This window comes from Bartonella tamiae Th239, assembly GCF_000278275.1.
In the GTDB taxonomy this organism is placed as follows: Bacteria; Pseudomonadota; Alphaproteobacteria; order Rhizobiales; family Rhizobiaceae; genus Bartonella; species Bartonella tamiae.
On sequence record NZ_JH725147.1, the window covers coordinates 1,136,549 to 1,194,219 of the forward strand.

At 37.3% G+C, this 57,671-nt stretch carries 58 protein-coding genes, 1 tRNA gene and 1 pseudogene (2 of these 60 running past the window's edge); 34 read left to right on the plus strand and 26 right to left on the minus strand.

What is annotated here, in order from left to right; translation table 11 throughout:
- From ME5_RS05035 to ME5_RS10880, 3 genes are all read right to left on the minus strand, one after another.
- Nucleotides 1-647: the 5' portion of an acyl-CoA dehydrogenase family protein gene (locus ME5_RS05035; protein WP_008039026.1), read on the minus strand. 466 nt of this gene lie to the left of the window's left edge; only the first 647 of its 1,113 coding nucleotides appear in the window; it begins with the start codon at nt 645-647; its stop codon lies off the left edge, out of view.
- A gap of 286 nt (nt 648-933) precedes the next feature.
- Nucleotides 934-1,518 (minus strand): LysE/ArgO family amino acid transporter, encoded by a 585-nt coding sequence (locus ME5_RS05040; protein ID WP_008039028.1) that lies wholly within the window; start codon nt 1,516-1,518, stop codon nt 934-936.
- Nucleotides 1,519-2,013: 495 nt separating this feature from the next.
- Complete coding sequence (locus tag ME5_RS10880; protein WP_280641513.1) at nt 2,014-2,136, minus strand: hypothetical protein; 123 nt, start codon at nt 2,134-2,136, stop codon at nt 2,014-2,016.
- 73 nt (nt 2,137-2,209) lie between these two features.
- Here ME5_RS10880 and ME5_RS05045 point away from each other — a divergent pair.
- The 8 genes and pseudogenes from ME5_RS05045 to thiD form a co-directional block, all read left to right on the plus strand.
- Nucleotides 2,210-2,842 (plus strand): annotated as a pseudogene (locus ME5_RS05045) (aminotransferase class I/II-fold pyridoxal phosphate-dependent enzyme); the annotation flags it as partial.
- 48 nt (nt 2,843-2,890) lie between these two features.
- The gene (locus ME5_RS05050; protein WP_008039034.1) at nt 2,891-3,118 is read left to right on the plus strand and encodes a hypothetical protein; all 228 of its coding nucleotides are present in this window, start codon (nt 2,891-2,893) and stop codon (nt 3,116-3,118) included.
- A gap of 2 nt (nt 3,119-3,120) precedes the next feature.
- Complete coding sequence (locus ME5_RS05055; protein WP_008039035.1) at nt 3,121-3,486, plus strand: DUF423 domain-containing protein; 366 nt, start codon at nt 3,121-3,123, stop codon at nt 3,484-3,486.
- 497 nt (nt 3,487-3,983) lie between these two features.
- Complete coding sequence (thiO, locus tag ME5_RS05060; RefSeq protein WP_008039036.1) at nt 3,984-4,949, plus strand: glycine oxidase ThiO; 966 nt, start codon at nt 3,984-3,986, stop codon at nt 4,947-4,949.
- A gap of 3 nt (nt 4,950-4,952) precedes the next feature.
- Nucleotides 4,953-5,150, plus strand: a complete 198-nt coding sequence (thiS, locus tag ME5_RS05065) for a sulfur carrier protein ThiS (protein WP_008039037.1) — start codon at nt 4,953-4,955, stop codon at nt 5,148-5,150.
- A 4-nt stretch (nt 5,151-5,154) separates the two neighbouring features.
- Nucleotides 5,155-5,928, plus strand: a complete 774-nt coding sequence (locus tag ME5_RS05070; RefSeq protein ID WP_008039038.1) for a thiazole synthase — start codon at nt 5,155-5,157, stop codon at nt 5,926-5,928.
- Nucleotides 5,925-6,530, plus strand: coding sequence for a thiamine phosphate synthase (locus ME5_RS05075; protein WP_008039039.1), 606 nt, complete (start codon nt 5,925-5,927; stop codon nt 6,528-6,530). The genes ME5_RS05070 and ME5_RS05075 overlap by 4 nt, the downstream gene beginning before the upstream one ends.
- Complete coding sequence (gene thiD, locus ME5_RS05080; RefSeq protein WP_008039040.1) at nt 6,521-7,279, plus strand: bifunctional hydroxymethylpyrimidine kinase/phosphomethylpyrimidine kinase; 759 nt, start codon at nt 6,521-6,523, stop codon at nt 7,277-7,279. The genes ME5_RS05075 and thiD overlap by 10 nt, the downstream gene beginning before the upstream one ends.
- A 1,207-nt stretch (nt 7,280-8,486) precedes the next feature.
- Here the strand turns inward: thiD and ME5_RS05090 are convergent.
- A complete protein-coding gene (locus tag ME5_RS05090) occupies nt 8,487-9,731 on the minus strand; it encodes a porin (RefSeq protein WP_008039041.1) in 1,245 nt (414 codons plus the stop codon).
- A 651-nt stretch (nt 9,732-10,382) separates the two neighbouring features.
- Here ME5_RS05090 and ME5_RS05095 point away from each other — a divergent pair.
- The 4 genes from ME5_RS05095 to ME5_RS05110 all read left to right on the plus strand — a co-directional run bounded on the left by ME5_RS05095 (nt 10,383) and on the right by ME5_RS05110 (nt 13,401).
- Nucleotides 10,383-10,473, plus strand: a tRNA-Ser gene (locus tag ME5_RS05095).
- A 565-nt stretch (nt 10,474-11,038) separates the two neighbouring features.
- Complete coding sequence (locus ME5_RS05100; RefSeq protein WP_008039042.1) at nt 11,039-12,046, plus strand: putative FMN-dependent luciferase-like monooxygenase; 1,008 nt, start codon at nt 11,039-11,041, stop codon at nt 12,044-12,046.
- A gap of 71 nt (nt 12,047-12,117) precedes the next feature.
- Nucleotides 12,118-12,708 (plus strand): CMD domain protein, encoded by a 591-nt coding sequence (locus tag ME5_RS05105; RefSeq protein WP_008039043.1) that lies wholly within the window; start codon nt 12,118-12,120, stop codon nt 12,706-12,708.
- 78 nt (nt 12,709-12,786) lie between these two features.
- Nucleotides 12,787-13,401, plus strand: coding sequence for an alkylhydroperoxidase domain protein (locus ME5_RS05110; protein ID WP_008039044.1), 615 nt, complete (start codon nt 12,787-12,789; stop codon nt 13,399-13,401).
- Nucleotide 13,402: 1 nt separating this feature from the next.
- On the opposite strand, the gene ME5_RS05115 is transcribed toward ME5_RS05110, so the two are convergent.
- From ME5_RS05115 to ME5_RS05135, 5 genes are all read right to left on the minus strand, one after another.
- Nucleotides 13,403-14,191: a heme ABC transporter ATP-binding protein gene (locus ME5_RS05115; RefSeq protein WP_008039046.1), complete on the minus strand. Its 789-nt coding sequence runs from the start codon at nt 14,189-14,191 to the stop codon at nt 13,403-13,405.
- Nucleotides 14,188-15,267 (minus strand): FecCD family ABC transporter permease, encoded by a 1,080-nt coding sequence (locus ME5_RS05120; protein WP_008039048.1) that lies wholly within the window; start codon nt 15,265-15,267, stop codon nt 14,188-14,190. Before ME5_RS05120 ends, ME5_RS05115 begins: the two co-directional genes overlap by 4 nt.
- Before the next feature lie 98 nt (nt 15,268-15,365).
- Nucleotides 15,366-16,325 carry a heme/hemin ABC transporter substrate-binding protein gene (locus ME5_RS05125; protein ID WP_008039072.1) on the minus strand — a complete coding sequence of 320 codons (960 nt, stop codon included), beginning with the start codon at nt 16,323-16,325 and terminating at the stop codon, nt 15,366-15,368.
- Nucleotides 16,326-16,347: 22 nt separating this feature from the next.
- Nucleotides 16,348-17,391, minus strand: coding sequence for a hemin-degrading factor (locus tag ME5_RS05130; RefSeq protein ID WP_008039074.1), 1,044 nt, complete (start codon nt 17,389-17,391; stop codon nt 16,348-16,350).
- A gap of 269 nt (nt 17,392-17,660) precedes the next feature.
- Nucleotides 17,661-19,847, minus strand: a complete 2,187-nt coding sequence (locus tag ME5_RS05135; protein WP_008039076.1) for a TonB-dependent hemoglobin/transferrin/lactoferrin family receptor — start codon at nt 19,845-19,847, stop codon at nt 17,661-17,663.
- Nucleotides 19,848-20,055: 208 nt separating this feature from the next.
- Here ME5_RS05135 and hmuQ point away from each other — a divergent pair, with 208 nt between their 5' ends.
- Together hmuQ and ME5_RS05145 are read left to right on the plus strand one after the other, a co-directional pair.
- Nucleotides 20,056-20,370 carry a heme-degrading protein HmuQ gene (hmuQ, locus tag ME5_RS05140; RefSeq protein ID WP_008039077.1) on the plus strand — a complete coding sequence of 105 codons (315 nt, stop codon included), beginning with the start codon at nt 20,056-20,058 and terminating at the stop codon, nt 20,368-20,370.
- A 300-nt stretch (nt 20,371-20,670) separates the two neighbouring features.
- A complete protein-coding gene (locus ME5_RS05145; protein WP_008039079.1) occupies nt 20,671-21,336 on the plus strand; it encodes a hypothetical protein in 666 nt (221 codons plus the stop codon).
- 49 nt (nt 21,337-21,385) lie between these two features.
- On the opposite strand, the gene ME5_RS05150 is transcribed toward ME5_RS05145, so the two are convergent.
- Nucleotides 21,386-23,491, minus strand: a complete 2,106-nt coding sequence (locus ME5_RS05150; protein ID WP_008039080.1) for a lytic transglycosylase domain-containing protein — start codon at nt 23,489-23,491, stop codon at nt 21,386-21,388.
- Between the two features lie 235 nt (nt 23,492-23,726).
- Between ME5_RS05150 and dapA the strand changes: the two genes are divergently transcribed.
- Complete coding sequence (gene dapA, locus ME5_RS05155) at nt 23,727-24,611, plus strand: 4-hydroxy-tetrahydrodipicolinate synthase (RefSeq protein WP_008039081.1); 885 nt, start codon at nt 23,727-23,729, stop codon at nt 24,609-24,611.
- 21 nt (nt 24,612-24,632) lie between these two features.
- On the plus strand, nt 24,633-25,109 hold the full coding sequence (smpB, locus tag ME5_RS05160) for an SsrA-binding protein SmpB (protein ID WP_008039082.1): 477 nt from the start codon (nt 24,633-24,635) through the stop codon (nt 25,107-25,109).
- Between the two features lie 68 nt (nt 25,110-25,177).
- Here smpB and ME5_RS05165 read toward each other — a convergent pair whose 3' ends face one another.
- Complete coding sequence (locus tag ME5_RS05165; protein WP_008039083.1) at nt 25,178-25,834, minus strand: uracil-DNA glycosylase; 657 nt, start codon at nt 25,832-25,834, stop codon at nt 25,178-25,180.
- A 38-nt stretch (nt 25,835-25,872) separates the two neighbouring features.
- Complete coding sequence (locus ME5_RS05170) at nt 25,873-26,460, minus strand: LabA-like NYN domain-containing protein (RefSeq protein ID WP_008039084.1); 588 nt, start codon at nt 26,458-26,460, stop codon at nt 25,873-25,875.
- Between the two features lie 181 nt (nt 26,461-26,641).
- Between ME5_RS05170 and rpoZ the strand changes: the two genes are divergently transcribed.
- The 3 genes from rpoZ (at nt 26,642) to pyrE (ending at nt 30,119) form a co-directional block, all read left to right on the plus strand.
- The gene (gene rpoZ / locus ME5_RS05175; RefSeq protein ID WP_008039085.1) at nt 26,642-27,040 is read left to right on the plus strand and encodes a DNA-directed RNA polymerase subunit omega; all 399 of its coding nucleotides are present in this window, start codon (nt 26,642-26,644) and stop codon (nt 27,038-27,040) included.
- 175 nt (nt 27,041-27,215) lie between these two features.
- Complete coding sequence (locus ME5_RS05180) at nt 27,216-29,444, plus strand: RelA/SpoT family protein (RefSeq protein ID WP_008039086.1); 2,229 nt, start codon at nt 27,216-27,218, stop codon at nt 29,442-29,444.
- A gap of 96 nt (nt 29,445-29,540) precedes the next feature.
- On the plus strand, nt 29,541-30,119 hold the full coding sequence (gene pyrE / locus ME5_RS05185) for an orotate phosphoribosyltransferase (RefSeq protein WP_008039087.1): 579 nt from the start codon (nt 29,541-29,543) through the stop codon (nt 30,117-30,119).
- 99 nt (nt 30,120-30,218) lie between these two features.
- Here the strand turns inward: pyrE and ME5_RS05190 are convergent, their stop codons facing one another.
- On the minus strand, nt 30,219-31,412 hold the full coding sequence (locus tag ME5_RS05190) for an MFS transporter (RefSeq protein ID WP_008039088.1): 1,194 nt from the start codon (nt 31,410-31,412) through the stop codon (nt 30,219-30,221).
- Nucleotides 31,413-31,580: 168 nt separating this feature from the next.
- On the opposite strand from ME5_RS05190, the gene ME5_RS05195 reads away from it, so the two are divergent.
- From ME5_RS05195 to ME5_RS05225, 7 genes are all read left to right on the plus strand, one after another.
- Complete coding sequence (locus ME5_RS05195; protein WP_008039095.1) at nt 31,581-32,177, plus strand: DUF2062 domain-containing protein; 597 nt, start codon at nt 31,581-31,583, stop codon at nt 32,175-32,177.
- A gap of 11 nt (nt 32,178-32,188) precedes the next feature.
- Nucleotides 32,189-32,593 (plus strand): holo-ACP synthase, encoded by a 405-nt coding sequence (acpS, locus tag ME5_RS05200; protein ID WP_008039096.1) that lies wholly within the window; start codon nt 32,189-32,191, stop codon nt 32,591-32,593.
- Between the two features lie 83 nt (nt 32,594-32,676).
- Entirely contained in the window at nt 32,677-33,462 is a 786-nt protein-coding gene (lepB, locus tag ME5_RS05205; RefSeq protein ID WP_008039098.1) for a signal peptidase I, read from the plus strand.
- Between the two features lie 10 nt (nt 33,463-33,472).
- On the plus strand, nt 33,473-34,189 hold the full coding sequence (gene rnc / locus ME5_RS05210; RefSeq protein ID WP_008039100.1) for a ribonuclease III: 717 nt from the start codon (nt 33,473-33,475) through the stop codon (nt 34,187-34,189).
- Nucleotides 34,173-35,132: a GTPase Era gene (era, locus tag ME5_RS05215; protein WP_008039102.1), complete on the plus strand. Its 960-nt coding sequence runs from the start codon at nt 34,173-34,175 to the stop codon at nt 35,130-35,132. Before rnc ends, era begins: the two co-directional genes overlap by 17 nt.
- Nucleotides 35,133-35,134: 2 nt before the next feature.
- Nucleotides 35,135-35,875: a DNA repair protein RecO gene (gene recO / locus ME5_RS05220; RefSeq protein ID WP_008039103.1), complete on the plus strand. Its 741-nt coding sequence runs from the start codon at nt 35,135-35,137 to the stop codon at nt 35,873-35,875.
- Nucleotides 35,876-36,109: 234 nt separating this feature from the next.
- Entirely contained in the window at nt 36,110-36,598 is a 489-nt protein-coding gene (locus tag ME5_RS05225; RefSeq protein ID WP_008039104.1) for a GlcG/HbpS family heme-binding protein, read from the plus strand.
- 76 nt (nt 36,599-36,674) lie between these two features.
- On the opposite strand, the gene ME5_RS05230 is transcribed toward ME5_RS05225, so the two are convergent.
- From ME5_RS05230 to ygfZ, 3 genes are read right to left on the minus strand one after another with little or no spacing between them, the layout of a single operon-like run.
- Nucleotides 36,675-37,190, minus strand: a complete 516-nt coding sequence (locus ME5_RS05230; protein ID WP_008039105.1) for a tyrosine phosphatase family protein — start codon at nt 37,188-37,190, stop codon at nt 36,675-36,677.
- A gap of 2 nt (nt 37,191-37,192) precedes the next feature.
- Nucleotides 37,193-37,810 carry a YfbR-like 5'-deoxynucleotidase gene (locus ME5_RS05235; protein WP_008039106.1) on the minus strand — a complete coding sequence of 206 codons (618 nt, stop codon included), beginning with the start codon at nt 37,808-37,810 and terminating at the stop codon, nt 37,193-37,195.
- Nucleotides 37,810-38,676 (minus strand): CAF17-like 4Fe-4S cluster assembly/insertion protein YgfZ, encoded by an 867-nt coding sequence (gene ygfZ / locus ME5_RS05240; protein ID WP_008039107.1) that lies wholly within the window; start codon nt 38,674-38,676, stop codon nt 37,810-37,812. Before ygfZ ends, ME5_RS05235 begins: the two co-directional genes overlap by 1 nt.
- 64 nt (nt 38,677-38,740) lie before the next feature.
- Here ygfZ and ME5_RS05245 point away from each other — a divergent pair, with 64 nt between their 5' ends.
- Nucleotides 38,741-40,075 (plus strand): dihydroorotase, encoded by a 1,335-nt coding sequence (locus tag ME5_RS05245; RefSeq protein WP_008039113.1) that lies wholly within the window; start codon nt 38,741-38,743, stop codon nt 40,073-40,075.
- Nucleotides 40,076-40,284: 209 nt separating this feature from the next.
- On the opposite strand, the gene ME5_RS05250 is transcribed toward ME5_RS05245, so the two are convergent.
- The 4 genes from ME5_RS05250 to ME5_RS05265 all read right to left on the minus strand — a co-directional run bounded on the left by ME5_RS05250 (nt 40,285) and on the right by ME5_RS05265 (nt 42,103).
- Nucleotides 40,285-40,899: a hypothetical protein gene (locus tag ME5_RS05250; RefSeq protein WP_008039115.1), complete on the minus strand. Its 615-nt coding sequence runs from the start codon at nt 40,897-40,899 to the stop codon at nt 40,285-40,287.
- Nucleotides 40,900-40,967: 68 nt separating this feature from the next.
- A complete protein-coding gene (locus tag ME5_RS05255; protein WP_008039117.1) occupies nt 40,968-41,225 on the minus strand; it encodes a hypothetical protein in 258 nt (85 codons plus the stop codon).
- A gap of 87 nt (nt 41,226-41,312) precedes the next feature.
- The gene (locus tag ME5_RS05260) at nt 41,313-41,684 is read right to left on the minus strand and encodes a TIGR02301 family protein (protein ID WP_008039120.1); all 372 of its coding nucleotides are present in this window, start codon (nt 41,682-41,684) and stop codon (nt 41,313-41,315) included.
- Entirely contained in the window at nt 41,669-42,103 is a 435-nt protein-coding gene (locus tag ME5_RS05265) for an NUDIX hydrolase (RefSeq protein WP_008039122.1), read from the minus strand. Before ME5_RS05265 ends, ME5_RS05260 begins: the two co-directional genes overlap by 16 nt.
- Before the next feature lie 59 nt (nt 42,104-42,162).
- Between ME5_RS05265 and ME5_RS05270 the strand changes: the two genes are divergently transcribed.
- The 3 genes from ME5_RS05270 to ME5_RS05280 all read left to right on the plus strand — a co-directional run bounded on the left by ME5_RS05270 (nt 42,163) and on the right by ME5_RS05280 (nt 45,280).
- Nucleotides 42,163-42,930 carry an SOS response-associated peptidase gene (locus tag ME5_RS05270; protein WP_008039124.1) on the plus strand — a complete coding sequence of 256 codons (768 nt, stop codon included), beginning with the start codon at nt 42,163-42,165 and terminating at the stop codon, nt 42,928-42,930.
- A gap of 136 nt (nt 42,931-43,066) precedes the next feature.
- Nucleotides 43,067-44,575 (plus strand): cysteine--tRNA ligase, encoded by a 1,509-nt coding sequence (gene cysS, locus ME5_RS05275; protein ID WP_008039131.1) that lies wholly within the window; start codon nt 43,067-43,069, stop codon nt 44,573-44,575.
- A 33-nt stretch (nt 44,576-44,608) separates the two neighbouring features.
- Nucleotides 44,609-45,280 (plus strand): DUF421 domain-containing protein, encoded by a 672-nt coding sequence (locus ME5_RS05280; protein ID WP_008039133.1) that lies wholly within the window; start codon nt 44,609-44,611, stop codon nt 45,278-45,280.
- A gap of 1,105 nt (nt 45,281-46,385) precedes the next feature.
- On the opposite strand, the gene ME5_RS05290 is transcribed toward ME5_RS05280, so the two are convergent.
- Complete coding sequence (locus tag ME5_RS05290; RefSeq protein ID WP_008039134.1) at nt 46,386-46,967, minus strand: LOG family protein; 582 nt, start codon at nt 46,965-46,967, stop codon at nt 46,386-46,388.
- A 184-nt stretch (nt 46,968-47,151) separates the two neighbouring features.
- Here ME5_RS05290 and ME5_RS05295 point away from each other — a divergent pair, with 184 nt between their 5' ends.
- The 4 genes from ME5_RS05295 (at nt 47,152) to pssA (ending at nt 51,990) form a co-directional block, all read left to right on the plus strand.
- The gene (locus ME5_RS05295; RefSeq protein ID WP_008039135.1) at nt 47,152-48,099 is read left to right on the plus strand and encodes a LysM peptidoglycan-binding domain-containing protein; all 948 of its coding nucleotides are present in this window, start codon (nt 47,152-47,154) and stop codon (nt 48,097-48,099) included.
- 43 nt (nt 48,100-48,142) lie between these two features.
- The gene (locus ME5_RS05300) at nt 48,143-50,044 is read left to right on the plus strand and encodes an ABCB family ABC transporter ATP-binding protein/permease (protein ID WP_008039136.1); all 1,902 of its coding nucleotides are present in this window, start codon (nt 48,143-48,145) and stop codon (nt 50,042-50,044) included.
- Between the two features lie 393 nt (nt 50,045-50,437).
- The gene (locus tag ME5_RS05305; RefSeq protein ID WP_008039137.1) at nt 50,438-51,133 is read left to right on the plus strand and encodes a phosphatidylserine decarboxylase; all 696 of its coding nucleotides are present in this window, start codon (nt 50,438-50,440) and stop codon (nt 51,131-51,133) included.
- Nucleotides 51,134-51,141: 8 nt separating this feature from the next.
- Entirely contained in the window at nt 51,142-51,990 is an 849-nt protein-coding gene (pssA, locus tag ME5_RS05310) for a CDP-diacylglycerol--serine O-phosphatidyltransferase (RefSeq protein WP_008039138.1), read from the plus strand.
- Nucleotides 51,991-52,263: 273 nt separating this feature from the next.
- Here the strand turns inward: pssA and ME5_RS05315 are convergent, their stop codons facing one another.
- The 5 genes from ME5_RS05315 to ME5_RS05335 form a co-directional block, all read right to left on the minus strand.
- A complete protein-coding gene (locus tag ME5_RS05315; protein WP_008039139.1) occupies nt 52,264-53,016 on the minus strand; it encodes an SDR family NAD(P)-dependent oxidoreductase in 753 nt (250 codons plus the stop codon).
- Nucleotides 53,016-54,506, minus strand: coding sequence for an amidophosphoribosyltransferase (gene purF / locus ME5_RS05320; RefSeq protein ID WP_008039140.1), 1,491 nt, complete (start codon nt 54,504-54,506; stop codon nt 53,016-53,018). Before purF ends, ME5_RS05315 begins: the two co-directional genes overlap by 1 nt.
- A 121-nt stretch (nt 54,507-54,627) precedes the next feature.
- The gene (locus ME5_RS05325) at nt 54,628-55,140 is read right to left on the minus strand and encodes a CvpA family protein (protein ID WP_425338818.1); all 513 of its coding nucleotides are present in this window, start codon (nt 55,138-55,140) and stop codon (nt 54,628-54,630) included.
- A gap of 452 nt (nt 55,141-55,592) precedes the next feature.
- Nucleotides 55,593-56,969: a DNA repair protein RadA gene (gene radA, locus ME5_RS05330; RefSeq protein ID WP_008039142.1), complete on the minus strand. Its 1,377-nt coding sequence runs from the start codon at nt 56,967-56,969 to the stop codon at nt 55,593-55,595.
- A gap of 5 nt (nt 56,970-56,974) precedes the next feature.
- On the minus strand, nt 56,975-57,671 hold the 3' end of the coding sequence (locus tag ME5_RS05335; RefSeq protein WP_008039143.1) for a replicative DNA helicase. It continues 803 nt past the right edge of the window; 697 of the gene's 1,500 nt are visible here — the last part of the coding sequence; its start codon lies beyond the right edge, outside the window; it ends in the stop codon at nt 56,975-56,977.

The window sequence follows — 57,671 nt, forward strand, 5'->3', positions numbered from 1 at the left end:
AATTGCAAGTCGCCTTCCTTACCAATAAAGTGACTTGGGTCAATGATCAGATCGCTAAAGTCATAGACACCTGAGAAGGTTGCACGCATCCCAGAGACTTTCCATTCTTCTGTTTTTTGTCGTGTTTGATCTTGGACATTTAGAATAGACATCTGATCAGGATCATTTTTTGTACAGCGTAATGTCACCAATGCGTAATCAATATTTCCTAATCCTGAAGCAAAACGCTTTGCACCAATGAGTCTTATGCGATTTTTTGTGTCATGATAAAAATACAAAGGTTTTTTTATATGATCGGCTCCCCAAACGCCTAATAGTGCGCCTTTTGAAACTTCGTTGAATATCTTTTCACGTAAAGATTGTGCGGCATATAAATCAATTAAGCGGATCGCGTTAAGATGACCTTCAAAAAGGCGGGCAAGTGATAAATTTACTTGTCCTAATTGTCGTAAAATTTTAAATATGATTTGTGTTGTTGTGTCATCATGGGGTCTTGCAAAATTTTTTCCACCATAGTGAAGAGGCAAGCAAGCTGTAAAAAGACCGAGCTCTTTTAATAAGGCAAGATCATCAGTCAATCCGATTTTTTCTGCACAAGCGGCATTCTTAGCGAATTGTCTGAGATAAAAGGCATCGATTTCAAGCATCAACATGATCCATCATTTATGATGCCTGCTGATTGCCCCAGCAACAGGCTTTAAAACTAAAAACTTTAAAAAACATAGAGCATAAACATATGAGAACAAGGGGAGGGGAGGATGGGTGATGTAATGATGTGCAAGACTTTTAAGCACTATTGTCTTAAAGTTTATGCGACCGCGTGAGTGTACCACATTGTAAAAGATACAGTTTGTTTATTATGAAGTGTTCCAATTTTAGGAGGATTGGAAACTTTAAATAATGGTGCGAATAAAGTCATGTTTAACAATTGTTTTATGCAATGATTTTCATCAAATAAATACCAATATTTATTGCTATAAATATCATAAAAATACCGATAACGATGTTCAATATCTGCCATATTTTCATGTTATTTAAATAATTTTTGAGATAGAAAGATAAATATCCTAAAGCGAAAAACCAACAAAATGATGAGAATAATGCCCCTGAAATAAAAAAATATTTATCGGTCATTGATAATGATGACGCATAATCGCCAACGATTATAACTGTGTCAAGATAAACATGAGGATTTAACAAAGTAACGGCTAAGGTCGTTAAAATGGTTTTCCATATTGGATCACGCATCAATAATTGATGGTCACGCGTTTCATAGGCTGCTTTGGATTTATAGGCCTGTATGAATGCATTTACGGAATAACATAATAGAAAAACTATTGATAATATACAAATAGTAATATTAACATAGATATTAATTATCGTTAATTCGCCTAAAAGAAAAACACCAAAAACCATAAGAAGAAAATCACATAAAAAACAGGTCAAAGAGGTATTCAAAACATCTTTACCTAATAAGCCTGATCTTATAACATGGGCATTTTGAGCACCTAAGGCCATTATTAAGCTGCCTGATAACAAAATTCTATATAAAAAATCATTAAAAATTATCGTTTTATTTAGAAAAAAACTATCTATGTTTTCTTGAAATATCTTTTATTTCAAAAGGTGATGTCAGCAATATAGGCTAAAAATTATAAGCAATAGCAATCTTCTTTTTATCTCAATTATTCTGTAAAAAAAGATCCAAAAATTAGTCTTTTTGATAATGGTTTGATGGATAATGTGATTTTATTTGAGACAATTTTCGCTCCCTTAAGTCTCACTTTAAAATAAATATTTGCAATAATTTTGAGATGATCTTTCGTTTTATAAATGTCAATAATTTATGCGGAAAATTTGATATTTAACATTTTCTAAGTCAGGTTTTTAGTAATAAACGATCCAATCATTGGATCATGTTCAAATAAATTTATTATTTATTTTAAAAATACATAACTTCTTCTCATCAAGTTATGATGAATTGCGGAATATAAAAAAGTCACCTCAAACGCGCTATCCTATGACAATCTCTCTTATAAGATTATTACAGCCAACAGTTCCTTTTGTTGAGCCTGAAACATTAGAACGATAAAGGACAAGCTCTTTCATTGCACGGCTTGGTGCGAATGAAAACAATTTTGGTCCTTCACCATTTGTAATTGAGACAATACAAAAAGAAGCGTATTCGATTTAGCAATATGGCGATCCAGAATATTATAATTTGCTTAGTGCATTCGCTCAGTTTTATGATATTGATTTAAGCATGATAACAAATGGTGTTGCTATTGATGCATTATTAGGTTTAACGTTACGTCAATATATGAATCTAGGAGATGTTGCGGTAAATTCATTGGGAGGATATCCAACATTTGATTATCATGTTCATGGATATGGTGGCAAAATTGTTTTTGTTGCTTATAAAATTGGATATGTTGATTTAGATGGATTAGCACATGCTGCATATAAACATTATGCAAAAATTGTCTATCTCGCCAATCCAGATAATCCTTTAGGAACATGGCACGATAAGAATGCAATTGTAAAATTTATAGAAAAACTATGCCCAGAAACTTTATGTATTCTTGATGAAGCAGATGGTGGATTTGTATCCATAGATACAAAATTAAGCGAACAAACAACTTGGCCAAATGTATTACGTATGCGAACGTTTTCTAAAGCATATGGTTTGGCAGGGTTACGATGTGGTTATGCTTTTGCTGATAAAAAGCTAATCAATCCCATTCATAAAATATGTGATCATTTTTCTGTCAATCGACTAGCACACGCAGCAGTAAAACAAGCGCTTTTAGATCAAATATATTTGAAGGAAATATTGATCTAAATTGCACGTCAACGACAAAAAATCGTTAAAATTGCTCAAGCTCATGCTATGATAGCGCTTCCGTCAGCGAGCAAAGTTGTAACAATTCATTGTGGACAAGATGCAGCTTATGCTCAAACTCTTTTAGGGAGACTATTATCGCGTGGTATTTTTGTAAGAAATCCAATGTCCAAACATATTGACTATTGTATCAGAGTAAGTGTGCGACAAGATAATGAAACAGAAGCTTTTGAACATGCTTTTAAAGAAGCAAATTTTGAGAGAGATAAAAAATAACTATGTCAAGTCTTAGTCAACGCATTTTCGGCGGCTTTGCAGGTTTTTATGGTGCTATGGGTATAGCAGCTTACGCAGCAGCAGCACATATTGGTGGATATTATAGTTTTCTTGCGCCTATATTATTGGGTAATGCTGCTTTTTTACTGGGTCTTTTTGTTGCCTATAAAACTAATATCGTCATGCGATTATCTGGAACAATGATCATCATCGGGACAAGTCTATTTTCGAGTGCCATTTTTCTGCGTGAAATTGCTGATGCTTATCCTTTGCCTTATGCAGCGCCATTGGGGGGAGCGATCAACATTATTGGTTGGGCACTTCTCATCGTCGCGGTTATCCTGCCTTTTGAAAAGGAAAAGGCTTAAATTTCGTTTGATGCATTTCTTTATTTAATGACGCTAGCGTTGATCTAAATTCTATAACAGTCATAGGGCTTTGTCTTTGATAAGGCGTAAGATATGTTTGCAAAGAATATGTCTTTATTTTTACTCATATTATTGTCACACGACTTGACAAAACAACCATAACAACAAAACTTAAAAGATGGTGCTTATTATGTTAGAAAATAAAAAAATTTTTATATTTAAATTTTGAAAAAAAATCTATCATGCAGACATCATATATATGTTAATTTTAGACAGAACGAACAGTGAAAGTTAAAAGAAATTGTGGCCATAAAACAAGATAAACTCTTTCTTTTATATGTTATCCTTTTTTAATTTTATGTTGAAGATACAGGTTTGTTAATTTTATAATAAAAGCCATAAAAATTAAAATCATACAAATTAAATTTCTATTATTTTTTCTTAATTGCACTTAAAATAAATATAAAAAAAAGAGAAAGTGAAAAGATACATTATTGATGAAAAAAATTCTTGTAAAAGGAAGTGGCGTTGCTGGATTAACCAGTGCGTATCAATTAATGCAAACGGGCGCTGATGTAACAGTTCTTGCGCCAAATAATGCACCAATTGGTGCAGCAAGTTGGTATGCTGGTGGCATGCTTGCACCATTTTGTGAGCGCGAAAGCGCAGAACAATGTGTTGAAGATTTTGGGTTGAAAGCTATGTCATGGTGGGATCAAGCTTTACCAGAATATGTAACACATAAAGGCACGTTAGTGGTTGCCCCTAGCCGTGATTTTAAAGAACTTGAACGTTTTTGTACACGCACAAAAAATTATAAAAAATTGAATGCTGAAGAAATAGGTGTCTTGGAAGCTGATCTTGCAGGTCGGTTTGATCGGGGGTTATTTTTTGATAAAGAAGCCCATATTGATCCTAGAAAAGCTTTGCTTGCGCTTAAACAAAAATTGCAAGAAAAGAATGTATCTTTTATCACTCTCAACAATAAAGACGATAAAATAAATGAGAATGATTTTGATTATATTATTGATGCAACAGGTATAGCTTATCTTGATAATGATAAGGATTTGCGCGGCGTTCGTGGTGAAATGTTGCTTGTGAAAACGGATGACATTACATTTTCAAGACCCATACGTCTCTTGCATCCTAGAATTCCGCTTTATATTGTTCCAAGGGATGATCATCTTTTTATGATTGGAGCTACAATGATTGAAAGCGCGTGGACAGGAAAAATAACTGCACGTTCTATGATGGAATTATTAAATGCAGCCTATACTCTTCATCCAGCATTTGCAGAAGCTGAAATTATTGAGGCGGGTGTTGCTTTGCGTCCATCATATCCAGATAATTTTCCACGCGTAAAACAAATTGGCAACAAAATTTCAATCAATGGATTTTATCGTCACGGTTTTTTGCTCGCGCCTGAAATGGCGCGTAAAGTCACACAATGTATAATGGATTAAAACATGAAAGTTTTTGTGAATAGTGAAACAGTTGACATACAAGCATCTCATCTTGCTGCATTGCTAGAAGAATTGGCATTTGAAGGGGATTGGCTTGCAACAGCTGTAAATTCAGAGGTTATTAGCGCCCAACAACGCAAAACCTATCTTTTGCAAGAAGGCGATAAAATTGAAATCTTAAGTCCTATGCAGGGAGGATAAGATAGTGCTTACACTCTATGATAAAGAATTTTCATCACATCTGATGCTTGGTACTGCGCAATATCCTTCACCAGCAATTTTGCGTGATGCTGTTAATGCCTCAGGAAGTGAAATTGTTACCGTATCTCTTCGTCGTGAAACAGCTGGCGGGCAACAAGGTGGTCAGTTTTGGTCATTAATTAAAGATCTTAATGTCACAGTTTTACCTAATACCGCTGGTTGTTACAGTGTAAAAGAAGCGGTTACAACAGCTAAAATGGCGCGTGATCTTTTTAAAACAAAATGGATAAAACTCGAAGTCATCGGCAATTCTGATACACTTCAACCTGATGTTTTTGCTCTTGTAGAAGCCGCCCGTATTTTAACAGAAGATGGTTTTGAGGTTTTTCCCTATACAACGGATGACCTCATTGTTGCAGAAAAACTTGCTAATATTGGATGCAAAGTTATTATGCCTTGGTGTGCCCCCATTGGCTCGGCTAGGGGACCACGTGATACTGATGGTTTGCGTGCTTTGCGTGCGCATTTTCCTGATTTTACATTGATTGTTGATGCAGGCATTGGTCGTCCTTCTCATGCTGCGGTTTCTATGGAGCTTGGCTATGATGGTGTTCTTCTTAATACGGCTGTTGCAAAAGCAGGAGATCCTGTTCTTATGGCTCAAGCATTCGCTAAAGCTATTGAAGCAGGACGTGATGCCTATAAAGCAGGCATGTTGGAACCACGTGATGTTGCGGTTCCTTCTACACCTGTTATTGGTCAGGCGGTATTTTCATGAAACTTGATCCGACTTATCTTATTGTCGATAGCGCTGAATGGATAGAACGTTTGGTCCCCCATGGTATCAAACTCGTTCAATTGCGGATGAAAAATGTGAGTGAAGAAGAATTGCGGGCGCACATTCAACTAGCTAAAATCATTTGTCAAAACTATGATTGTCAACTTGTTATCAATGATTATTGGAAAATTGCTATCGAAGAAAAATGTCAGTTCATTCATCTTGGGCAAGAAGATTTAGTAAATGCAGATGTAAATCTTATAAAACAATCAGGTATTAAATTGGGTATAAGCACACATGATCGTGCAGAACTTACTATAGCCAAAACATTAAACCCTGATTATATCGCACTTGGGCCTATTTATCCGACAATTTTAAAAAAAATGAAATGGGCACCACAAGGTCTTGAAAAAATAAAACAATGGAAATTTCTCATCGGTGATATTCCACTTGTCGCTATTGGTGGGTTGACACCGCAAAGAGGTGTTGAAGTTTTAGAATCTGGCGCGAATAGTGCAGCAGTGGTTACGGATATTCTTTTTAACGATCATCCTGAAAAGCGAGTGGAAGAGTGGATTAAGGTGACAGAAAAATGGCGTTAAATCCGCGAATTTTAATTGTTGCAGGGACAGATCCAACAGGTGGAGCAGGTATTGTTCGTGATATTGAAACTGCGGCACATATGCGGGTTGATGCAAGTATTGCCATTACATCTGTCAATGTCCAAGATGATATGTGTGTCTCACAAAAACATCCCATATCAGGTGAAATAATTGCTCATCAAATGTCGGCTGTACTTCAAGCGCAAAAGATTGATGCTATAAAAATTGGTATGACGGGCACGTCTGATAGTATTGACGCAATCACGCAAATACTCACTGCCTATCCAGTGGTACCAGTGATTTTTGATCCTGTTATTATGGCGTCTTCAGGCGGTTATTTAGTTGATAATGCCTGTATTGATGCTATAAAAGCAAAACTATTAAAACATTGTTATTGCGTAACGCCCAATCTCTTTGAACTTTCTCGTTTAAGCAATAGCGAACTTGCTGAAAATGAGCTCATAGCCATAGAACAGGCAAAAAACATTTTTAATTTTGGTGTACCAAACATTTTGATTAAAGGCGGACATGCTGCAGGTAAAACGTCAAATGATATATTATTAAACACATCTACCCAAAAAATCTTTACCAATCCTCGTATAAATACCTCCATGAGAGGTACTGGTTGTATATTATCAACTGCAATAGCGTGTCATATTGCTCTAGGAAAACACCTTAATACAGCCATTGAAGAAGCAAAAAACTATGTTTTTCATCTTTTGGAAAAAAACAAAAAATGTAAAATATAAATGATTAACTTTAATCAGCTATAATGAGATCTTTTAATTGCTTTATGGTGAGTATGATCTTTTTGCTTATCAAAATATATTTATAAAAAAAGGTTTTTATAAAAAACTTAATTATAATTTTCTAATTTATCAAAAGGTTAATAATAATTATTTAAATAAAATATTCACTATAAAGAGAAGTTTACCTAAAAGCCAGACTGATCATCCATTTAAATGATTTCAGTCGTTTATGCTTCATTGTTTTATGACAACGATAGAGGTTCAGTTGAAGTGGACCAAAATCACTCATAAACCATATGAGAGAAATTATAAACGTTATGAAAGCTAAAGTTCTAGCAATGAGAGACAAATTATAGAGATGTTTTCAGCGTTACTTAAAGGCTGAAGAACGTCCATAGATCATAAACCTTTTAATATCAAGTATGCTATCCAATAATTGTGTCTACGGGTTAACAGTGGCATTCACTTTTAAAGGCTTTCGATCTTACGCGACACTATAACATTATTTCTGTCACCGGCGAAAAAAAAATTTCTTTGATTAACGCGGCTTGGTGGACTGAACCGTATTTTTGATGAACGCAGTCCTACACCAATACTTTCTATTATTGTTGTCTAGTGAGTGAAAAAGACTGAAAGTTGATATCTGCACGGTTATCAAGAATATCAAGGCTGGCCAGCACTATATTCTAACCGACACATACGGCAATGGCTCACAGCTATTGGATATATCGCTGACATTTAGGACAGCAACAAGCTTTCGACATTATTGAACAAGCTCTAGGACATATCTCACAATGACGAAATTTTTCTCCAATAGAAAGGAATGCAGGTGATAAACGCGCAACGGCTATGTCTCACGTTAAAAACTTTTCTATTGGGCGTATTCGAAGTATTGACAGTTTAAAAATCTTTGTTGTCGTCTCTCTAAGATGGATTGTAGAGCAAACTTTTGCCTGACTTGGACAATGTTAGTAATGGTAAAAATTGGGAGACTATCGTTGCTTATTGCGAAAAAGGGATGGTCATAACTTAAATCTGGAGCATAACAAGAGCTATCTCTATGCGGATATAAAAAGTACAAAATAATTATAAAATAGGCTTTAAGGTTGTATTCATTATTTTAAAATTTAAGCCAATTTTTTTTGAAAACGTACAAATAAAAAACCGGCAGCAAATGCCACCGGTTTTTTTGTTCGATACTAAAAATTTAGAATGAACGTTGTAAACGAACCATACCTTGGAACGCATCTTGACCTTTTAAAGAGTCAACAATGTTAATCGTGTTAGATTGATTACGTACGCTATAATCATTATCCCAAGAAACATATGTCAATTCAGGAGTAATTGTAAGCCCAGGAACCAATTCATAGATCAAGTTAACTGATGCAGCAAATAAGTCTGAATCGTCGTATGAAACTTGAGCATTGAAGCTTGTTTTTGGATTAAATTTAAAGGTTGTACCGCCCCAAACAGACCAGTCACCACCCCAATCACCATAAATAGAATTAACTTGACGATAAACACCATGACGAATTCCTAGACCGCCATTATAAGCGCGGGGAGTATAAGAATTATCTATGTTGTAGACATCATCAGCTGATTTATAACCACCCATGACCCAAACATTCCACTGATCAGTGACATTTAAATCAAGGCGAACTTTTGCAGCCCATTCTTCATAGTATGCATCATAAGCAGCAACTGCTGATAAACCACCCCAACCTTGAACAAATTTCAAACCACCAATAACATTTGGTGTATAGTCATCAATTTGACCACTTAATTCTTTCACGTGATTATTAGCAACGTCACCAACAAAGCCATATTTATAGCCTATTGAATCGATATGATCATCTGTGCCTTGTTCAAGTCCCAAAATTGCAGAGAAACCGTTTCCAGCATTGAATGTATAGCTGATAACATTTGTACGGTCATAAGCAGCTGGATTTGCAACATCATCGTTGATTACATTACCAAAGTAACCTGTCCAATGGCTGAAAATTGATTCATCCATACCAACGCGCAATCCACCAAGTTCGATGAAAGCGAAACGAAGTTGACCTGAAGCGCTATCATCAGCATTGTTGTATTCAGCACCACCATCCCATTGCGAGCGTAACTCTATAAAAGTGCGCAATGTTCCAAGTTCAGTTTCTGAAGCTGTGTGGAAACGAAGTGTTGCACGTGTACGCCAAGCATATGTATCACGATCTCTACTGTCACGTGTACGAGCATATACATTATCTCCGCCTTTAATATCAGCGCGGACATAACCAGAAAGACGCATGCAAGTTTCTGTACCAGGAATGTAGAAATATCCTGCACCATATGCATCGCAAACGCGTACGTATTCAACGGGCTCTGGTTCTGCAACAACAATATCAGCTGCACGTGCACCAGAAACTGCAACAAGCGCTGCAGCGGAGCCGAGAAGAAGGCTCTTAATGTTCATATCTGACCTCCAGTCAAAGTTTAAATTGGGTCGGGGTCTAAAGTTCAGAAATGAATCCCGATCCCCTTAACCGAAAAAGTCGCACACAAGCGCTCCTTCTTCATGAGGTGAACATAGCTGTCGTTTTATAGGATTCAACTAAGAAAAGACATAAAGAGGGGTTATGCAATGCATATCCGCCATGATTGTTGCAAAAAAGACACAATTTTGATTCATTAAAGGCTATTTTTCGACGATTTGTTAACAATTTACATTGTGTAAAACGGATTATTTGAGAAAATTAACAACACGTTTTGTTTTTTTTAGAACGAATCAAAACTGTTTTTAAAATTTCAATTCTAACATTTAAAAAAACGTTGTTTGACTAACATTAGATGATAACACTCTTTATGTATAAGGAACATCTTTTAATAAATTTAAATGTTTTTTAATTTTGATTTTATGGGCGTGATGAAATGTGTTTTAAAAATTTTTTTCTAAAATCTGATTCCTTCTTTGTGTTAAGGAATAATATATTCAAGGCATAATAAGATTTCATATTGGGTAAAAAATCTTTAATTATTCTTGATCACTTAAGAAGTGAAGATTAATTTGTCGAAAAAACGCAAAATCGCTTGAACTTCTTCTTCAATCCGTTTATTCCCCGTTCTTGGAGAGGTGGCCGAGTGGTCGAAGGCGCTCCCCTGCTAAGGGAGTAGGGCTCAAAAGGCTCTCGAGGGTTCGAATCCCTTCCTCTCCGCCAGTTTTGATTTTATTATCTCATGTGATTTAAAATTAGCTTGAATTCAGAAACAAATATTCCATCTTTTTCGGATCAATTCATAAAGATTGATAGAACTTTGCTATAGAATGTATTTTTACGTTTTATTTTACTTTAAATTTATCCGTTTATAATGATGATTAGATGGCAATAATAAAAAATGGCTTTATGCATTTTACAATACGATTTAAATCAATATTTATTTAAGCTAAATACAATCGTGCTCAATCTGAGCTACGATATCTAAAAAAATCACTCATCATATGTTTTTATTTTACAATTACTGCTATAAAAATAATTGATTTAGAATGCATTATTTTGCATGTTTTAATATAAGTTTAAACATATTACAGTGCACTAAATAATACTTATCAAATCATATAATCCATAATTTTAGATTTTTTTTTCATTTTTAAAGAAATTTTAAAAAAAACGATTTCGTCACTTCAATAGGGCTAGAGTGTTATACTTTGTTTTAACTAATTTCTAACGATATTTTTAAGTAAAATGACATTGCGTCTTTTTTTATGAATTTGAGACTGTATCAATGACAAAAAATATAAAACGTTTAGGTTTTTTTTCGCGTATTCTCGATAATGTGTCTGCTGAAGAACGTTATAGCTTGGCCGAAAAACAAATACTTCACGCAGAGCACCTTGGGTTTCACACGGCTTGGGTTGCACAACATCATTTTCATCCTGATGAGGGCGGTTTGCCTTCTCCCTTTGTTTTTCTTTCTTACTTAGCCGCAAAAACGCGCCAGATCCGTCTTGGCACAGGTGTTATTACACTTTCCATGGAAAACCCAATACGCGTTGCTGAAGATGCAGCTGTTTTTGATTTGCTGGCGAATGGACGTATTGAACTTGGCTTTGGAACAGGTGGAACGCGCGAATCTTTTGAAGCTTTTGGTGTGGATCCAGATAAGCGAGGAGACATTTATGGGCATAATTTAACAATCTTGCGCAAGGCGCTTGCAGGCAAAGACCTGCACGCAGGAAGTTATCTTTATCCCGGTGCTTCTCATTTGCTCGATCATTTTTGGATGGCGACATTTTCGCCTTTGGGCGGAAAACTAGCAGGCGAAAGTGAAGATGGACTGATGTTATCACGCACACAACCGCGTCCAAAAGGCATGGAAGATGCACCCTTAGATGATATTCAAAATCCTATTATTGATGCATATCTTGATGCTCTTCCTGATAATGTTCAACCAAGAATTATGGCATCGCGCAGTTTATTTGTAAGTTCAGATCGCGCCTATGCAAGAGCTATGGCTGAGAAAGGATTAAAAAAAGCAGCAAAGCGTTTTGAAAAGGTAGGACAATACACCAAAACAGAAAAATTAGATGATTTAATTGCTGCCTTTGATCAACATGTTGGTACACCTGAAGACGTTATACAGTCTTTAAAAAAAGATACGGCATTAGAAAGAGCGACAGATATTGTTTTTCAGGTGCATTCAGTAGACCCACCCCATGATGACATTATGAAATCCATTGAATTGACGGCGAAAGAAGTGGCTCCATCCCTTGGCATAAAGCTTGCTATATAGTCTTAAATTCGTAAATTGAGGCTATTATTCTGCTTTATCTTAAGTAAACCTTCTATAAGGATTAAGATAAAATGACAAAAAAAGATATTATTGATCAGCTTGTTGGTACATCGCTTTTATTAAGACAACGCCGACCTTTATCAATTGAATATATTCAAAAAAGTTATGATTCTTTATTTAATGTTGAAACGCAATCATTTCTTCAAACGGAGCGTTTTGCAATGGCGAGTTTTGTAGCCATGCTTCATGATCATAAATCTGCCATTCAACATTATACAGCTTTGCTCACTCATATAGCACCAGATTTGCTAGAACCTATTTCTTCGGCTGGACATCGTGCAAAAACTCATGGACCTTATGGAAATTATCCTGATGGTCCTTTAAAAGTTGAAAATGTTGATGGGCTTCACTGGTCTTTAGAGAAAGACTTGCATGATATTTTAGGAGCGAAGCTTTCAAGTGGATTAGAGCATGCACATCGTCTTATTTTTCATCCACGTGATAGTAAAAAAGAGCATTTAGTGCATTTGTCAGATACAAATTGGGATGATAATTCAATAGTCACATTATCACAATTGATCGCTTTTTTAAGTTTTCAATTGCGATTGGCAACAGGTTTGAGTGTTTTGAAAGAAAGCCAAAACGCTAATCTTAGCTCATGAAAGTCGACTTGGTAAAGATCAGTCTATGAGTGATCGAAAAACCTGATCGTTGATGATAATATATTTGGAGTGTTTAGAATGAATAAGAAGACGCTGAAAACTGAGATGACTCATCTAGTTCCAAATGTATTTTCACGTGATTTTTTGGATTGGTTTGCTTGGATTGATCCTATTGATGAGACTGATTTAACAGATCGTCAACGTCAAGCTCTTGTTGATTCTGCACGCGCAAAGTCGACATATTTTACATTATTGGCCCGTGATCCTGATATATTGGAAGCTCGTACACTGACAGATAAAGATATTTTTTATAATGTTAAGGATGGATTATCACGTGCTGAGCGAGAATTGGCAGCGGCTGCTACCTCACGTTTTAATGGGTGTATTTATTGTGCATCCGTTCATGCGCGACATGCAGAACATTATTCAAAAAAAACTGAAGATATTGATAAACTTTTAAAAGAAGGTGTGAGTGTTGAGCTCGGAAAAAGATGGGATGCACTCGTCAAGGCTTCAGTAGCCTTGTCAGAAACACCATCGACATTTTCTTCTTCGCATATAGCTGCTTTACACGACGCTGGATTTAATGACGAAGAAATTATTGATATTATTCATTCGTCCAGTTTTTTTAATTGGGCTAATCGCTTAATGCTTTCTCTCGGTGAACCTGAAATTCAAAAAAAAGATGCATGATTTAATATGAAGCAGATTGTGGTAATATAAAGGGAACATTTTGAGCAGGCAGTGCGCCCACTGTAAGATTGCATTGATAAACTTTGCGAATATTTTCTGTTGTAAGAACAGTTTTTGGAGTGCCTTCTTCTATGACTTTTCCTTGCTGAAGTAAAACAATTTTGTCGCTATAATGTGCGGCTAAATTCAAATCATGAAGAATAGCCAGAACACCGCCACCAGAACGAGAAAATTGCTGTGCTATTTGCATAACAATCATTTGGTGATGAATATCAAGACTGGCGACTGGCTCATCAAGTAAAAGCCAACAAGGATTTTCATGATAGACTGGTTCCCATATTTGACAAAGCACACGGGCAAGTTGCACACGAGCTTGCTCGCCCCCTGACAATTCTTGATAATAGCGGGGTTCATAACCTTGAAGATCAACTTTTTGCAAAGCACGCTCAGGCAGTATCATTCGTTGTTCTTCGTTAATATTTTGTCCAGAAGAAAGCCCCAGTTCAACCACCTCACGGACAAGAAAAGGAAAACTCATTGATGTTGATTGTGGTAAAACAGCACGAATGAGAGCCAATTGAGCATGATTCATAGATTTAAGATCGGTCCCATTAAAATAGATCTTGCCTTGATAGGGTAAATCACCGCTTAATACTTTCATAAAAGTTGTTTTTCCAGATCCATTGGGTCCGACAATTGTGGTTATTTCGCCTGCTTTTGCTTGAAAATCAATCTCATGTAAAATTTTGTTTTTCCCTCTAAAGGCATTTAATTTTTCTGTTTTTATCATTGCTCAAGAATCCCGCGTTGTTTCAATAAAATCCAAAGAAAAATAGGTGCGCCAAATAAAGCGGTAACAATACCAATTGGCAATTCACTGGGCGCAACAATGTAACGTGAAAATGTATCAGCAAGAATGAGCAAAATTGCGCCTAAAAGTGCTGAACAAGGAATAAGATAACGATGATTGGGACCAATTGTTAATCGTAATATATGGGGCACCACAATGCCAATAAAACCGATTCCACCACTTACAGCGACAGCGCCACCGCACATGAGCGCAACAAGGCAGATTGCAAGATTTTTAATTCGTTGTATGGAAAATCCTAAATGTCCAGCGACAGATTCACCAAGAGAAAGCGCATTCAGAGGTTGTGCTAAAAAAGGTGCAATAAAAAGACCCAATAAAATAAATGGTAAAGCCAAACCAATACGCGACCACGTAGCGCCAGCAAGAGAGCCTAAATTCCAAAAAGTAATGTCACGCAATTGTTGATCATTGGCTATAAAAACCAAAATACCTAATGCCGCACCTGATAATGCGCCTAATGCAATGCCTGCAAGAAGCATTGTTGCAATTGATGTTTGCCTATTGCGGGTTGCAACAGCATAAAGAAAAAAGGTTGTTATTAAACCTCCAATAAAAGAACCAAGAATGATTGAAAAGGAGCCAAAATAATTTGTAAAAGCAACAGGCAGAGAGGCTCCTAACACAATGATGAGAACAGCACCCAGTCCTGCACCTGCTGAAACGCCCATAATACCGGGGTCCGCCAAAGGGTTTCTAAAAAGGCCTTGCATGAGAACTCCAGAAACAGCTAATGCTGAACCAACCATAAGGCCAAGGAGAATGCGTGGAAATCTGATATTGACGAGAACAAGATAATCACGACTTGAAGCTCCTTTTTCAAAACCTTCCACAAATAGCGTTTGTATAAGTTTTATGATTGATACATCGTATGGACCACTGATGGCACCAAACCATAGGCTGACTAAAAGACATAAAAACAAAATAATTAACGCCAATCGCCCACGATGACGACGATCACCAATAAAAGATGATGGTTTTAATGTTTTGTTTGCCATCTTTAAAACCTGATAATTAAAAACTTTTACCCATGATGGTTTTGAAGGATAATTTGCATTGTCTTTTGTGTTCAATCACAGTCTTTATCGTCAAAAATTCAATGTGTTCTATTCGCGCGTGTATTTTGGTCGCTTTTGCCATAAAGCGCATGTGCCAATTCACGCACAGCCAAAGGCGTTCTGGGTCCAAAACTAAGAAGATAAAGCCCATCCATTTTTATAACTGCTTTATTTTTTGCAGCAGGTGTTGTTGTGACTGAAGGTATTTTCATGACATCTTCAATCGATGTGTTGACCCCACCGTGATCCATCATCAAGATTAAATCTGGTGCAGCATTAATTATAGCCTCATCATTGAGGATTTTATATCCTTCAAATTCATTAATGGCATTGACTGCGCCCGATAATTTTATAACGCCATCAGCTGCTGTGTTTTTTCCCGATGCCATTACTCTTCCGTTTTGTACAGACAATGCAAAAAGAATTTTTTTAGGTTTTTTAATAGTGTTTAAAAAGTCGTCATTGATTTTAAATTCTTCTACAACTTTTTTAATTAATTCGTTTGATTGTTTTTCACGATGAAGTGCTTGACCAATTATTTTTATTTTTTCAATAATGCCTTCTTTCGTAAAATTTTCTGGAACCACAATCATTGGAACAGACGTATTGGCTAATATTTCGATTGTTGTCGATGGACCACTTCCCTCCACCAATAATATTCCATGAGGGTTTAAGGATAAAATGCCTTCTGGAGAAAGTGCGCGCATATAACCTATGTCTGGCAATTTTAAAGCATCAGATGGATACATGCTTGTTGTATCACGAGCAATAAGATCATTTTGCGCGTCTAATGCGTAGACGATTTCTGTAAGCGCACCTCCTACAGAAACGATGCGTGTTGTATCTTCAAAACGATGAACTTCTATTGACCAAACATAATGTGTAGAAAATATATTTAAAATCAAAACACTAAAAAAGAAAACACACAAGCGTAATGTAAAAAGTATGACACTATGAATGTTAAAATATAGTCTTGATAGATGTGCATTTTTAAGCATTGTAAATACGATCATAATATATTCACGCAACCGCCATTTGTTTAAGAGCAGGAAGTGTTGATAAAAGAGAACGCCAGTCTTCCCTTTCACCTGTTCCTTCTTTACGCTCACCAAAAAATTGAATAATCATGTCACCATGACGATTGAAAGCTTCTAAAGAGCTGACATAGCCATCACTTGTTGGTTTACGAACATGCCAAATTTTATCAATTTCGGTTGTTAACAAATGAAGATTAAACTTTTCGTCTAAAACATTAAACCATGCACCATACATTTGAATCTTTTCTACTTTACCAGTGAAAATTTGTATGCACCCACGATTGCCAACAAAACACATAATGGGTATTTTGTGCTCGACTGCTCCTTCAAACATTTTCTCGATGGCATTTTTATCTAAGGGATTGGCAAATTTTTCGCCGACAAATTTTACTGCATCATAGCGACTGATGTTAAATTCTTTTAAAATATTATGAAGTTGATGAACATCAGTCATTTTTTCCCAACGTTCACGAAATTCTTCAATGTTTGGTATATCCGCTTCATGGCTTTCGGGTGAAGGCAAAGGTAAAACTTGTATAGATTCCTTTGGACTATCTTGGGCTAATCGTTTAATAAGTTTATCCCATTCTTCTACATTTGTTTCAGCTTTAGGGTAAAGTTTAAAAACAGCTTCTCCATAGGCATCAAAAAATTGAAAACTTTTGACCAAACGATCGTGAACATGCATTTCTCGGACAAATCCAAATTTCCAATTATTTTGAAAAATTCGAAGATCAATCTCACCTAGAGTTAACGAAACGTTTTCTCCTGGAATGATTTTTTGAAAATGTCCTATTCTTTCATTCACAGCTCCTTCATTACGTGTCAAAGCCATCACTTCACCAAGTTTGACAGCTTCATTTAAAAATGTCGGAACATCAACACGTATGCGATGAGTACTCCCATTTGCACAATAGGCTTCAACAAGTTCCGCTTCGGATATACCAATCGATTTCGCAAATTCCCGCTCACGCATATCTTTATTTTCTTCACGAAGTGCTAGAATTTTTACAGCAGTAAGAGACATTTTCTATTCCTTGATTATTTATTCAAAATAAGTTTGCCAAAGCGGGTTATTTTAAGTCAGTAGGTTAAATTTTCATGCGTAATAAACACTTCTTGAGCATCGCCAAAAAGCGTTTTACTGTCATAGTGGCGTTTTCTTTTTGACGCGACCGAGCACTCATTATGGTTTTTTTGTGTGATATTTTGCATGAAAGACTCAATTTAAACAAAAAACATGATTATTTTTATCATGTTTTTTGTTGCAACAATAATTATTTTTTCATTTTTTTATTAAAATTTTTGAACTATGGATACTTTGAAACTCCGCCCAGGTTCACTAAAATAGTCTTTTGGTGTTGATGAAGAGGCAGGAAGATCAACCGCATTCCAATATCTTTTGTCAAAAAGATTATAGACGCCAGCTTTAATTCGAGGACCTTTTTTACCAACCGGCTCCCACCAGCCTGTTAAGTCTACCAATGTATATCCTGGTGTTTTAGCAAAATCTGAATTTTTTTCGACCTTATTACGTTTGGCTGTTGCTGTTAATGTTATATCAGATCCCCATTTTTCTTCGGCATAACCGACGCCAAGAACACCTTTAAGTGCGGGTATTGAATTTAAATGTTCATCTGTTTCTGTGTCTTTGCCTTCAGCATAGGCAAGTGCGGCATTTGTGTGCCATCCATTTGACAACACCCAATGGGCACGCGCTTCGATGCCTGAAATTCTAACGCGGGCTCGATTAATATATTGTTGTCTGGAAAGCAGAAATTCACTATCGGCACCATAATCAATCGTATCTATGAAATTGCGATAATAATTTGAAAAAAGACTGAGCGCCCCACCAAGATGATTATCACCTAATAATGCGCCAATATCATATCCATTACTTGTTTCATGTTTTAATTCAGGATTACCGGCAATATAATAAAATCCGGGATTTGTATAATTTAAATAAAGTTCTGTAACACTAGGTGCGCGAAAAGCTTGTGCCCATTGGGCATAAAGGGTGAGTTTATTAATTGCATCCCATTCCAAGCGAACCTTAGGTGACAAACGTGAACCACTATTATTGGAAGGATATCCAGAAAATCCTGCAGCGTTTTCATAACTTCCTGTTTTTTGTGGACGGTGATCATACCAGTCATATCTTACGCCAGGTGTTAAACGAAAACGATTGTCAAAAAAACTGATCTCATCCTCAAAACTAATACCAAAACTTGTACTATCGGTATTTGGGGCATCAGACTGGTTGGTATAAAGAAATTGACAACCAAAATATTGAGGAGGAAATGGTGCTGAAGGGCAGCTATCTTCACCCGCTGCATATTGCTGAAATTTTGATGAAGACGCATCCGTTGCGATACGTAATGTGTGGATCGTGTCGCCAATCTCAACCATTTTTAAGCCAGCAGCATTTATACCAAAACTTATATTACGCATCATATTATCGCGTGAATAATAACCACGTGGTATTGAGATTCGATCGGCGGATGTGTCGTCATTGGTTCTTTGTCTTTGCCAATAAACAATCGCATGAGCCTCATCAATTAAAGAACCACCACCATTATAATCATATGAGAGGGAAAGACGCTCACGTCTTTTTTTTTGTTCATTTTTAACTGAACCCACTCTATAAATTGTTGTAGAAGCATTTAAGCTATCAATATCTTTATCAAAATCGAACCGCTCAGCCGTAAAGCCAAGCCGCTGTGTACCATCAATATGTTGATAGATTTTAAATAACAAATTATTTTGATCATAATCAGCAGGATTTTCTTCAACGCGATCAAGACCATAGCCGCCACCAAGACCGTTATTTTCACGCTTTTTACCTCTGACATATCCCCCTTGGAAGAGCGCGTAGGTTTGATTGGCGCGCACAGCAAATGCCTCATCAATGTGCCAACTACGATCAATTGAATCATAACTTCCCTTAGTTATACTTCCCCAATTTTTATCAGGCGATAGTATATCTTCAGGATCCAAGGTTCTTAAGGCAACAACACCACCTAAGGCACCTGAACCGTATAGGCTTGAATCCGCTCCATTAATAATATCGATTGTGGATAAAGACGCAAAGTCAAACATGGATATGCCACCTTTGATACCGCGTGATGAGTCGCTTAACCAGGGTAATCTTATGCCATCAATAGTCGTCAGAATTCGATTGTCGCTCAGTCCGCGTATAGTAAAGCTATCATTCGTGGAATTATACGTTATGGATGGATCAAGACGTCCTATATCATGAACATCATCAATTTGTTTGTTTTCAATGTCCTGTGCTGTATGACGATTGGTTAAAACAGTTGGTGTATTAAGCGTTTTCTGTGGCTGTGATGTGACAATCACAGTGTCAAGTTCGTTGATATTTTCGCGGTTATTATTTTGAGAAAATGCCGGCAGTGGCATTGAAAAACACACCACGCTTAAAGCTACACAGCTTTTCCACTTCATTCTTCGCTTAATATACATACCCAATTTCCAAACTTTTGTAAGAGCCTCTCATTAAAAAAGCGCTTGGCTTGCAAGTTTAAGGCTGGCTGAGCAAATTTACAACGTCCTGAGCGTTGATAGTGCTTTAATATAAAACATGATAAAATTAGTCAAGAAAAAAGTTGCAAATCTTCTTAAAAGGTTTTTAATAGCAGATATCTTATCTTATAATTGGAGAATAAATGCTATGTATATTGCGATGAATCGTTTCCAAGTTATAAAAGGATGCGAAGATGAATTTGAGCAAGTATGGAAAAATCGACAATCACGTTTGGCTGAATTGTCTGGTTTTATACAATTTCAACTTTTACGCTGTGACACACAAGAATCGTCTGAAATAACACTCATTTCTTCTCTCGTTTTATGGAAATCAAAAGGCGATTTTATTCAATGGACAAAATCTGAACAGTTTAAAGATGCCCATAAAAATGCTAGCGAACGTAAAAATTTATTTACCGGGCTTCCTGAATTTGAAGGTTTTGAAGTGGTCGTGAGCTCATAAATATTATTATAATTGATTTATATGACTCGGACATGCAGAAAGCGTCCTGAAAGTATGATATTTAGAGCGCCTTCTGAATAGCTGTGAATAGCAATTTTAAAATCAATTTTTTAAAATGATGATTTTCTTCAAGAATAAATTTTTTAAATAAAACTATTTTTGTTTTTTTTCGAGATTTAGGCTTATTTGACCCTGCCATCTCTTCTCAGTTTGAAGTTTCTAGTTTAAAGGCGTTTTAATGTTTTTATCTTTGATGAGGTCTTGATCTTATAAGGATATTTTTAGAATTTTGGTAATTATATGTTCATACGCAAAATATTTTGGCCTGTTGTTACTTTTATATTTTTTCTTGTTGTGATGATAGTTTGGTTTGGCGGTGGTCTTGCGCAGCGACAACGAACAGCTCAATTGACAGAGTTAATGACGCAATATGAATGGTTTTCTTACGATTTAAAGGGAAGCTCGGTAATTTTACGCGGACTTGCACCAGATCGTGAAACCCAAGAAAAACTTATTCATATTGTTCGTGCGATGGAGAGTATTGACACGATAACCTCGCAAATCATTTTGCCTAAAAATAGTGAAAATAAAGGTTTAATTCTTACACTCTCAAAAGATTCATTGACATTAAGTGGCCCATTGCCGATTAATATTGATCGTTTTGATTTCATACATCAAATTGAACAATTAAAACCGGGATTTATAATTTATGATGAAATGGATTCAAGCACTATTAGTGATGATGATCGTTTTGAACCAGAACTTCGTATTATGACCACTTTATTACCAAAAATGACACTGGGTGTTCTTGAGGTTTCTGATGAGCATGTGGCAACAGATGAAGCTACGCAAAAAATGATTAAAACAATGAATCTCTCACATTTAAGTTTGATCCTTGATGATAAGTGTATTTGGCTATTAAATGAGAATGAGCAATGGTATAAATCTTGTCATCAACCAGATTAAATTTTAACACTTAACATGTTTTTATGATTATAATGTCTTGGCTTATTGATTAACGCCGGCCAGAAACAAGATCCGTTTTTATATCACTTTGCCCTGACAGTCTTGATTTATAAACTTGATAATTTTCCATCACACGCATAACATAATTGCGCGTTTCTGTATAAGGAATACGTTCAACCCAATCAACGACATCATCAATATTTTGACCACGTGGGTCGCCATATCGTGCAATCCATTCATTTGCTCGGCGTGGTCCGGCATTATAACCAATAAAGGTTAAAATATACGAGCCATTAAAACGAGCAAGCTGCTCCCCCAAAAAATGTGCGCCTAATGTCGCATTATAACCCGCATCACTAATCAGTTTTTGCGGTGACCAGGCGATAGAATGTTTTGCTGCAACTGACTTTGCAGTTGCAGGTAATAATTGCAAAATGCCTTGTGCTCCAGCAACAGATACAGCTTTTGGGTTAAATTCACTTTCTTGACGTGCAATAGAATAAGCGAGAGCTTTTCCCGATGCAGAAATATTTGCTTGCTCAGGTATGGCCCCAAGGGGATGTGAAAGTGAGCCAACATCCATGCCTCGAAGAACAGCATTTTTACCAATGCGTAAACTGGTATAATGATCGCCATTTTTTTCTGCCATGACTGCAAGTAACGCCATTTCTCCTGGCGTTTTTAGTTCATGTGCCAGTTCGTTATATAGAAGACGTGCACGATCTGCATAGCCAATCGTTTCAAGACGCTTAATTGCCATGACAGATTGCCGAGCGGCGAAATTTTCTCGGTCTGTTACTGATGCTTTAGGATATGGAATGTCAAGTTTCACCCCCCCAAGTTTTGAAGCGGCTAATTGTCCATAATATGTTGTGCCAAAATGAGCAGCACGTTGAAATGCATCCTTTGCTGCTTGGCTATTACCTTGCGCTTGGGCACTGCGCCCAATCCAATAATAACCACGAGATAACGAAAGCGGACGCGAGGAAAGTTGCAAAATACGATTGAAATGGGTCATGGCAGTTTGTGGGTCATTCATAAAACGCAACGCATACCAGCCTGCATGAAATTCTGCATCCGCTGCCATTGTAGGACTTTCAGCGGCATGTGCGGCTGCAAGCTGATAGGCCAATTTTGGCTTATTTATATCAAGCATTTCACGAGATAAAACGCGTCTTTCAATCCACCATACATCGGGATCCGTTAACGCTTTTGCATCTTTAGGTGCTTTAAACATAATATCAGCAGCTGCATCATAGTGTCCAGAACGACGCAAATATTGAATTTTTGCAAAAAGAAAAACGGGATCGTTATGCCATTTTTTATCAACTGCTGTGAGTTTTTGTTTGGCATTTGATTCGTTACGAGCAACTGCGGCAAAGCCTGCATAAAGCGAATGCGCTTTTGCCAGTTTTGCAACACGTTCTGCGGAATTTATACGATAGGCATAAAGCATCGATCGCATACGTGAAAGGTGATCATTTGTTGTTAAAATATCCCCAAATGTCGATAATATGAGCTGTTCTTCAGATGTGTTAAGTTTCGCGTTTTGCCACCAAGGTGCAATAAGTTGGTGCGCTTTTTCTATTTCGCCTTCTATCATTAATGCGCGACCTAAAACAACCATCCCCTTGGCTGTAAGTGGCGTGCGATTTTTAAAGGCAGCAATAGTGATTGGTGGTAAGTGCACTTCATCTGCAAGCGCTTCTTCAAAATTGCGTTGCATTGTATTTTGGCCTGGCCAATCACTTAATTTATAAGTAATTTTTTGAATGTCACAACTTGAAATTCCTTTAATCCCAGACATCGCGATTGACCAGTCAAGAATATCACGATCAAGGCTATCTTGTGCTAAAGTATTGCGTAAGGATAGGGTTTTTAAAATGTCCTTAGAATAAAGAGCATCAAGAGCTGCTTTTAATGTTTGCTGATTTTTCCCAGAACTTGCGGAGGAGGGCGTTTTTTTTATGAAACTATGAGAATCAAAGGGACCTGTTCCTTTAGGTGTTGATGCGAAAGGGCTTGCAAGTGGTACAGGTCCAGTTTGTGGTAAAGAGGACGATTGCAGTGCGAAAGACATAGGCATTCCAGCGCAACTCATGATGACACAAAAAGTGCTTGTTGAAATAAGCCGTGATTGAAAATTACGTTTCATACGTCATCACCTATTCAATAAAATGCTGTAGAGATACACAGTCTCACCGAATTTGAGAACGATTGCATGAAAGTGCAGTTAATAAAGTCTTATATGTGCACGATCTTAGTTCTTTTAAATAATATTCTCTTTATAAGATATATTCAACTTGCGTCATTCCTATGGCAAGACTATGATTTATGATAAAAATGAAAAGCAAATATCTCGCAATGGGATCTATAATTCGGAGTTTAATATGCTCAAGGGAGCGCTGAGTGCACTTATCACACCTTTTGATGAGAATGGAAATGTTGATGAAACAACGTTTTGTCAATTTGTCGAATGGCAGATTGGACAGGGGATAAATGGTGTTGTTCCAGTTGGCACAACTGGTGAATCACCAACACTAAGCCATGACGAACATAAGTGTGTGGTTGAATTGTGTGTAAAGCAGGTTGCAAAACGTATTCCCGTTATCGCTGGGGCAGGTAGCAATAGTACGCTTGAAGCTGTTGAATTAGCAAAACATGCACAAGCTGCAGGTGCAGATGCTGTTTTGGTTGTTTCCCCTTATTATAATAAGCCGAGCCAGAAGGGGCTTTACACCCATTTTTCAACGATTGCACAAGCGGTTTCCATACCTATCATCATTTATAATATTCCCGGGCGTTCCATTGTCGACGTGAATGTTGAAACAATGGCAAAGCTTTGCCATGATTTTAAAACGATCATTGGTGTAAAAGACGCAACATGTAAAGTTGAACGGGTAAGTGAACAACGTGAAAAATGTGGTCACGAGTTCATCCAATTGTCTGGTGATGATAACACAGCATTAGGTTTTAATGCACATGGTGGGGTGGGTTGTATTTCTGTTACATCGAATATAGCACCAAAATTATGCGCACAAATGCAACAGGCTTGCCAAAATGGTGATTACGCAAAGGCTCGCAAGATTAATGATCTTCTGGCGCCGCTTCATCGTTCTTTGTTTATTGAGCCTAATCCGGCAGGTGTTAAATATGCTGCGAAAAAACTGGGTTTGAGTTCAGACTATGTTCGCTCTCCCATGGTAATGCTTGAGGAAAGCACTAAAAAAACTATAGATGACGCGTTGCGTCATGCAGGTCTTGTAAAAGAATAAGAAAGTTGCCATTTTGCGCTTATGAATAAAAAAAACACAGGATCAGCGCGCAAAATTCTTGCAGATAATCGCAAGGCGCGTTTTAATTTTGAAATTCTTGATACGTTTGAAGCTGGCTTGGTTTTGCATGGAACTGAGGTAAAGTCCTTGCGTGCTAATCATGCCAATATCGCAGAAAGTTATGCAAGCTTCGAAAATGGCGAATTTTGGCTTATCAATTCTTATATTCCCGAATATATACAAGGCAATCGCTTTAATCACGAACCAAGACGTTTGCGTAAACTTCTTGTATCTAAACGGGAAATGTCACGCTTGTTTCAATCTATTTCGCGCGATGGTATGACAGTAGTTCCCCTTAAATTATACTTTAATGATCGCGGGCGTGCAAAACTTGAAATGGCTTTAGCCCGCGGTAAAAAATTACATGATAAGCGAGAAACAGAAAAAAAACGAGATTGGAACCGTGAAAAATCAAGATTATTGCGTGATCGCGGCTAATATTACATGAACGCTGCAGTAGTGAATGTATAGTGTGTAAAACCGTTTAATATTTTTAGCGAACGAATTTAAGAAGAGCGTGTTTGTAAATAATTTTGTACAGATGCAAAAATATCATGAAACATATCTTCGCTTAAACGTCCCGTATTTGTGTTGTAGCGTGAACAATGATAGCTGGAAAATATGCGTAAACGACCGATATTTGTTATTTTTCCGTGGCCAAATGGATGTGCGTTAATTTTTTCTCCTAGAGCTTTTATGGTTGATTGATGGGCGATTGTTCCAAGTGTTATAACTGCACTTAAATGAGGCAAATTTTTCAAAAGAGGTGAGAAAAATTGTTGACACGTATTTATTTCATTGCCTAATGGTTTATTCTCAGGTGGCACACATCGCACCGCATTGACGATTGTTGTGTCAATCAGTTGAAGACTATCATCAGGGCGCGCATCAAACTGTCCTGTTGCAAATCCAAATTTTTTTAATGATGAATAAAGAAGAACACCCGCATAGTCACCCGTAAAAGGTCGACCTGTTCGATTGGCACCACGCAGTCCTGGTGCTAGTCCAACAATTAAAAGGCGCGTTGTATCAATGCCAGACTGCGGTAAAAAAGGCTTAACAGGTGCATTATACCATTGCGGTTCTGTTAATCGCCACTGAGCAATAAATGCATGAAGGCGTGGGCATAAAGAACAGTTCAAAGATGGTTCTGGATAAGACATGATTTTTTAAAGCCATTATAAATAACGATGAACATAAGTTAGAGTTCATCGTCAAATTCATCATCATCGTCATATGCAAAAATGTTTTGCTCTTTTTCCGAAGGATCTCTGCCGATTTCTTTTTTCAAACTTGTCAATTCAATGAAATGATCGGCTTGGCGGCGTAAATCATCAGATATCATTGATGGCTGTGTTGTCAATGTTGAAACAACACTCACCTTACGTCCACGTCTTTGAAGAGCTTCAACAAGTGATCGAAAATCACCATCACCGGAAAATATTACAAAATGATCAATACTGTCTGCAAGTTCCATTGCATCGACAGCCAATTCAATATCCATATTGCCTTTAATTTTTCTTCTTCCAGATATATCGGTAAATTCACGAGCGTGTTTTGTGATTACACGATAACCATTATAATCAAGCCAGTCGATCAAAGGTCGTATAGAAGAATATTCTTGATCTTCAATTAAAGCGGTATAGTAGTATGCACGCAGCAAATAACCACGATTTTGGAACGCTTTTAAAAGCTTACGATAATCAATATCAAAACCAATGGTTTTGGATGTGGCATAAAGATTGGCGCCATCAATAAAGAGGGCGATTTTTTCGCGGGAATCAAACATTTTAAATATCCATTTCGCTGTTGAGCATAATATAAAAAATATGGTTTTAAATTATGACAGGTTTGAATGATTGCCAAGTTAAAAATTCAACGTTCTTCATCAGTTTTTCTTGTTTTTTTGAATAAAAGTGTTTATAGATTGATCATATTTATCCATTTCTAAATTTTAGGAAAGGGGCATTATGGCCCGCGTAACAGTAGAAGATTGTATTGATAAGGTTGATAACCGCTTTGAGTTGGTGCTTTTAGCGGGTCACCGTGCTCGTCAAATATCACAGGGTGCACAAATAACGGTTGACCGTGATAATGATAAAAACCCAGTTGTCGCTTTGCGTGAAATTGCTGATGAAACATTATCTCCGGCTGATTTGAAGGAAGATTTGATTCATTCCTTACAAAAACATGTTGAAGTTGATGAGCCAGAGGTTGCACCTGAATTAATTGAAGGTAATGTTGAAATCGATGCGGTTTTTGGCACACATAATGAGAATGCAAACGTCTCTTTCGATCATATGTCTGAAGATGAGCTTTTGGCTGGTATTGAAGGGCTTGTTGCTCCAGAAAAGAGTGATGATTACTAAGATTCATATTTTTTTATGATGATGCGCTTCTCAATGGAGGCGCATTTTTTTTGCTTATATTTTACATATAGGCATATTATCGACATATAAGTATTAGATAATAAATAAAATGTCGCATAAAATAAAATTTTGCCCAAATAAGCTATTTTAAAAGAAAATATAGGAGAGTATCGCCATGATGCGTCAGTATGAGCTTGTTGAGCGTGTGCAACGTTACAAGCCTGACGTCAATGAGGCTTTGCTAAATAAAGCATATATTTATGCGATGAAAAAGCATCGTGACCAAAAACGTGCTACAGGGGATCCCTATTTTTCTCATCCTTTAGAAGTTGCGGCCATATTGACTGATATGCGCCTTGATGAGGCGACAATTGCTGTTGCTCTATTGCATGATACGATTGAAGATACAAATGCAACACGCGCTGAAATTGATCAAATTTTTGGCAGTGAGATTGGTCAATTGGTTGAAGGTTTAACCAAATTAAAAAAACTTGATCTTGTTTCAAAAAAAGCTGTTCAGGCTGAAAATTTACGCAAATTATTAATTGCCATTTCACAAGATGTGCGCGTACTTTTGGTTAAATTAGCTGATCGCTTACACAATTTGCGTACATTAGGCATTATGCGTGATGATAAGCGCCGTCGCATTGCTGAAGAAACAATGGATATATACGCACCCTTGGCAGCCCGAATGGGAATGCAGGATATGCGTGAAGAATTGGAAAATTTATCCTTTTTTTATCTGAATCCTGAAGCATATCGTGCTGTTACAGACCGGCTTGCAAACCTTATGGTGCATAATCGCGATTTGCTTTCGACGATTGAAAATGATCTGACAACGTTATTTACAAAACACGGCATTAAAGCTCATGTAAAAAGTCGTCAAAAAAAGCCTTATTCGGTTTTCAAGAAAATGGAAACCAAGGCTTTATCATTTGAACAATTGTCTGACATTTTTGGTTTTCGTGTTATTGTTGATACGATGGAAGAGTGTTATGCAGCCCTTGGCGTTATTCATACGACATGGTCGATTGTGCCGGGGCGTTTTAAAGATTATATTTCAATCCCAAAACAGAATGATTATCGTTCAATTCATACAACAATTGTTGGTCCTTCGCGTCAACGTGTAGAATTACAAATTAGAACACGTGCAATGGATGATATCGCTGAATACGGAGTAGCCGCGCATTCGATTTATAAAGAGCATGGATCACGTTATAAATCCTCAAAAATTTCAAATGAAACTAATGCCTATGCGTGGTTACGACAAACGATTCAATCTTTATCCGAAGGCGACAATCCAGAAGAATTTTTGGAGCATACTAAGTTAGAATTGTTTCAAGACCAAGTTTTTTGTTTCACACCAAAAGGTCGTTTGATCGCTTTGCCAAGGGGCGCCACTCCAATTGATTTTGCTTATGCGGTTCATACGGATATTGGCGATTCGTGTGTTGGAACAAAAATTAACGGACGGATTATGCCACTAATGACTGCGCTTAAAAATGGCGATGAAGTTGATATTATTCGTTCAAAAGCACAAATGCCGCCATCAGCATGGGAATCTTTGGTGGTTACAGGTAAAGCGCGTGCCGCAATCAGACGCGCAACACGTTCTGCAGTACGTAAACAATATTCAGGTCTTGGAACACGTATTTTAGAACGTACATTTGAACGTGCAGGAAAGGTCTTTTCCAAAGACGAAATAAAACAATTTTTACCCAGACTGGCGCGTAAAGATATTGCTGATGTGTTGGCAGCGGTTGGACGTGGCGAACTTTCATCAACGGATGTTTTGAAAGCGGCTTACCCTGATTATAAAGATATTAGAGTTACTAAAAATAGTCAGCTTAAGTCAGGTGAGCAAGGTTGGTTTAATATTCAAAATGCACAGGGCATGATTTTTAAAGTCCCAGAAAGCGAAAACCAGAATGCAGGTGGCGTGCAAGAAAAAAATCGTGCATTACCGATTCGTGGTACCAACGGTGATATACCTGTGCGCTTTGCACCAGAAGGCGCGGTTCCAGGAGATAGGATTGTTGGTATTATGCAACCTGGTGCGGGTATTGTTATTTATCCAATACAATCATCTGCGTTAACTGCTTATGATGACCAACCAGAACGCTGGATTGATGTGCGTTGGGATATTGATGCTGCCATGAGTGAACGTTTTCCTGCACGTATAAATGTTTTAGCCATTAATACGCCTGGTTCCCTTGCTGATATTTCTAAAGCCATTGCCTCAAACGATGCAAATATTCAAAACTTGTCTATGGTACGTACGGCGCCAGATTTCACAGAAATTATTATTGATTTGGAAGTTTGGGACTTAAAACACTTGAATCGTATTCTTTCTCAGTTAAAAGAAGCAGGATCTGTAAGTACGGTTAGGCGTGTTAATAGCTAAGTCATCTGTCCGCTCTTATATATCGGTTTGTCTCCAAACGACTTCAAGTGAAAATTAAATGGTGCATAGAAGATGCACTAAATTCAAAGGTGCGCGATGAATACACAAGATGTGCTGGATATTTTTAGACAAGCAGGAGCCATTTTAGAGGGGCATTTTATTTTGACGTCTGGTCGTCACAGTGGAACTTATATGCAAAAAGCGAAAGTGTTTATGCATGCCGATATGACTGAAAAATTATGCCGCAGTCTTGCACAAAAAATTCAAAAAAATGTTATAGGTTCTATTGATTATTTAGTCGGGCCAGCCATAGGTGGACTGATCCCTGCTTATGAGACATCTCGCCATTTAGGTGTTCCCTCTATTTGGGTTGAGAGAGAAAATGGACAATTTCAATTGCGCCGATTTGATATAAAAAAGGGTGATCGTGTTGTGATCCTTGAAGATATTGTCACAACGGGGCTCTCAATTCGTGAAACGATTGATGTGATGCGTAAGTTGGATGTCGATGTTGTTGCGGCGGCCTGTATCATTGATAGATCAGCTGGACATGTCGATGTCGGCGTGCCTTTAATTGCGCTTGCTGAATATGAAGTGGCTTCTTATCCTGCAAATGATCTTCCACCTGAATTAGCGGCTATTCCTGCAATTAAACCTGGAAGTCGAACATTTTAAACAAACAATGATAAGGTTTAATTGAAATTAAACTTTTATATTGTGTTGAGGCATAGATAAACGCATCCGCTCATATTCAATATTGATGTATGAACACCCTTATTGTTTCTTTTTGAATTTTGGTAAAAAAACAGCCACAAAACCTAAAAGCGGCATAAAGGAACACAACTCAAACATGGCTTGTGAGCCAATCATGTCCATAATACGACCAAGTGCAGCAGCAGATAAAGCACCAATGCCGAAAGAAAGACCAAAAAATAGTCCTGCAACAGTTCCGATTTTTCCTGACATAAGTTCTTGAGCAAAGACAACAATTGCAGGAAATGCCGATGCTAATATCATGCCAATAATGACAGTTAAGATCGCCATGATGGGTAGGTTGACATAAGGTAGAAGAACGGTGAAAGGTAAAACACCGAGGATGGACACCCATATCACTGTACGGGCACCAATTTTATCGCCAATTGGTCCACCAAAAACTGTACCGATCGCAATACCGCCTAGATATAGGAAAAGCAACAATTGCGCTTGATGAAGTGAAATCTCAAATTTTTCTATCGTATAAAACATATAATAATTTGTCATGCTTGCCATATAGACATATTTTGCAAACATGAGGGATATAAGCACGATAAGAGCGCATTTGACTTGCGCGTTTGTTAGATGATGATGCACCGTAATGCTTTTGCGTGCTGCACGCATTTTAAGATTTTGTGCAAACCAACGACTAACAAAAGAAAGCAAAATGATTCCTAAAAATGCTAAAATAGCAAGCCAGCCAATGCGATTTTGTTGATAGATGAAAAGAGCGGCAATTAAAGGCCCCAAAGCAGCACCAGTATTTCCACCGACTTGAAATATCGATTGAGCAAAACCATGTTTGCCTCCGGATGCCAATCGCGCAACGCGAGAAGCTTCTGGGTGAAAAATGGATGAACCAAGACCAACAAAAACTGCACCGAATAAAAGCATCGAATAATCATGTGCTGTAGCAAGCATGAGAAGCCCAATGAGTGTTGATGCAGAAGCAAAAGGAAGAGAATAGGGAAGAGGATGTTTATCAGTATAAAATCCGATTAGGGGTTGTAAAACAGAACCAGTCATTTGATATACAGCTGTTATAATACCAACTTGAAAAAAGCTAAGGTCATAATTTTTACGCAATATTGGATAAATTGCTGGTAACATAGATTGCATAACATCGTTTAGGAAATGAGCACAGCTAATTGTAATAATAATGGAAATGACTGTCATTTCTTGTGATTTGACATCATTTATGCGCATTTCATTCATGGTGTGCCCTTTTACATAAAATAATCTTAGGAAATCATTCCTATTTGCTACAAGAAAAGAAATGAAATAATTGTGGTATTTTGTGCACAATTTTTTGATCATAAAGGATAATCGTGAAATACCATAATAAAGATTGTTTTCGGCTTTTACGACGTTTATGAGAGTGTCATGTTGTTTCGACGTCGAAAACCTATGACTTTTTTTGAACGTGTTCGTGTTTGGCTTTGGCCACGCAGCTCTTTTTCGCGTTCATTACGTTATATGGGAAAACGTATTTTGCGCATTCGTGCAACACCTCATCGAGTTGCCTTGGGGCTTGCTATTGGTGTGTTGGCAGGATGTTCGCCTTTATTTGGTTTGCATATCATTATAGCGCTTATTTTTGCTTGGATTCTACGTGGTAATATGGCTGCGGCTGCTTTGGGAACTTTGCTTTCCAATCCTTTAACGTTTTTTCCTATTGTCGCGGCTGATTATAAATTGGGCCATAAAATGTTATCTTTATTTGGTCATGTTGATGAAATACCACTTTCTGAAATAAAATCTATGTTTGATGGAGTAACCTTATCGCAAGGATGGTCACTTTTAATGGAAGCTTGGGATTCGGTGATGAAGCCAATGCTGCTTGGAGGTGCCATTTTAGGTCTTGCTTTGGGAGCAGTTGCCTATATTTTTGCATATAGAGCAACATTTAATTTTCAAAAAAAACGTCATGAAAAAATGTCTGAAAAAAATCGTATGCGTTTACACAAACAGACAAAATAGGATCTTATTTGATGATTATCGGAATTGGTAATGACATGGTTGATATACGTCGGATTGAAAAAACATTGACCCGTCATGGACACCGTTTTACAGAACGCGTTTTTACACAGAAAGAACGCGATGTTTTAGAAAAAAGAAAGCAGCGCGCGGCCTCTTATGCGAAAAGATTTGCCGCGAAAGAAGCCTGCGCCAAAGCTTTGGGAACAGGTATAGCACGTGGTGTTTGGTGGAAAGACATTGGTGTGGTTAATTTGGTATCTGGAAAACCGACGCTCGCTTTAACCGGAAGTGCGCAAAAATTATTAGAAAAACTGATGCCTGAAGGTTATAAACCTTTTATACACTTAACGATTACAGACGATTTTCCATGGGCTCAAGCCTTTGTTCTAATAGAAGCACGAATAAACCCATCATGAGTGACTGTTTTGCACATTAAAATTGTGCTAAAACAGATGAAAATAGAGTGATATATGAGATCTAAAGAAAAGGTCGCAATTGAATGAGTAAAGTTGAAAAATCATCTAAAAAGATCAAAGAAAAAAATTCAACCAAAGAGTTTATTTCTGTGGTTATCCAAGCGCTTTTAATTGCTCTTGTCGTTCGTACATTTCTATTTCAACCCTTTACAATTCCTAGCGGCTCAATGCGTCCAACATTATTGATTGGGGATTATCTATTTGCGTCAAAATATGCTTACGGTTATTCATCTTATTCATTGCCCTTAACACCGAAAATGTTTTCAGGACGCTTCTGGGATAAAGAGCCAGAACGTGGTGACATTGTCATTTTTCTTCCTCCTTCAGATATGAACAATTATTATATTAAGCGTGTGGTAGGACTGCCAGGCGACAAAATACAAGTACGTCAAAGTGTTCTTTATATTAATGATGAGGCTGTGCAGAAAGAATTGGTTGGGCAGATAGATGATGAAGATATTACAGGAGTGAATCGTCCTATAGATGTCTATCGCGAAACTCTGCCAAATGGACGCCAATATAACACATTAAATCTAGGTTACGATCCAAGAGCTGATGATACACGCGTATTTGAAGTGCCTGAGGGTCATTTTTTTATGATGGGCGATAATCGCGAAGGATCAGATGATAGTCGCATTAGTGTTGGCTATGTTCCTTATGAAAATCTCATTGGACGCGCAAATTACTTATTCTTTTCTGTAGGAAATGGCTCTAGTGCATGGCAAATTTGGCGTTGGCCGTTTGATGTTCGTTGGAGCCGCATCTTGAGCTCAGTTCAGCAAATCAAATTTTTTCCGCCAAATGAATAAGTGTGATAAGATGGAGCACCATGTTATTGAAAAACTGGAAAAATCTACAGGGCATCATTTTAAAAATATTTTGCGATTGGAGCGTGCATTAACGCATGCAAGCCTACAAGACGCTTCAAAAGGTAATTATGAACGTTTAGAATTTTTAGGAGATCGTGTTTTAGGGCTTTTAGTTTCTGAAGCGCTTTGTGAGATCTTCTCAGATGCCAGTGAAGGGGAATTATCAATACGCCTTAATGGTCTTGTCAATGCTGAGACATGTGCTGAAATTGCTATGGAGATTGATCTTCCAGAGATGATCTATGTCGGCGCTGAAATGAAAAATCTTGATGATCGGCGTTTGGCCAATATCCATGCCGATGTTGTTGAAGCGCTTATTGCTGTGATATATCTCGATGGTGGATTAGACGCCGTTCGGCCTTTTATTCATCGATATTGGGATGATCGTGCGCGACAATCCCATGCAGGGCGACAAGATGCTAAAACCGAATTGCAAGAATGGGCGCATACGCAAAATAGTGCGCATCCAAACTATCGTATTGTCAAACGTCGTGGACCCGATCATGATCCGATTTTTGAAATAGAGGTTCGTATTTCTGGTTTTGCGCCAGAAATAGGAAAAGGACGCTCTAAACGTCTAGCAGAACGTGCAGCTGCAGAAAAATTGTTGATCCGTGAAGGCGTGTGGCCAAAAACAGAAAGATGTGAAAATGACAACTGCACCTAAGATAATATCCGATGATCACATTCAAAAGACAAATTCGGATAATCATTCCTCAAAAACACGATCAGGTTTTGTTGCTCTCATTGGTGCACCAAATGCAGGAAAATCTACACTGATTAATCAATTGGTTGGTACAAAAGTGTCCATCGTTACGCATAAAGTACAAACAACACGTGCTTTGGTAAGAGGAATAGTCATACATGATAATGCGCAGATTGTATTGATTGATACTCCCGGTATTTTTCGTCCAAAAAGACGGCTCGATCGTGCTATGGTCTCTACGGCTTGGGGGGGCGCTAGGGATGCAGATATTGTGCTTGTTTTAATTGATGCACAAGCAGGTTTTAACGATGAAGCAAAAGCAATAATTGAATCTTTAGGAAAAATTAAACACAATAAAATTCTTGTTTTGAATAAAGTCGATGCGGTTTCGCGTCCTTCATTACTAGAGCTTACAGCCAAGTTGAATGAAAAGGTCGACTTTATTAAAACATTTATGATTTCTGCTTTGAAAGGATCTGGATGTGATGATCTCTTAGATTATCTTTCTTCATCTATGCAAGAGGGTCCATGGTTTTATCCAGAAGATCAAATCTCTGATATGCCAATGCGTCAATTGGCATCAGAAATAACACGTGAAAAGCTTTATTTACGCTTACATGAAGAATTACCTTATGCTTCAACTATAGAAACAGAAATTTGGGAAGAGCGTCGTGATGGTTCGATAAAAATTCATCAAATTATTTACGTTGAGCGTGATAGTCAGAAAAAAATTGTTCTTGGTGCAAAAGGTCAAACTATTAAAGCCATTAGTCAAGCAGCGAGAAAAGAGTTAATGGAAATTACTGAACAAACTGTGCATCTCTTTTTATTTGTAAAAGTGTCTGATAATTGGGGGAATGATCCTGAACGTTATAGAGAAATGGGATTGGATTTTTCCGATTAAAAATGAATTGGAACGATAAAGCTGTTATTCTAGGTACAAAACAACATGGTGAAACAAGCGCTATTGTTGAAGTGATGACACGTGAACATGGTCGCTATATGGGACTTGTTAAAGGGGGGCGTTCACGACAATTGCGCGCTTTATTGCAAACGGGTAATTTTGTGGATGCACAGTGGTGGGCAAGATTGGATGAACATCTTGGTTCTTTCCGTTTGGAACCTCTTCAATTTCATGCCTCACAATTAATGGCAATGCCGCAAGCGCTGTATGCAATGCAACTTTCAGCTGCTCATTTAAGACTTTTGCCAGAGCGGGATCCTCATCCCGCTCTATTTGATATTTTGCTATTACTTATTGATCACTCTGACGATCCCCTTCTTATCGCCGAATTAATCATACGTTTTGAATTACGATTGCTTGAAGATTTAGGATTTGGTCTTGATCTTGCATCGTGTGCTGCAACGGGAAAAAAGGATGATCTTGCTTATGTGTCACCAAAATCGGCACGTGCTGTCAATAAAGAAGCGGGTCTTCCTTGGAAAGACAAATTGTTGATATTGCCAAAATTTTTAACACAAATCCGTCAAAGACCGTTTGATTTTACCGATATTGAAAACGGTTTTTTATTAACGGGATATTTTTTAAACCTTCATGTGTGGGATGCGCGTGGATTAAAACAACCAACAATTCGTAACGGCTTTATTCGAACAATAGATAGAATATTGAAAAAACATAGCCAATAAAAATAACTTTTTTTTTATTTTTAGAGGGAGTGACCGCAATGAGTAAAATTGAATTTTGATAAAAAACATAAAATTATCATTATTGTCATGATAATAATTTTTACGCGTCATTAAACAAAGTCATTTTTTAAAGCATAAAAAGGTAACGCTATTTAAAAACATTGTTTTAACACTTAATATTAAAATGCTTTAAGGTGCATTGAAACTGATACAGTGACAAATAAGGACGATAAAATGATAAATTTTATAAAAAAGCTATTGATTCTGTCCGCAATCTTAATGATATTTTCTCATAATGCTTTTGCAGAATATGCGGTTCAGACGTTAGCCCTTGAAGATGCCCGCAATCTTATTGATACTGGGCAAAAAAATGCAAAAGTACAAAAAGTCAATATTTGCATTGCTGTCGTAGATCCAAGTGGCAATCTTATTGCTTTTGAGCGAATGGATCATGCACGATATGGCTGCATTGAAACGGCGGTAGCAAAGGCTCGCGCAGCAGCACTCTATCGTATTAAAACATCGGTCAATATGCAGCGTGTGAATGGGAATGAAGCAGCAGTTGGTTATCTTCCTCACATGATGCCACTTGGTGGTGGTGTTCCAATTATAAGTAAAAATGTGATGGTTGGTGCAGTAGGGGTGAGTGGGGCAACAAATCCTGCTGAAGTGAAACTTGCTGAACAAATGGCCTCAAGTTATGTAGCAACGCCTGATCCATAAAACAGAATTGTAAACTGATCATACAATTTTAAAAAAATGAACTTTATCAATTATTATAATTATGGATGAGGTTCATTTAAAAATTGACGGGCATTATAAAAGGAATACCTTCTGAAGCCTCGGCGCCACGACCTATTTTATTGATCGCTACACGCATACATCCTGAGCGTCCTAATTTTTGATCTGCGAGGTCAATCATAAGGTGATTAGGTGTAGCAAAGGGTGCATTTTTTCGTAATATCGCAGCTATTTCATGCTCAGATATTTGTGGATTAAGTGTACAAGCAATGATGAAGGCGCAAGCTGTTGAACGAGAAATCCCCATTAAACAATGAATGAGGAGAGGGTGGGCGCGATCCCAATTATAAGCAATAGTTACAATATCATCAATATGAGCAGCATTAGGCATAATAAGATTATCTTGCTGGTATGTTATATCGTTTAAACTTAAAAAATAATGCTTTTCTGGATTGACCATTATAGGGCATTCTACTGCGGTTCCAGCTTTTAAAAGTGTAATCATTTCCCGAGGTTGATGCTGTTTTGCAACTTTGTGGAGTTGTGAAAGCGGGCTGATGACAAGATACGACATGATTATGATCTTTCTGCTTCAATTTTGTGAAAGCGTGCGAGAAAACTTCCTTCAATTTGTTGAGTCGGGCGTGGAACCAAATCAAGTCCATCAGATGTGATCTGCACAGGACGCCCAAAATAGCGAAAAGCTTCCTCTTGGCTAAAATCTGCCAATGTTATCGCTTCATAAAAAGCGGCAATGCGATCAGCTCGTTTGATTTGTTTTTCTATTTTTTTGTTATAGGCACTGACCAAACCAAATCGAATATGTATTGCATCTTCTAATCGTTTTTCTACACGTTCGTAATGACCACCCATAACAGCTTTAAAAGGTGATATCATATCGCCAATAACATATTCAGGTGCATCATGAAGAAGCGTAAGAAGTTTTTCATCACTGCTGCATTCAGGAAACAAACGCTTGTAAATTTCTTCAACCAAAAGGCAATGTTGAGCTACTGAATATGCATGGCTGCCTTTCGTTTGCCCATTCCATCTTGCAACGCGGGCAAGTCCATGAGCAATATCTGTAATTTCAACATCTAAAGCTGAGGGATTAAGCAAATCCAAACGTCGTCCAGAAAGCATGCGTTGCCATGCGCGTGGACTCCCATCGGCCATTGTTTCGGCTTTGGCCATTACTCTGTCTCCAAATTATTTTTAGGAAAATCATAATGCATATTCGGTGCAATGGTTAATGTCAGAGTCATTCCATTCACTTGAAGGGGCGTTTGAGAATCTATTGCTGTTTTAACGCGGTCAATACGCACTAACGCTAAAGCTTTTTGACCAAGTGTTGTTCCAATTTTACCGATAGGCTTGCCAGCGGCTTCTATTGTGGCAAATGAGGGAATATCCCTTGAAGATTCAGCGATAAGTGTACGTTTGCGTGCTGTTGAACGATGATGCATGCGTGAAACAACTTCTTGTCCAATATAACATCCTTTTTGAAAACAAAGTCCTCCTGTTTGATCAAAGTTGATATCATGTGGAAAAACATCCCCCAATTCAAAATCGTTTTCACTTTCACTAATGGCATATTGAATACGTTTTAACGTCCATTCATCAAAGTTTGATGATACGGGTAAGGGACTGCGACTATAGATACGCACGATGTTTTCATGATCTGGAAAGCGTTTATCAAGATAACTTGATTCACTTTGTGAAGAAGATGAATCATTTTGAAAATAAACGCCTATAAAATCTTCTTTTGATTCATCAATTTGCACATCGGATCTTAATTTATAAAGGGTTAAACGTTTTATAAAAGAGTCGACCAAGGTTTCATCTATATCGATAAAATAGCGTTTGTTATCCTTAGCGATAAGAAAATCAAAAAGCACTTTCCCTTGAGGTGAAAGCAAGGCACCTGGCAATAATTCTTTTTCTTTTAGATTTTCAACATCTGTCGTTATTAAATTATGCAGAAAATGGCGTGCATCATTACCAGAGAAATTTATAACACGGCGTTTTTTTAACTTAATAATTTGATGAGTCATAACCATTATTCTTGCCTTTCTGCTTTTAGTTACGTAAGCCTAAATAAGGTGACCTGCAAGGAGCAAACCTATGACTCAATTATTTCATACCATATTTAAAGGCGCAAACGTTGTTAATCACGATGGAACGGGTCTAAGAGATATTGGTGTAAAAAATGGGCATATCACATTCATAGGGGATTTGAGTGCGCATAAAGCAGATGAAGTGATTGATTGTACAGGTTTGCATATTTTGCCTGGCATAATTGACACGCAGGTGCATTTTCGTGAACCTGGAGCTGATCATAAAGAAAATTTAGAAACAGGATCACGTGCGGCCGTTCTTGGTGGTGTTACGGCTGTTTTCGAAATGCCTAATACCAACCCTTTAACGACCAGTGAAGAGGCGTTAGCGGGTAAGGTTCAACGAGGCTATCATCGTATGCATTGTGATTTTGCGTTTTGGGTTGGTGGTACGCGTGAAAATGCAACGATTGTGGGTGAACTTGAACGATTACCAGGTGCAGCTGGAATTAAAGTTTTTATGGGATCATCAACAGGCAATCTTTTGGTTGATGATGATGAAAGTATCACAGCAATTTTAAAAAACACGCGTCGGCGTGCGGCATTTCATTCGGAAGATGAAGAACGATTAAATGAGCGTAAATATTTACGTGAAGAAGACAATCCTGCTTCCCACCCTGTATGGCGTGATGAAATAGCTGCGTTAAAATCAACAAAACGTTTGGTTAATATTGCGCATGAGACAGGCGCGCGTATTCACATATTGCATATTTCAACAGCAGAAGAGATTGATTTTTTGCAACATCATAAAGATGTTGCAACACTTGAAGCAACACATCATCATTTAACTCTGAGTGCTGATGATTATGCTCACCTTGGTACATTTTTGCAAATGAATCCTCCAATTCGTGAAAAACGTCATCGTGATCGTATCTGGTATGGTGTTGAACAAGGCATTATCGATGTTTTAGGATCAGATCATGCACCTCACACGCGCGAGGAAAAAGAAAAATCATATCCCAATTCACCATCAGGTATGACGGGCGTTCAAACGACGGTCGCAATCATGCTTGATCACGTTAATAAAGGTCGTTTATCTCTTTCCCGTTTTGTCGATTTGACCTCTCATGGACCCAATCGAATATTTGGTTTAAGCCGTAAAGGACGTATTGCTGTTGGCTATGATGCAGATTTGACAATTGTTGATCTAAAGCGTGAAGAAACAATTCTTAATGCGCAGGCTGGATCGCGTGCTGGTTGGACACCTTATCATGAAAAGCGTGTCAAAGGCTGGCCAGTTGGAACTATCATTCGTGGACATAAAGTGATGTGGGAGGGTGACATTGTAACACCTTCAATTGGAGAAACTGTTTCCTTTTTAGAAGCGTTACCAAAAACTTAAAAACGAACTATAGTCTTTTTTATGAACTTATTTGTCATAAATAGAGTTTTATTTGTTGTTGTTACATTTTTATTTTTTGTTGTTACATCATGCAGCTTTTGAAAATTTAAAATTGATTACAGATTGATAAGGATAAGGCAGTTTAGATTTATAGACATTATTAAAGTCTATGAAATGCAACAAGAAATAAGAATAACGTCTTAAATTTTTCAATCCCCTGTTATAAAAAAGCGCCATTGTCCATTCGGTGTGATGCCAATGCGATAAAAAGCATAAGTTCCAATTTCCTTGATTTGTTCAAGATCACCAGCCGTCATAATTTGAAACAATTCGACCAATTGTTGATTGGTCAATGTATCAATCGGAAGGGCAACAAAATAAGGCCATACATAAATATCTGCTTCACTACCTTCATCAAGATGGACATAACCTGAATGAAGAAGATCAATAAGAATCGCTAATGTTTCTAAACCTTCACCATCACCAGATTGTTTTTTTAAAAATTGAATAGGATCCGTTGCATCATCAACTATAGAAAGTTGTGTTGGATCAGTTGGACTTCCCAATAAAGGTTTAAGATTTTCAATATGTCCACTTTTTGCCGCTTTAATGATTTTCTCGCGCATCTCTTTTACAGCCAAAGGGAGTTTATTGATATTATATTCAATCTTTGGTTCGATATTTTGTGATGTTGATTCCGTTTTACTATCCAATGCATCAAGAGGAATAAGAGGCTGCTGTGTGGTGTTGTGCTTATCTTCTTTATGATAATTCCAAGCATTTTCAGAATTATCCCTAAGAGCCAAATGATAAGAATGTGCCAAAGCACTAAATCCTGAAAATAAAAATATAAAAAGAATTAAATAAAATGTTTTCAAAGACGTAACACTTTCTATTGAATCGATTTATTATCAATAAAATCGCCTTGAATAACTTTATCCCGCATGAGAGATAAAAGTTCTAAAGCCTGTTTTTCATTGCGATTACGGAGTAAATGTCGTAAAGCGGTATCAAGCGCTGCTTCCGCTAAGATTTCAGGTTTAATACCATTGGCAAGTCCTCCTACCCATGCTTCAGTTTGATATTCGATTGCTGCAAGCTTTTGTTCTTCAGCAATAAGTGCGGCAAGGTCTGTTGGAGAATGCTTCATAAAAAGACTCGTTGATGATAACTTTATAATAGAGCCTTCAATTTTATCAAATTTGAGTTGTATGTCAGCTTAAAAATTTAAAAAGGGTTAATTTCCAAAACGCTCCAACATATCTTTTGACAGCTTTATGCCCTCTGAAATATAGCGTTTATCAGCTTCGAGCGCGGCTGATGTGCAGTTGGTATAATTTTGTGAGAACGATCGATAAGAATTATTAAATGCGGCATAAAGTCGAGAACGTCGTTCCGGACTCGGATTTTCTTTTTCAATCATTTGCACCATCTTATCACGCCATTGTGTCGTTGGTGTTGAGCATAAATTTCGCAAATAATGAAGCGAGCCTAAAATTTCTGCCATTCGCAACATTTGTGCATCATACTGTGTTTTTTGTTGCGCTTGAAGTGGTGAACACATTAAGCAAAAAATAAAAATAATGATAAATTTTAAATATTTATGCAAGGTTTTAGACTCTTTTTATCGTAATAATTTTTTACTATGTCTAAGACAGAAGGAATAACATTATGTTGTTTCATTTCATTAAAGGATAACCAATAAAGTGCTTTTGCATCATCTTGAGCTTTTGCCCGACCTTTGAAAGATAAAGCTTCATAAACCAAGATTTCAAAGCTTTGATCTTTGTCATTTTGAATGATAGTTGTGACATAAGCAAGATTGGATGTCCCTAAGTGTGTTTCTTCAAATAATTCTCGTTGAGCTGCAATGATTGCGCTTTCACCATGTTTCATTTTTCCACCAGGAAACGCTAAATAATTTTGATAAGGGTTATTTTTACGTTTAATTAAAAGAAAGAGAGGTCCGTGCCTGCAGATAACTGAGACGGCTTTTTTTCTATCTGGAATTTTTAAATAGATTGACATAGATCAAGTGTTAATGAACTGCTAAATAGCTTACAAGAACTTTATTAAGGGAGATGAAAATGTGCGGTCGGTTCGCGCTCAACGCTACGGCAAGTGATGTTGGAAAAACTTTCGATGCACTAATGGATCAAGAATTTCCTCCTCGTTTGAATATTTCGCCAACACAACCGATCATTATTATCAAATCACCTGAAGCCTATCGCAGCAAGCAATCAAATTTAGGAAAATATGATTCTGGCTTGGTGCGTTGGGGATTTATCCCCAGTTGGATCAAAGATCCTAATCAATGGCCTTTGACAGTGAATATTCGTTCTGAAACTGTTATGGAAAAAAAATCTTTTCGTAATGCCTTAAAGTATCATCGCATTATTATTCCTGCAACGGGATTTTATGAATGGAAAAAAAATTCTTTTGGACTGTCTCAACCTTATTATATTCACAGAAAAAATAAATCTCTTTTGGGTTTTGCAGGTCTTATGGAAGCATGGAGTGGTATAGAAGGTTCGCAAATTGACACAGCCGCTATTTTAACGCGCCAAGCCGTGCCACCTTTTTCCAATATTCATCGGCGTATGCCTGTCATGGTCTATCACGAGGATATTGATTTTTGGCTTGATTGGAGAAATTATCATCCTTCAGAAATAAAATACATATTTGAGAAATCACAACGAGAAGATTTTGATATTTATCCCATTTCTCGCAAGATCAATGATCCTCATTATTTTGGTGAGGATGCACATGTTAAAATCACAATAGATGAACAAAATGCTTTCGATAAAAATAATCAAGATAACCAATTTTCTTTGTTTAAAGAGCTTGGAAAATAATAATATGGGATCAAACGATAGGGTTCATAGTTCGCCATAGTGTAAAAGTTTAAAATAGGGTATCTCACCTCGTTAGTCACTCTTTATGTGATGGCAAAATTTAAAAAAAGCAAAGACATATATTGAAAGAGACATGATGACGAATTTGCGCTTTTATAATACGCTTACGCGAAAAAAAGAAGAATTTCATCCGATTGATGAAACAAAGGTTCGTCTTTATGTTTGTGGTCCTACTGTTTACGATTATGCGCATATTGGCAATGCACGTCCTGTCATTGTTTTTGACATTTTGTTTCGTCTTTTACGTTCAATTTATGGCCCTCAAAATGTGATCTATGCGCGCAATATTACCGATGTTGATGATAAAATAAATGCGCGTGCTAAGCGTGATTATCCAGAACTTCCTCTCAATGACGCGATAAAAAAAGTTACAGAAAATACGAATAAACAATTTCAAAATGATGTGACTTTACTGGGATGTTTGCCACCGACCAGTCAACCACGTGCAACCGATCATTTACATGAAATGCGTACGATGATTGAACGTTTGATTGACAAAGGCCACGCCTATGTGGCTGAAGATCATGTCCTTTTTTCTGTTTCATCTATGGGACAACATCCTGCTTATGGTGCATTGGCGCGTCGCACTCTTGATGAAATGATTGCAGGTGCGCGTGTTGATGTTGCCGCCTATAAACGTGATGAAATGGATTTCGTTTTATGGAAACCTTCACGTGATCATGAGCCAGGTTGGCCATCACCTGCTGGCATTGTTTCTGACGGTCGGCCAGGTTGGCATATTGAATGCTCAGCGATGTCTATGGCAAAACTTTTGCAGCCTTATGGCGGCGGACTTCAATGTGATGATCCAACGCTTAATGTGTTTGATATTCATGGTGGAGGAATAGATCTTGTCTTTCCCCATCATGAAAATGAAATTGCGCAAAGTTGTTCTGCTTTTGGAGCGGAGCGTATGGCTAATTTTTGGATGCATAATGGTTTTTTGCAGGTTGAAGGACAGAAAATGTCAAAAAGCTTAGGAAATTTTATAACCATTCGAAATGTTGTTGAAACGAAATTAGCGGAATTTCCAAAACAGTTGGACAATGTGTTAAAAAACCAATGGGCAGGACTTGCCGCGCGATTTTCTATGCTTCAAACTCATTATCGTGAACCTCTCAACTGGACTGCACAAAGATTGGAGCAATCGAGTAGAGAATTGTATTCTTGGTATCACTTCTTAAGACAGAGCACGTTTAAACGAGAGTTTTATGAAAAAAATGAGGATATTATACAAGCTTTAAGTGAGGATCTTAATACATCTCAAGCTATCACATTTTTACGACAATATTATAAACAAGGTGATGCACAAGCATTAGGTGATGGATTGAGATTGATTGGTTTATTGCATGAAGATTGGGTGAAAATAAAAGAGTGTCCTTTATTTAAAAAAGATATTGAATTGGATACCGATTATATTTCACAAAAAATTGCACAGCGACTGGATTTTATCCGTGATAAACAATGGGCAAAGGCGGACCAAATTCGTGATGAATTGGCTTTAAAAAATATTGTTCTTCAAGATGTAAAAGATCCGCAATCGGGAGAAAAAATCACACGGTGGGAACCAAAAATTAAAAATTGACAGTTTGAAGGTAGTAAATGGGGTAAAGCATATATGGAAGAAATCTATCTTTATGGTTATGTTGCTTTAAAACTCAGTGTGGGGCTGGCTGTTTTTTTACTTATTTTAAGAACATCGGGCAGGGGTAGTTTAAGCCAAATGACTCCAATTGATCTGATTAGCAATTTCGTCATGGGAGGTATCATTGGTGGCGTCATTTATAATCCTGAAATTAGTGTCATTGAATTGGTAATCGTTTTGCTAATCTGGCAAATTTTAATCATTATTATTAATGTCTTGAGACGTCACTCTACTTTTTTTCATCGTATTGTTGCAGGTGGCGATGTCGCCCTTGTTTTAGATGGAAAATATCAAATGGATGAAATTAAAAGATTGAATATTGATATGAGCGATCTTGCAACCATGCTAAGAATTAAGGGATGCAGTTTGCATGAAGTCGCTTTCGCCAGACTTGAATCGAACGGCGATTTATCAGTTATTCGTAAACAGGACGATAAAAGTTCTACAATCCTTATTAAAAATGGATGTGTGATTGAAGGTGCTTTAGAGGAAATTGGCAAAACAAAAACATGGCTAAAGCAACAAATGAAAAAACACAATACTAAAGTTGAAGACATATTTGCGGCAGAATGGTATAAAGAAAAAGGCGTAAATGGTAAAATGCGCAGCGGATTGTTTCTCGTACCAGATAAGAAAACAACGTAAACATTTTAAAATTTTTTTTAAATTTAGTTTTTTTAAAAAATATCTTTAAAATTAAAGCTCAATGTTTATGGAGGAAACGATCATGGAGAAGAATAACGTTTTTTTAAAATTAATATCTCACGATCAATGCGTCATGTTTGTGCATCATCTAAATTTTCAGGATTTGGCGCAGCGTTAGGTGCTTATATCATATGGGGCTTTTTCCTACTTATGTGAAAATGCTTGCTCATATGTCCATGATAGAAGTTGTGGCTCATCGCATTTATGGTCGTTACCGTCCATTTTGCTCATTCTGGTTTTGATGAAAGATATGAAGAGTTTATTAGATGCAATTAAATCTCTTTTTGTCATTGGAATGGTTTGTCTTACTTCGATTCTTATCAGCTTAATTAGAGCGTTTATATTTGGGTCATTACCAATAATCACGCTGTAGATTCTGCATTTGGCTATTAAATAACACTAATTTTTTAAAGCTATATTGGTTTTATTTTTCTTCCGTGAAGCACTTATAATGGGGCAGTGGTTCGCTGAAGCACTTGCTATTATAGCTGTTTTTATTTTGACCTATCATGTAGGAGGACTGCCTTTGGTTTCATTGTTATTACCTTTAACTTTTGGATTTTGCGCAATTTGTAAAAACTTATTCCTATTGCCCAACACAAAGTTTTGCCCTTGAGACATTTTTGTTATTATTACCAATACTTGCTGTTGCTGTTTATTTTTATCAATAGAAAATTATCATTTAGCCTATGGGTCTGTTCAAGACAAATTTTGCTAACTTTAGCAGGACCTTTAACAGCAATACTATTTTTTCTTTTTGCCATAGGTGCACAAAAACTCAATCTTATTACTTTTTAATTGATGGAGGATATCACACCAAGTTTTGTATTTTTTATTGCTGTATTTTTATTTCATGAACCAATTTCAAGCATTCAATTGACCGTCTTTTCCTTTATTTGGCTTGGTCTTATGATCTATAGATGGTCGAGTTTAAAAGCTGCGTAATTCTATTGGTGTGCAATATTTTATAAAAGTGCTCTATCTATCATTCGAAAAGCATTTAAATGTTAAACTATGATTTGACAGATTATAATAGAGTAACAATTTAGGATAATGCATTTAAACGGATGGCTTCACGATTGAGACACTCTAAAATTATTGTAATATCCATGACCATAAGAGGATTTATTTTTTCTGGCGTATGAATAAAACCTTCTTTTTGCATATGATCAATAAGCTTGGTGATGGGTGCCCAAAAATTATCAACATTCGCAAATGCCATCGGCTTTTTATGGCGCCCTAGTTGCGCCCATGTCATCATTTCCACAATTTCTTCAAGGGTTCCAATGCCACCAGGAAGTGCAATAAAAGCATCAGAACGTTCGAACATAAGATGTTTTCTTTGATGCATATTGTCAGTGATAATCAGTTCATCAACATCGTTTAATTTATCTTGAGAGGTTTCTATGTTAATTAAAAATTGTGGTATAATTCCTATGACTTTACCACCATTTTCTCTTACAGCTTTAGAGACGACCCCCATAATTCCATTAGAACCTCCGCCATAGACCAATTGGATATCGGCTTTTGCAAGAAGTGTTCCAAGTTTATATGCGCTTTCAACATAATGAGGATTATTGCCTAACGAAGAGCCGCAATAAACACATATTGATTTTATTTTTTTCATAAAACAAAATTAAAGTAAAAGAAAAAAAACGTCAAGTTTTACACTATTTAACTCTTTGGTTTTTAAGTATTTGACGTTTCTTTTTTCAACATTTTGAGTTGTTTGATGACAAATTAGTTTTATATTGTCTATGATAATAAACTCTTAAATTATGTAACATGATACAAAATATTGGAAATATCTCATGGTTATTCAACGAAACATAATGCGATTCATTGCGATTTTTTTTGTCCTTAGCGGGCTTATGTTTTGTGTTGGTCTGCAACAAGGTATCGCACAGTCAATATCAAAAATAGTAGTGCCTGAATTTTCAAAATTTTTTATAAATGAAAAGAACTATGCCGTTGTGATGGGAAAAACATCTCCTGATGTAAAAGTAGAACTTTTGCAAGGAGCGCGTAAATTAGGAGAAGCCCAATCGGATGCACAAGGTTCCTTTACGATTACATTCAATAAACGTCTTGCTAGAGGACAATATCGATTTGTATTACGTGCAATAGAACATGGAAAATTATCAGTCACCTCACCTCAAACTGTTACTGTATTGATTTTTGGTGCAGGAAATGACTTGATGATTGCGTTGTTGCAGGATCCAGCTGAACCTCCCAAAATCATATCCGACACAAATCATTTTATTCGACATAATCAAAATGTTGAGGATGATTTTAATATTCATCGTATAAACTATCAAAATCATCGCTTGAGCATTGATGGACGTGGTCCAAGTGATTTTTTGGTGATGGTTAGCCTCGGAGATACGCGTATTGGCTCTGAAAAGATTGACGCATTAGGAAATTTTAAATTTTCGCGTTCACTAACGATGATGCCAGGTGATATGATTATTCGTCTGGAATATATCAATATTAAAGGTGAAACGGTTCAAACAATTGATATTCCGTTTTTCCATAGACAACAAAATAAAAATATATATCAAGTTTATCAAGATGATCGCCAGGTTCGAACTGTAAAAGTAAAAAAAGGGGATAGTCTATCAAAAATGGCGCAAAAAATTTACGGTAATAGTCGTTTGGACGAGAAAATTTTTCTCGCTAATCGCAATGTGCTAAAACATAAGAATCAAATTGTTATAGGACAGGAATTAATTATTCCCTCAATCGATCAAGTACAGTAATTATGGATAAGCGCATTATTGTTGTGTTCTTAGTGAAAGCCCAATGAAAAAAAACAAAACTTTAAAAACCGTTTCGGGAGATTCTGGCGAAACCATTCGCACATTATATAATTTATGGCCTTACATGTGGCCTTCACATCGACCTGATTTGAAAATGCGCGTGATTTGGGCATTTTTCTATCTTATAATCGCCAAATTGGTTTTGATTGCTGTTCCGTACTTCTTCAAATATGCAACCAACGCACTGGATGTCAATTATACACCACCATCATGGTTGCCACCGCTATTAGCGGCTCCAATAATGATGGTTTTAGCTTACAATGTGGCACGAATCTTACAAGCTGGTCTTAATCAGCTTCGGGATGCACTTTTTGCTAAAGTAGGCCAACATGCTGTACGTCAATTAGCCTATAAAACTTTTGTTCATATGCATGAACTCTCTTTACGTTTTCATTTGGAGCGGCGAACAGGGGGGCTTTCAAGAGTTATAGAAAGAGGAACAAAGGGTATCGAAGCCATTGTTCGTTTCACCATACTGAATACATTGCCAACGCTTTTCGAATTTATTTTGACGGCATTGGTGTTTTATATAAGCTATGGGTGGTCTTATCTTTTGATTGTTGCGCTTACTGTTGCTTGTTATACATGGTTTACAATTACTGCTAGCAATTGGCGTATTGCTATTCGCCGTGAAATGAATGACTCAGACACGCAAGCCAATTCTCGAGCGATTGATTCATTATTAAATTTTGAAACCGTTAAATATTTTGGCAATGAAGCTTTAGAAGCACGACGTTTTGATAGCTCAATGGCCGATTATGAACGCTCTGCGACAAAAACATGGATTTCGCTTGGGTGGTTGAATTTTGGCCAAGCTGTTATTTTTGGTATTGGCATGGCTATTATGATGTCCATGTCTGCTTATGCCGTGATAAATGGTCAACAAACCTTAGGTGATTTTGTTTTTATTAACGCTTTGTTGATGCAATTGTCCATACCATTAAACTTTATTGGTTCTATTTATCGTGAAGTCCGGCAAGGATTAACGGATATTGAAGCTATGTTTGATCTGCTCGATGTGCAACAAGAAGTTCAAGATGCTCCTGATGCAAAAGAGTTGGATGTGGTAAAGGCCGATATAAAATTTGACTCAGTAAAGTTCTTTTATGATCAAAATCGACCCATTTTAAAAGATGTTAGTTTTGAAGTGCCATCTGGTAAAACAGTTGCCATAGTAGGACCTTCTGGTGCCGGCAAGTCAACACTTTCCCGCTTATTGTTTCGCTATTACGACGTTCAGCAAGGTGCGATTTTTATTGATGATCAAGATATCAGGTTTGTAACACAGGAAAGTTTAAGAAAATCAATTGGTATTGTTCCGCAAGATACGGTTTTGTTTAATGATACAATTGCTTATAATATTCGTTATGGACGTCCTGATGCAACCGATGAAGACGTCTATAAGGCTGCTCAAATGGCACAAATTAGTGATTTTATTGAACAGCTTCCTGATGGCTATCAAACAATGGTTGGCGAGCGCGGTTTGAAATTATCAGGTGGTGAAAAACAAAGAGTGGCAATTGCTCGTACCCTGTTAAAATCTCCTCCCATTTTAATTTTGGATGAAGCCACATCTGCTTTGGATACGGCGACTGAACAAGAAATTCAAAATGCATTGGATATTGTAAGTCAAGGACGAACGACATTGGTTATTGCCCACCGTCTTTCAACTGTCGTTAATGCTGATGAAATATTGGTATTGAAACAGGGACGAATTATAGAACGCGGAAAACATGATGTTTTATTGAAAAAAAGCGGACTTTATGCCTCTATGTGGAATAAACAACTTGAAGTTATTAAAGCTGAAGAAAAATTGCGTCAAATGCGTCAAGACGATGAGTTGGGAATGATTACTCCTTTCAAAACTAAAGATGAATTGTTTTGATTACAGATGTTTTTCATATAAAAATTTTAAAACAGTATTGAAAAAAGATTTTAATCTCGTGTCATAAATCCAAACGTATATGATTGTCTGAATGAAATGTTGTCGCTCTATCGTGCCGTGATATGTTGAGTTTTATTCTTTTAAAATTATGAAATAAATGAATATGGATGTTTGAAAGATTGCGCGAAAGATTTCATTTTATTCAACCAGTTCTATTTGTTCTCTTTATCAGAGGTTCTTTTGGTTGTGGTTTGATATTATAAAAAAGAATGGCTGTGTATTCTTAATAAGTATGAACTAATTAAGTAGTTTTTTGTTTATAGATTGAGTACAAGAAAGCGAAACACAACTTCATGTGATGAAAACATTTCAAATTATTCAATAGGTTCCGACATGAGTATAGTTAAATCAGTTCGCAATAGTTTTGCGCCTATCCATAGGGAAGGTTATCCATTTATAGCAGCTTTTTTTGTTGTCTCCCTCATTCTTGGTTGGCTTTGGGCTCCTCTTTTTTGGGTTGGTTTGGTCTTAACAATCTGGTGCATTTATTTTTTTCGTGATCCTCAACGTGTCACACCCATTGATCCAAACTTGGTCATAAGTCCTGCTGATGGAATAATTTCTTACGTCGGTCCTTTCTCCCCTCCAGAAGAGTTAGGGTTAGATGATGAGATGATCCGTGTTTCAGTATTTATGAATGTTTTTTCCTGTCATATTAATCGTATCCCAATTGATGGTAAGGTTCATTCCATTATTTATAAGCCTGGTAAATTTTATAATGCTGAGCTTGATAAAGCCAGTGATCAAAATGAACGCCATAGTTTTTTGATTGAAACAGATCATGGTGATGTGGCCGTTGTTCAAGTTGCGGGTCTTGTTGCCCGTCGTATTCTTAGCTGGTCTAAAGAAAATGAATTGGTTGTTGCAGGTCAACGTTTTGGGCTTATTCGCTTTGGTTCGAGATTGGATGTTTATCTTCCGCGTGAAGCTCAGTTACGCGTAGCCGTAGGGCAAAAAGCGATTGCAGGAGAAACTGTTTTTGCATCTTTCGATACAAGTGCTACAATCAAAGACTTTAGATTGGACTAAATAATATAATGGAGACCCCTTCGCCATTTCCACCTTTTGATCCTGATGGCCATAGAAGTGATGAGGAGCATCGCCGCCGCTCTCTCATACCAATGCGTTATGTCATTCCAAATGTCATCACGATACTTGCCATTTGTGCTGGTGTGAGTGGCATAAGATTGGCATTTGAACATCGCTTTGAATCGGCTATTTTAATGGTGCTTTTGGCGGCTATTTTAGATGGTTTGGATGGTCGAATTGCGCGTTTAATGAACGGCAGCTCACCCTTTGGTGCGCAAATGGATTCCTTGGCAGATGTTGTCAATTTTGGCGTAGCCCCTGCTTTAGTCGTTTATTCTTACGTTCTTGATCAAGCACATCAAGTAGGCTGGGTAGCAGCACTTGTTTATTGTATCGCGTGTTGTTTGCGTTTGGCGCGGTTTAATGTGATGTTAGAAGATGTCAATATGCCTGATTGGCAAAAAGATTATTTTGTTGGTGTTCCAGCACCTGCGGGTGCTCTTTTGGTGCTTTTACCAATTTATCTTGGTAGTCTTGGATTGGATCCTGGATTGGGTTGGGCTTTATTTTTTAGTCTTTATACGGTTTTTATTGCATTTTTATTGGTGAGCCGATTGCCAGTATGGAATGGTAAAAATATTGGACAACAATTAAGACGTGATCTTGTTATTCCTATCATGTTGATCATTGTGATTTATGTTGGGTTTCTTGCCACTTATACGTGGCAAACACTTTTAATAACAGCATTTTCTTATATCATCTTTCTTCCTATAAGCCTTATATCTTATCGTAAGCGTGCAATTTTTGAAAAATTAAAAGAACAACAAAAAGATAATGATGTGGTTGAAAAAAATTAATAAATAATCAATAATGTCCAATCCTTTTTTAAGGACAGCAACGATCTACAATAATACATTATGGTAATATTGACCTTGTGATTGCAATTTTTAGTGTAGCACTGAATAATTTTAGATACAATTATATTCAGCGCCTATTCTAGGCATGTTATGAACGATGAAAAATATACATTATTTTAACATGACCATAAATTTAAACCGATTGCTGTTTTAAATATTTGATTAAAGCAATTTTAAATCTAATCATTTTATTTGTGGTCATGATACAATTTATTATTCAGGACTTTTATACTGTAAAAAGCAATTTTTTCTTGCATCAAATAAACAACCTGTCTCTTGTAAATGTGGAGAAGCCAATTGAGCAATTTTTACAGCTATTTCCTCGGCCGTTGGCAAAGTTTCTGGATCCTCTCCTGGTGCAGCCGCTGCACGCATAGCTGTTCGTGTTGCGCCGGGGTTAACTAAATTAATTTTTATCGGTGTTTGTTTTAATTCATCGGCCCAACACCGTCCAATGACTTCGAGGGCCGCTTTTGATGCCGCATAAGGCCCCCAAAAGCTTCTTGCAGAATGTGCAACGCCTGATGATAAAAGGATTGCCCGTCCCTTATCGGAATGACGCAAGAGTGGCTCAACTGTTCGAATGAGACGCCATTGACTTGTCACATTGATAGTAAAAACTTCTTCAAAGATAGGAGCTTCAACATGTGAAATTGGCGCAATTGTTCCTAAAACGCCAGCATTGGCTACGACTATATCAAGCTTACCCCAACGCTTTGCTATTTTTTCTCCTAAAAGATCTATAGCTGCCATATCATGCAAGTCTAATGGAACAAGTGTTGTACTGGATCCACATTCTTTCACTGCATCGTCAAGTTCTTCCAATCCCTTAATGCTACGCGCAACAGCAATAATATGAGCACCTCTTTTTGCAAATTCTAAAGAGAGTTGATATCCAATACCACGAGACGCACCAGTGACAAGCGCTAGCCGTCCTTTTAAATCAAAAGAATGACACAAAGACATTATCGACTGCTTCGTAAAACTGAAAGTTTATGCACATTATTAAAACTGTCTTGATCGATTAACGGTGTCGGATAATCGCCCGTAAAATAATGATCAGTAAATTGCGGATTTTCGTTGTTGCGTTTTTCGCCACTTACAGCTTGATAAAGCCCATCAATCGATAAAAATTCTAATGAATCAGCACCAATAAAATCACACATTGATTGCAAATCAGGATATTGATTGGCAAGAAGCTTGTCTGCCTCTGGTGTATCTATACCATAAAAATCTGGATGGAATATCATTGGGCTCGCAACCCGAATATGAACTTCACGCGCCCCAGCTTCACGCAGCATTTGAACAATCTTAACTGACGTTGTGCCGCGTACAATTGAATCATCGACTAAAACAACGCGTTTATTTTCAATAACAGGACGGTTGGCTGAATGTTTGAGTTTAACCCCAAAAGCACGGATTTGTTGTGTCGGTTCGATAAAGGTTCGTCCAACATAATGATTGCGTATAATGCCAAGTTCAAATGGAATGCCGCTTTTTTGAGCATAGCCAATTGCTGCTGGCGTCCCACCATCTGGTACAGGAACAACAACATCGCCCAAACAAGGCGATTCTTCAGCTAATTCTTTACCCATATTTTTGCGTGCATCATAAACACTTCGCCCATCGACAATCGAATCAGGACGCGCAAAATAGACATATTCAAATAAACAAGGTTTTTTAAGTTGTTGATCTTTAGGTTTAATAATAGTCGTGGTGATTTCACCGTCTTTTTGTATCTCGCATATGATGATTTCACCATTTTCAACATCGCGAATAAATTTCGCGCCAATAATATCAAGCGCACATGTTTCTGAACAAAAAATAGGTTTTCCGTTAAGTTCTCCCATAACAAGCGGTCGAATACCGATAGGATCACGTGCGGCAATCAATTTTGTGCGCGTAAGAGCAAGCATCGCATAGCCACCCTCAATTTGATTCATGGCATCAACAAATCTGTCCGATGAAGATTTGTGGCGCGATCGTGCTATAAGATGAAGAACCACTTCTGAATCAGATGTTGACTGACAAATGGCACCTGAGGCGATCAGTTCACGGCGAAGGGTGAGAGCATTGGTTAAATTACCATTATGTGCAATAGCTATCCCCCCAACTTCAAGCTCAGCAAAAAGCGGCTGAACGTTGCGTAAAGCTGTTTCACCTGTTGTGGAGTAGCGTGTATGGCCAATCGCACGATTTCCTGGAAGGCGTGCAAGTGTGACGGGATCTGTATAATGATCACCGACAAGTCCCATATGCTTTTCAAGATGGAACGCATTGTCATGATAAGAAACAATACCCGCGGCTTCTTGTCCACGATGTTGCAAGGCATGAAGACCAAGTGCGGTTAGTGTTGATGCGTCGTCGTGACCAAGAATGCCAAAGACACCACATTCTTCATGGAGTGTATCATCATCAAGAAAAAAATTATTATGGGATAAATCATTCTTTGACATCGCGACCTTCCAAAGCAGATGTTAAAAATAATTTATAACATATAATTAAGATCAATAGAAGCAAATCCGTAAAAATTCATTGCATATATTATTTTTTTTATAAAAGATTTTCAGATTTTTGTTATGTATGTTTCTTTTGTAGATAATCAAAGAAAAAATCGGGATCTTTTGGTAAAATATTTACAATCTTTAAGCTTAAAGAATCAAGCATGGGTTTTGTTTTTGCCTGAGAAATCCAAGCAGATTGATCTTCTGGTTTGATCAAAAGATTAATAAGAAGCACAGCGATAACCATAATGAAAATGCCACGAATAATGCCGAAGACAAATCCAAAGCTGCGATCAATTGCACCAATACGACTGTCGATAATAACATCTGCTATTTTCATTGTGACGACCGAAACAATGACAAAGGTAATAATAAAGATGATGAGCATAGTTGCAATGAGCGCAATTATATCATTTGAAAGATAAGGTTTAACGTAAGGAAGAAGATATTTATATAAAAACACCGCAGCAATGGCCGCAACAACCCAAGAAATAAGGGACAATATTTCACGCGAAAAGCCACGAAGCATAGCTAAAAAGGCCGAAATCAAAATTACAGCTATGAAGATACCATCAAGTCCAGTCATGAACATTCGTTTTTCCTTACATTTAATAAATTCAGCCTATTAAAATAGAAGATATATATCGCTCAACACGCTCTATTTAAAATTGGATGAATAAACAGCACTATCAATATTTTTTGCGTTGTGACAAGAGGAAGACACGTTTATCCTCATGAACCTCATATCCAATCTTTGACCTGCATCCGTGATAAAAGTGTATTCGTTCGTAAAATGTTTATCACTCACAGATGATAGTCATGACGAATAATTGTTGTGTTAGAGCGTCGATATTAAAAATGTGTTTTGCTTAAAAAACGTGTTTTAAAGTTTTTATTTAAAATGATAGACAATATAGCACCGTTAATTTTAGTATGAGAAATTTGATATAAGTAAATAAGATCGTTACATAGACGCCAGTTCCATTGTTGTATAATATGAAATATATACGCTATTTTTACAAAAAATTCTATTAAAGATTAGGTGCGCTTTGCAGCAATCATTGCGACCAATTCAGGAAGATCAGAAAAATCTTTAAGATTAAGGGATGATGAAGTTTTCGTTTCTAGTGTGATGGATGGTAAAATTGCCCCTTTAAATCCAAGTTTATGCGCTTCTTTTAATCTTTGTGTGGCATGGGAAACAGCACGAACCGCGCCAGATAAACTCACTTCGCCAAAATAAACATGATCGGTTGGAAGAGCAATGCCAGCGATTGAAGACACAAGTGCCGCTGAAACAGCAAGATCGGCCGCAGGTTCGCTTACCCGATAGCCACCTGCAACATTTAAATAGACATCATGTTGTCCAAACCTCACACCACAATGAGCTTCAAGAACGGCAAGAATCATAGAAAGTCGATTGCTGTCCCATCCTACAACTGCACGACGCGGTGTTCCAAGTGTTGAAGGGGCGACAAGAGCCTGAATTTCTACTAAAATGGGCCGTGTTCCTTCCATACCCGCAAAAACAGCAGCACCAGGGGATTTTTCATTGCGTTCACCTAAAAAAAGTTCAGAAGGATTAGAAACCTCACGCAAACCTTTGTCTGACATTTCAAAAACGCCAATTTCATCTGTGGCACCAAAACGATTTTTGACTGTGCGCAAAATACGATAATGATGCCCCCCTTCGCCTTCAAAATATAAAACGCCATCCACCATATGCTCAACCACACGTGGACCAGCAATTTGTCCATCTTTTGTGACATGACCGACAAGGACGACTGCAGCACCTGTTTGCTTGGCAAAGCGAATCATCGCTTGCGCACCTGTACGCACTTGCGTTACCGTTCCTGGGGCTGACTCAGCTCTATCTGACCAAAGAGTTTGTATCGAATCTATAATCACCAAATCAGGGCGTTTGGTTTGTGAAAGTGTCGCTAAAATGTCTTCAACATTTGTTTCTGCTGCAAGCTCAACATTTGTATCACTTGCATCCAAACGTTGCGCTCTCAATCTTATTTGGGCGACGGCTTCTTCCCCTGAAACATAAATCACTTTATGATTTTGCCGTGACAATGCAGCTGCAGCTTGAGTTAATAATGTTGATTTACCAATGCCGGGATCTCCTCCTACAAGCAGTGCTGAGCCTCGTACGAAACCGCCTCCCGTAACACGATCAAGTTCATTAATACCTGATTTTATCCGTGGTGCATCTTCAATATCACCTGAAAGTGTTGTTAAAGCAACGGCGCGCCCCTTTCTTATATTCTTTAATGGACCACTGCCAATGCCACTGGTTAAATCTTCCTCAACCAATGTGTTCCATTCGCCACATGCATCACATTTACCTGCCCATCTTGAATGGACAGTGCCGCAATTTTGGCAAATAAATTGAATGCGATTTTTAGCCATAAAAATTAGCCAAATTGCTCTGGTAAATGATCATTTTCAACAAGATCAGTAAATCTTGTAAACTCAGCTTGGAAAGCAAGGCGTACAGTTCCTGTTGGACCATGACGTTGTTTGGCGACAATGACTTCAGCTTTGCCGAAAATCTCATCCATATCCGCTTGCCACTTTAAATGTTCTTCTCCTCCAAGCTTTGGTTCTTTATTTTTTAGATAATATTCTTCGCGATAAACAAATAAAACCACATCGGCATCTTGTTCGATCGAACCTGATTCACGCAAATCCGATAGTTGAGGACGTTTATCTTCACGCGATTCAACTTGACGTGAAAGCTGAGAGAGAGCGATGATGGGAACATTCAGTTCTTTTGCAAGTGCTTTTAAACCTGTCGTGATTTCAGTAATTTCTTGCACACGATTGTCTGATGCACGTTTTGAGCTACCTGTCATGAGTTGGACATAATCAATAATCAAGACATCTAATCCGTGCTGCCGTTTAAGGCGGCGTGCTCTTGCAGCCAATTGCGCAATAGAAATCCCCCCTGTTTGATCAATATAAAGTGGTGCTTTTTGCAATCGATTCATTGAGCGTAATAATTTTGCAAATTGATCTTCAGAAATATCGCCTCGGCGTATTTTTGACGATGAAACTTCTGCTTGTTCAGAAATGATACGCGTTGCCAATTGTTCTGAAGACATTTCAAGT

Excerpts from the sequence above, each read along its gene's own strand:
- ME5_RS05235 (WP_008039106.1), bottom strand. The coding sequence starts at position 37,810 with ATGGCCAAAGCCGAAACAATGGCCGATGGGAGTCCACGCGCATGGCAA.
- ME5_RS05225 (WP_008039104.1), top strand. The coding sequence starts at position 36,110 with ATGATAAATTTTATAAAAAAGCTATTGATTCTGTCCGCAATCTTAATG.
- ygfZ (WP_008039107.1), bottom strand. The coding sequence starts at position 38,676 with ATGGTTATGACTCATCAAATTATTAAGTTAAAAAAACGCCGTGTTATA.
- ME5_RS05130 (WP_008039074.1), bottom strand. The coding sequence starts at position 17,391 with ATGTCTCTTACTGCTGTAAAAATTCTAGCACTTCGTGAAGAAAATAAA.
- ME5_RS05325 (WP_425338818.1), bottom strand. The coding sequence starts at position 55,140 with ATGACTGGACTTGATGGTATCTTCATAGCTGTAATTTTGATTTCGGCC.
- ME5_RS05315 (WP_008039139.1), bottom strand. The coding sequence starts at position 53,016 with ATGTCTTTGTGTCATTCTTTTGATTTAAAAGGACGGCTAGCGCTTGTC.
- ME5_RS05145 (WP_008039079.1), top strand. The coding sequence starts at position 20,671 with ATGTTCATACGCAAAATATTTTGGCCTGTTGTTACTTTTATATTTTTT.
- ME5_RS05255 (WP_008039117.1), bottom strand. The coding sequence starts at position 41,225 with ATGAAGCATTCTCCAACAGACCTTGCCGCACTTATTGCTGAAGAACAA.
- ME5_RS05245 (WP_008039113.1), top strand. The coding sequence starts at position 38,741 with ATGACTCAATTATTTCATACCATATTTAAAGGCGCAAACGTTGTTAAT.
- ME5_RS05040 (WP_008039028.1), bottom strand. The coding sequence starts at position 1,518 with ATGGCCTTAGGTGCTCAAAATGCCCATGTTATAAGATCAGGCTTATTA.
- pssA (WP_008039138.1), top strand. The coding sequence starts at position 51,142 with ATGGAGACCCCTTCGCCATTTCCACCTTTTGATCCTGATGGCCATAGA.
- ME5_RS05100 (WP_008039042.1), top strand. The coding sequence starts at position 11,039 with ATGACAAAAAATATAAAACGTTTAGGTTTTTTTTCGCGTATTCTCGAT.
- radA (WP_008039142.1), bottom strand. The coding sequence starts at position 56,969 with ATGGCTAAAAATCGCATTCAATTTATTTGCCAAAATTGCGGCACTGTC.
- ME5_RS05230 (WP_008039105.1), bottom strand. The coding sequence starts at position 37,190 with ATGTCGTATCTTGTCATCAGCCCGCTTTCACAACTCCACAAAGTTGCA.
- ME5_RS05150 (WP_008039080.1), bottom strand. The coding sequence starts at position 23,491 with ATGAAACGTAATTTTCAATCACGGCTTATTTCAACAAGCACTTTTTGT.
- purF (WP_008039140.1), bottom strand. The coding sequence starts at position 54,506 with ATGTCAAAGAATGATTTATCCCATAATAATTTTTTTCTTGATGATGAT.
- ME5_RS05075 (WP_008039039.1), top strand. The coding sequence starts at position 5,925 with ATGAAACTTGATCCGACTTATCTTATTGTCGATAGCGCTGAATGGATA.
- ME5_RS05300 (WP_008039136.1), top strand. The coding sequence starts at position 48,143 with ATGAAAAAAAACAAAACTTTAAAAACCGTTTCGGGAGATTCTGGCGAA.
- ME5_RS05270 (WP_008039124.1), top strand. The coding sequence starts at position 42,163 with ATGTGCGGTCGGTTCGCGCTCAACGCTACGGCAAGTGATGTTGGAAAA.
- ME5_RS05120 (WP_008039048.1), bottom strand. The coding sequence starts at position 15,267 with ATGGCAAACAAAACATTAAAACCATCATCTTTTATTGGTGATCGTCGT.
- ME5_RS05055 (WP_008039035.1), top strand. The coding sequence starts at position 3,121 with ATGTCAAGTCTTAGTCAACGCATTTTCGGCGGCTTTGCAGGTTTTTAT.
- ME5_RS05090 (WP_008039041.1), bottom strand. The coding sequence starts at position 9,731 with ATGAACATTAAGAGCCTTCTTCTCGGCTCCGCTGCAGCGCTTGTTGCA.
- rnc (WP_008039100.1), top strand. The coding sequence starts at position 33,473 with ATGGAGCACCATGTTATTGAAAAACTGGAAAAATCTACAGGGCATCAT.
- ME5_RS05050 (WP_008039034.1), top strand. The coding sequence starts at position 2,891 with ATGATAGCGCTTCCGTCAGCGAGCAAAGTTGTAACAATTCATTGTGGA.
- lepB (WP_008039098.1), top strand. The coding sequence starts at position 32,677 with ATGAGTAAAGTTGAAAAATCATCTAAAAAGATCAAAGAAAAAAATTCA.
- smpB (WP_008039082.1), top strand. The coding sequence starts at position 24,633 with ATGAATAAAAAAAACACAGGATCAGCGCGCAAAATTCTTGCAGATAAT.
- ME5_RS05305 (WP_008039137.1), top strand. The coding sequence starts at position 50,438 with ATGAGTATAGTTAAATCAGTTCGCAATAGTTTTGCGCCTATCCATAGG.
- cysS (WP_008039131.1), top strand. The coding sequence starts at position 43,067 with ATGACGAATTTGCGCTTTTATAATACGCTTACGCGAAAAAAAGAAGAA.
- ME5_RS05125 (WP_008039072.1), bottom strand. The coding sequence starts at position 16,325 with ATGCTTAAAAATGCACATCTATCAAGACTATATTTTAACATTCATAGT.
- ME5_RS05280 (WP_008039133.1), top strand. The coding sequence starts at position 44,609 with ATGGAAGAAATCTATCTTTATGGTTATGTTGCTTTAAAACTCAGTGTG.
- hmuQ (WP_008039077.1), top strand. The coding sequence starts at position 20,056 with ATGTATATTGCGATGAATCGTTTCCAAGTTATAAAAGGATGCGAAGAT.
- rpoZ (WP_008039085.1), top strand. The coding sequence starts at position 26,642 with ATGGCCCGCGTAACAGTAGAAGATTGTATTGATAAGGTTGATAACCGC.
- ME5_RS05110 (WP_008039044.1), top strand. The coding sequence starts at position 12,787 with ATGAATAAGAAGACGCTGAAAACTGAGATGACTCATCTAGTTCCAAAT.
- thiO (WP_008039036.1), top strand. The coding sequence starts at position 3,984 with ATGAAAAAAATTCTTGTAAAAGGAAGTGGCGTTGCTGGATTAACCAGT.
- ME5_RS05105 (WP_008039043.1), top strand. The coding sequence starts at position 12,118 with ATGACAAAAAAAGATATTATTGATCAGCTTGTTGGTACATCGCTTTTA.
- acpS (WP_008039096.1), top strand. The coding sequence starts at position 32,189 with ATGATTATCGGAATTGGTAATGACATGGTTGATATACGTCGGATTGAA.
- pyrE (WP_008039087.1), top strand. The coding sequence starts at position 29,541 with ATGAATACACAAGATGTGCTGGATATTTTTAGACAAGCAGGAGCCATT.
- ME5_RS05165 (WP_008039083.1), bottom strand. The coding sequence starts at position 25,834 with ATGTCTTATCCAGAACCATCTTTGAACTGTTCTTTATGCCCACGCCTT.
- ME5_RS05295 (WP_008039135.1), top strand. The coding sequence starts at position 47,152 with ATGGTTATTCAACGAAACATAATGCGATTCATTGCGATTTTTTTTGTC.
- thiS (WP_008039037.1), top strand. The coding sequence starts at position 4,953 with ATGAAAGTTTTTGTGAATAGTGAAACAGTTGACATACAAGCATCTCAT.
- recO (WP_008039103.1), top strand. The coding sequence starts at position 35,135 with ATGAATTGGAACGATAAAGCTGTTATTCTAGGTACAAAACAACATGGT.
- ME5_RS05180 (WP_008039086.1), top strand. The coding sequence starts at position 27,216 with ATGATGCGTCAGTATGAGCTTGTTGAGCGTGTGCAACGTTACAAGCCT.
- thiD (WP_008039040.1), top strand. The coding sequence starts at position 6,521 with ATGGCGTTAAATCCGCGAATTTTAATTGTTGCAGGGACAGATCCAACA.
- ME5_RS05265 (WP_008039122.1), bottom strand. The coding sequence starts at position 42,103 with ATGTCAATCTATTTAAAAATTCCAGATAGAAAAAAAGCCGTCTCAGTT.
- era (WP_008039102.1), top strand. The coding sequence starts at position 34,173 with ATGACAACTGCACCTAAGATAATATCCGATGATCACATTCAAAAGACA.
- ME5_RS05170 (WP_008039084.1), bottom strand. The coding sequence starts at position 26,460 with ATGTTTGATTCCCGCGAAAAAATCGCCCTCTTTATTGATGGCGCCAAT.
- dapA (WP_008039081.1), top strand. The coding sequence starts at position 23,727 with ATGCTCAAGGGAGCGCTGAGTGCACTTATCACACCTTTTGATGAGAAT.
- ME5_RS05135 (WP_008039076.1), bottom strand. The coding sequence starts at position 19,847 with ATGTATATTAAGCGAAGAATGAAGTGGAAAAGCTGTGTAGCTTTAAGC.
- ME5_RS05190 (WP_008039088.1), bottom strand. The coding sequence starts at position 31,412 with ATGAATGAAATGCGCATAAATGATGTCAAATCACAAGAAATGACAGTC.
- ME5_RS05195 (WP_008039095.1), top strand. The coding sequence starts at position 31,581 with ATGTTGTTTCGACGTCGAAAACCTATGACTTTTTTTGAACGTGTTCGT.
- ME5_RS05115 (WP_008039046.1), bottom strand. The coding sequence starts at position 14,191 with ATGATAAAAACAGAAAAATTAAATGCCTTTAGAGGGAAAAACAAAATT.
- ME5_RS05290 (WP_008039134.1), bottom strand. The coding sequence starts at position 46,967 with ATGAAAAAAATAAAATCAATATGTGTTTATTGCGGCTCTTCGTTAGGC.